At 72.5% G+C, this 48,081-nt stretch carries 45 protein-coding genes and 2 pseudogenes; 27 read left to right on the top strand and 20 right to left on the bottom strand.

Annotated features, from left to right (window positions below; all coding sequences use genetic code 11):
• The coding region (locus JKV81_RS25410) for an SDR family NAD(P)-dependent oxidoreductase (RefSeq protein WP_505016571.1) at positions 1-577 on the top strand (577 nt) is incomplete at its 5' end.
• 55 nt (positions 578-632) lie between these two features.
• Here the strand turns inward: JKV81_RS25410 and JKV81_RS25405 are convergent.
• The 3 genes from JKV81_RS25405 to JKV81_RS25395 form a co-directional block, all read right to left on the bottom strand.
• Positions 633-1,424: a DeoR/GlpR family DNA-binding transcription regulator gene (locus JKV81_RS25405; RefSeq protein WP_129260736.1), complete on the bottom strand. Its 792-nt coding sequence runs from the start codon at positions 1,422-1,424 to the stop codon at positions 633-635.
• An 85-nt stretch (positions 1,425-1,509) separates the two neighbouring features.
• Positions 1,510-2,868 carry a GntT/GntP/DsdX family permease gene (locus tag JKV81_RS25400; RefSeq protein WP_202077962.1) on the bottom strand — a complete coding sequence of 453 codons (1,359 nt, stop codon included), beginning with the start codon at positions 2,866-2,868 and terminating at the stop codon, positions 1,510-1,512.
• Positions 2,868-4,277 (bottom strand): homoserine dehydrogenase, encoded by a 1,410-nt coding sequence (locus tag JKV81_RS25395; protein WP_202077958.1) that lies wholly within the window; start codon positions 4,275-4,277, stop codon positions 2,868-2,870. The genes JKV81_RS25400 and JKV81_RS25395 overlap by 1 nt, the downstream gene beginning before the upstream one ends.
• Before the next feature lie 200 nt (positions 4,278-4,477).
• Here JKV81_RS25395 and otnK point away from each other — a divergent pair, with 200 nt between their 5' ends.
• The 5 genes from otnK to JKV81_RS25370 all read left to right on the top strand — a co-directional run bounded on the left by otnK (position 4,478) and on the right by JKV81_RS25370 (position 9,304).
• Positions 4,478-5,761, top strand: coding sequence for a 3-oxo-tetronate kinase (gene otnK / locus JKV81_RS25390; protein ID WP_202077956.1), 1,284 nt, complete (start codon positions 4,478-4,480; stop codon positions 5,759-5,761).
• The gene (locus tag JKV81_RS25385) at positions 5,758-6,399 is read left to right on the top strand and encodes a class II aldolase/adducin family protein (protein ID WP_124278574.1); all 642 of its coding nucleotides are present in this window, start codon (positions 5,758-5,760) and stop codon (positions 6,397-6,399) included. Before otnK ends, JKV81_RS25385 begins: the two co-directional genes overlap by 4 nt.
• A gap of 89 nt (positions 6,400-6,488) precedes the next feature.
• Positions 6,489-7,055: a PadR family transcriptional regulator gene (locus JKV81_RS25380; RefSeq protein WP_129260732.1), complete on the top strand. Its 567-nt coding sequence runs from the start codon at positions 6,489-6,491 to the stop codon at positions 7,053-7,055.
• A gap of 49 nt (positions 7,056-7,104) precedes the next feature.
• Positions 7,105-8,823: an acyl-CoA dehydrogenase family protein gene (locus tag JKV81_RS25375; RefSeq protein ID WP_202077954.1), complete on the top strand. Its 1,719-nt coding sequence runs from the start codon at positions 7,105-7,107 to the stop codon at positions 8,821-8,823.
• A gap of 127 nt (positions 8,824-8,950) precedes the next feature.
• Positions 8,951-9,304, top strand: coding sequence for a hypothetical protein (locus JKV81_RS25370; RefSeq protein WP_129260730.1), 354 nt, complete (start codon positions 8,951-8,953; stop codon positions 9,302-9,304).
• Between the two features lie 71 nt (positions 9,305-9,375).
• Here the strand turns inward: JKV81_RS25370 and JKV81_RS25365 are convergent, their stop codons facing one another.
• Positions 9,376-10,014: a TMEM175 family protein gene (locus tag JKV81_RS25365; RefSeq protein ID WP_241748394.1), complete on the bottom strand. Its 639-nt coding sequence runs from the start codon at positions 10,012-10,014 to the stop codon at positions 9,376-9,378.
• Between the two features lie 142 nt (positions 10,015-10,156).
• Positions 10,157-10,420, bottom strand: a complete 264-nt coding sequence (locus JKV81_RS25360) for a DUF5133 domain-containing protein (RefSeq protein ID WP_202077952.1) — start codon at positions 10,418-10,420, stop codon at positions 10,157-10,159.
• A 199-nt stretch (positions 10,421-10,619) separates the two neighbouring features.
• On the opposite strand from JKV81_RS25360, the gene JKV81_RS25355 reads away from it, so the two are divergent.
• The gene (locus JKV81_RS25355) at positions 10,620-11,342 is read left to right on the top strand and encodes a DUF998 domain-containing protein (RefSeq protein WP_202077951.1); all 723 of its coding nucleotides are present in this window, start codon (positions 10,620-10,622) and stop codon (positions 11,340-11,342) included.
• A gap of 35 nt (positions 11,343-11,377) precedes the next feature.
• Here the strand turns inward: JKV81_RS25355 and JKV81_RS25350 are convergent, their stop codons facing one another.
• The 4 genes and pseudogenes from JKV81_RS25350 to JKV81_RS25335 all read right to left on the bottom strand — a co-directional run.
• Entirely contained in the window at positions 11,378-11,605 is a 228-nt protein-coding gene (locus tag JKV81_RS25350) for a ferredoxin (RefSeq protein ID WP_124278921.1), read from the bottom strand.
• Entirely contained in the window at positions 11,602-12,795 is a 1,194-nt protein-coding gene (locus tag JKV81_RS25345; protein ID WP_202077949.1) for a cytochrome P450, read from the bottom strand. The genes JKV81_RS25350 and JKV81_RS25345 overlap by 4 nt, the downstream gene beginning before the upstream one ends.
• Positions 12,796-12,934: 139 nt before the next feature.
• A complete protein-coding gene (locus JKV81_RS25340; protein WP_202077947.1) occupies positions 12,935-13,747 on the bottom strand; it encodes an SAM-dependent methyltransferase in 813 nt (270 codons plus the stop codon).
• Positions 13,748-13,991: 244 nt separating this feature from the next.
• Positions 13,992-14,618 (bottom strand): annotated as a pseudogene (locus JKV81_RS25335) (polysaccharide deacetylase family protein); the annotation flags it as partial.
• A 392-nt stretch (positions 14,619-15,010) separates the two neighbouring features.
• On the opposite strand from JKV81_RS25335, the gene JKV81_RS25330 reads away from it, so the two are divergent.
• From JKV81_RS25330 to JKV81_RS25320, 3 genes are all read left to right on the top strand, one after another.
• Positions 15,011-15,580 (top strand): TetR/AcrR family transcriptional regulator, encoded by a 570-nt coding sequence (locus tag JKV81_RS25330; RefSeq protein WP_202077943.1) that lies wholly within the window; start codon positions 15,011-15,013, stop codon positions 15,578-15,580.
• Positions 15,581-15,642: 62 nt separating this feature from the next.
• Positions 15,643-16,827 carry a GDSL-type esterase/lipase family protein gene (locus JKV81_RS25325; RefSeq protein ID WP_202077941.1) on the top strand — a complete coding sequence of 395 codons (1,185 nt, stop codon included), beginning with the start codon at positions 15,643-15,645 and terminating at the stop codon, positions 16,825-16,827.
• 180 nt (positions 16,828-17,007) lie between these two features.
• On the top strand, positions 17,008-19,161 hold the full coding sequence (locus tag JKV81_RS25320; protein ID WP_129266829.1) for a SpoIIE family protein phosphatase: 2,154 nt from the start codon (positions 17,008-17,010) through the stop codon (positions 19,159-19,161).
• Positions 19,162-19,208: 47 nt separating this feature from the next.
• Here JKV81_RS25320 and JKV81_RS25315 read toward each other — a convergent pair whose 3' ends face one another.
• The gene (locus JKV81_RS25315) at positions 19,209-19,841 is read right to left on the bottom strand and encodes a TetR/AcrR family transcriptional regulator (protein WP_202077939.1); all 633 of its coding nucleotides are present in this window, start codon (positions 19,839-19,841) and stop codon (positions 19,209-19,211) included.
• Positions 19,842-19,904: 63 nt separating this feature from the next.
• Here JKV81_RS25315 and JKV81_RS25310 point away from each other — a divergent pair, with 63 nt between their 5' ends.
• Positions 19,905-20,732 carry a class I SAM-dependent methyltransferase gene (locus JKV81_RS25310; RefSeq protein ID WP_202077937.1) on the top strand — a complete coding sequence of 276 codons (828 nt, stop codon included), beginning with the start codon at positions 19,905-19,907 and terminating at the stop codon, positions 20,730-20,732.
• A 72-nt stretch (positions 20,733-20,804) separates the two neighbouring features.
• Here the strand turns inward: JKV81_RS25310 and JKV81_RS25305 are convergent, their stop codons facing one another.
• On the bottom strand, positions 20,805-22,250 hold the full coding sequence (locus JKV81_RS25305; RefSeq protein ID WP_129260716.1) for a glyceraldehyde-3-phosphate dehydrogenase: 1,446 nt from the start codon (positions 22,248-22,250) through the stop codon (positions 20,805-20,807).
• A 282-nt stretch (positions 22,251-22,532) separates the two neighbouring features.
• A pseudogene (locus tag JKV81_RS25300) lies at positions 22,533-23,497 on the bottom strand (TauD/TfdA dioxygenase family protein).
• A 630-nt stretch (positions 23,498-24,127) separates the two neighbouring features.
• Here JKV81_RS25300 and JKV81_RS25295 point away from each other — a divergent pair.
• From JKV81_RS25295 to JKV81_RS25285, 3 genes are all read left to right on the top strand, one after another.
• Positions 24,128-25,351 carry an ROK family transcriptional regulator gene (locus JKV81_RS25295; protein WP_202077935.1) on the top strand — a complete coding sequence of 408 codons (1,224 nt, stop codon included), beginning with the start codon at positions 24,128-24,130 and terminating at the stop codon, positions 25,349-25,351.
• Between the two features lie 305 nt (positions 25,352-25,656).
• Positions 25,657-26,619 carry a YihY/virulence factor BrkB family protein gene (locus JKV81_RS25290; protein ID WP_124278588.1) on the top strand — a complete coding sequence of 321 codons (963 nt, stop codon included), beginning with the start codon at positions 25,657-25,659 and terminating at the stop codon, positions 26,617-26,619.
• Between the two features lie 124 nt (positions 26,620-26,743).
• Positions 26,744-27,157 carry a hypothetical protein gene (locus JKV81_RS25285; protein WP_241748393.1) on the top strand — a complete coding sequence of 138 codons (414 nt, stop codon included), beginning with the start codon at positions 26,744-26,746 and terminating at the stop codon, positions 27,155-27,157.
• Between the two features lie 85 nt (positions 27,158-27,242).
• Here JKV81_RS25285 and JKV81_RS25280 read toward each other — a convergent pair whose 3' ends face one another.
• From JKV81_RS25280 to JKV81_RS25260, 5 genes are all read right to left on the bottom strand, one after another.
• Positions 27,243-27,782 (bottom strand): MarR family winged helix-turn-helix transcriptional regulator, encoded by a 540-nt coding sequence (locus tag JKV81_RS25280; protein WP_129260710.1) that lies wholly within the window; start codon positions 27,780-27,782, stop codon positions 27,243-27,245.
• A gap of 84 nt (positions 27,783-27,866) precedes the next feature.
• Entirely contained in the window at positions 27,867-28,475 is a 609-nt protein-coding gene (locus JKV81_RS25275) for an SRPBCC family protein (protein WP_129260709.1), read from the bottom strand.
• A 42-nt stretch (positions 28,476-28,517) separates the two neighbouring features.
• Positions 28,518-30,908, bottom strand: coding sequence for a xanthine dehydrogenase family protein molybdopterin-binding subunit (locus JKV81_RS25270; protein ID WP_202077933.1), 2,391 nt, complete (start codon positions 30,906-30,908; stop codon positions 28,518-28,520).
• A 5-nt stretch (positions 30,909-30,913) separates the two neighbouring features.
• Positions 30,914-31,450 (bottom strand): (2Fe-2S)-binding protein, encoded by a 537-nt coding sequence (locus JKV81_RS25265; protein WP_202077931.1) that lies wholly within the window; start codon positions 31,448-31,450, stop codon positions 30,914-30,916.
• Positions 31,450-32,346, bottom strand: a complete 897-nt coding sequence (locus JKV81_RS25260) for an FAD binding domain-containing protein (RefSeq protein WP_307820601.1) — start codon at positions 32,344-32,346, stop codon at positions 31,450-31,452. Before JKV81_RS25260 ends, JKV81_RS25265 begins: the two co-directional genes overlap by 1 nt.
• 130 nt (positions 32,347-32,476) lie before the next feature.
• Between JKV81_RS25260 and JKV81_RS25255 the strand changes: the two genes are divergently transcribed.
• Entirely contained in the window at positions 32,477-33,568 is a 1,092-nt protein-coding gene (locus JKV81_RS25255) for an XdhC family protein (RefSeq protein WP_202077929.1), read from the top strand.
• Between the two features lie 71 nt (positions 33,569-33,639).
• Positions 33,640-34,854, top strand: coding sequence for a TetR/AcrR family transcriptional regulator (locus JKV81_RS25250; protein WP_202077927.1), 1,215 nt, complete (start codon positions 33,640-33,642; stop codon positions 34,852-34,854).
• Positions 34,855-34,890: 36 nt separating this feature from the next.
• Here the strand turns inward: JKV81_RS25250 and JKV81_RS25245 are convergent, their stop codons facing one another.
• On the bottom strand, positions 34,891-36,258 hold the full coding sequence (locus JKV81_RS25245) for an MFS transporter (protein ID WP_202077925.1): 1,368 nt from the start codon (positions 36,256-36,258) through the stop codon (positions 34,891-34,893).
• A gap of 289 nt (positions 36,259-36,547) precedes the next feature.
• Here JKV81_RS25245 and JKV81_RS25240 point away from each other — a divergent pair, with 289 nt between their 5' ends.
• Genes JKV81_RS25240 through JKV81_RS25190 form a run of 11 tightly spaced genes read left to right on the top strand, consistent with a single transcriptional unit; the run spans position 36,548 to position 46,610 of the window.
• A complete protein-coding gene (locus JKV81_RS25240; RefSeq protein WP_202077923.1) occupies positions 36,548-38,032 on the top strand; it encodes an aldehyde dehydrogenase in 1,485 nt (494 codons plus the stop codon).
• A 32-nt stretch (positions 38,033-38,064) separates the two neighbouring features.
• A complete protein-coding gene (locus JKV81_RS25235; protein ID WP_129260697.1) occupies positions 38,065-39,057 on the top strand; it encodes a VOC family protein in 993 nt (330 codons plus the stop codon).
• The gene (locus JKV81_RS25230; RefSeq protein ID WP_202077920.1) at positions 39,054-39,851 is read left to right on the top strand and encodes an aspartate dehydrogenase domain-containing protein; all 798 of its coding nucleotides are present in this window, start codon (positions 39,054-39,056) and stop codon (positions 39,849-39,851) included. Before JKV81_RS25235 ends, JKV81_RS25230 begins: the two co-directional genes overlap by 4 nt.
• On the top strand, positions 39,848-40,660 hold the full coding sequence (locus JKV81_RS25225) for an alpha/beta fold hydrolase (protein WP_202077918.1): 813 nt from the start codon (positions 39,848-39,850) through the stop codon (positions 40,658-40,660). Before JKV81_RS25230 ends, JKV81_RS25225 begins: the two co-directional genes overlap by 4 nt.
• Positions 40,651-41,172, top strand: coding sequence for a cupin domain-containing protein (locus tag JKV81_RS25220; protein ID WP_129260692.1), 522 nt, complete (start codon positions 40,651-40,653; stop codon positions 41,170-41,172). The genes JKV81_RS25225 and JKV81_RS25220 overlap by 10 nt, the downstream gene beginning before the upstream one ends.
• On the top strand, positions 41,165-41,920 hold the full coding sequence (locus JKV81_RS25215) for an SDR family oxidoreductase (protein WP_129260691.1): 756 nt from the start codon (positions 41,165-41,167) through the stop codon (positions 41,918-41,920). Before JKV81_RS25220 ends, JKV81_RS25215 begins: the two co-directional genes overlap by 8 nt.
• 19 nt (positions 41,921-41,939) lie before the next feature.
• Positions 41,940-42,728, top strand: coding sequence for an SDR family oxidoreductase (locus JKV81_RS25210; RefSeq protein WP_202077916.1), 789 nt, complete (start codon positions 41,940-41,942; stop codon positions 42,726-42,728).
• 10 nt (positions 42,729-42,738) lie between these two features.
• Positions 42,739-44,364: a thiamine pyrophosphate-binding protein gene (locus JKV81_RS25205; RefSeq protein ID WP_202077913.1), complete on the top strand. Its 1,626-nt coding sequence runs from the start codon at positions 42,739-42,741 to the stop codon at positions 44,362-44,364.
• A 38-nt stretch (positions 44,365-44,402) separates the two neighbouring features.
• A complete protein-coding gene (locus JKV81_RS25200) occupies positions 44,403-45,338 on the top strand; it encodes a PDR/VanB family oxidoreductase (RefSeq protein ID WP_202077911.1) in 936 nt (311 codons plus the stop codon).
• A 28-nt stretch (positions 45,339-45,366) separates the two neighbouring features.
• Positions 45,367-45,591, top strand: coding sequence for a recombinase-like helix-turn-helix domain-containing protein (locus JKV81_RS25195; protein WP_129260685.1), 225 nt, complete (start codon positions 45,367-45,369; stop codon positions 45,589-45,591).
• A 2-nt stretch (positions 45,592-45,593) separates the two neighbouring features.
• Entirely contained in the window at positions 45,594-46,610 is a 1,017-nt protein-coding gene (locus tag JKV81_RS25190) for a Rieske 2Fe-2S domain-containing protein (RefSeq protein ID WP_129260684.1), read from the top strand.
• Here the strand turns inward: JKV81_RS25190 and JKV81_RS25185 are convergent.
• Together JKV81_RS25185 and JKV81_RS25180 are read right to left on the bottom strand one after the other, a co-directional pair.
• A complete protein-coding gene (locus JKV81_RS25185) occupies positions 46,568-47,143 on the bottom strand; it encodes a MarR family winged helix-turn-helix transcriptional regulator (protein ID WP_236057689.1) in 576 nt (191 codons plus the stop codon). The genes JKV81_RS25190 and JKV81_RS25185 overlap by 43 nt on opposite strands.
• A gap of 42 nt (positions 47,144-47,185) precedes the next feature.
• Positions 47,186-48,081, bottom strand: an 896-nt coding sequence (locus JKV81_RS25180) for a methionyl-tRNA formyltransferase (RefSeq protein WP_202077909.1), incomplete at its 5' end; no start/stop codon positions are given.

Below are 48,081 nucleotides of genomic sequence, written 5' to 3'. Positions count from 1 at the left end.
GCAGTTCGGCACCAACCACCTCGGCCACTTCGCGCTCACCCACCACCTGCTGCCCCTCCTCGGGGCGGGAGGACTGTCGCGGGTGGTGACCGTGTCCTCGCTGGCGCACCGCTTCGGCCGTATCGACTTCGGCAACCTCGACGCCGAGCGGGGGTACGACAAGTGGCGTGCGTACGCGCAGTCCAAGCTCGCCAACCTGCTCTTCACCGCCGAGCTCCAGCGCCGGGCGGACGCCTCCGGCAGGCAGGTGCTCGCGCTGGCCGCCCACCCCGGTCTCTCCGCCACGGAGCTCGGGCAGGCGGGGCCGCGGATGGAGGGCAGGACCTGGGTGGCCCGGCTGGAGCGGGTGACGCGCCTCTACACGCAGCCGGCGTCCGCCGGTGCGCTGCCCACCCTGTACGCGGCCACCCTGCCCACGGCGCTCGGCGGAAGCTACTACGGCCCCGGGCTGCTGGGCGGGACCAGGGGAGCGCCCGGGCCGGCGGCCATGTCGGCGCGGGCCCAGGACATGGACACGGCGCGGGCCCTGTGGGAGGAGTCGGCGCGGCTCACCAGGACGGACGCCGACGCCGTCTGAACACGGCGTCGCCCTTGCCCCGTGGAAGGGCAAGGGCGACGGGTCCGAGTCCCGGTCAGACGGCCGCCAGCCGCAGGTCGGCGCCACCGGCCCGCAGGCCCTCGGCAGCGGCCTCCGCCAGGGAGTCGTCGGTGACGATGGTGTCGAACGCGCTGAGCGGGGCCACCCGGAACTTGCCGAACGTCCCGTACTTCGACGCCCCGGCGACCAGCACACTGGACCCCGTGCACTCCATCGCCGCCTGCTTGACCTCCACCTTCGCCGCCGAAGGGGTCGTCACCCCGCGCAGCAGATCCCAGGAACTGGTGCTGATGAAGGCGATGTCGAGCGCGAGCTGACGCAGCGTCGTGGCCGCGAGCCGGCCCACACTCGACCGGTTGGACGGGTCCACCTGGCCGCCGATGTGTATGACGTCCAGGTGCGACGAGGCCATCAGCCGGTCGACGGTCGTGAAGTCGTTGGTGACGACCGTCAGCGACTCGTGGCGGGCGAGCAGCGGCACCATGGCCAGCAGCGTGGTCCCCGCGTCCAGGTAGACCGTCATGCCCTCCCGTACGAGTCCGGCGGCCTCCGTGGCCATGGCCTGCTTCTCCGGCTGCTCCACCAGGGACTTGGCCTGGAAGCTGGGCTCGCTCTGGAGGTGACTGGCGATCCGCGCCCCGCCGGGCACGGAGAACACCAGCCCCTGCCGCTCCAGTTCGGCGATGTCGCGGCGGACGGTCATGTGGGAGACGCCGAAGAGCTGGGTGATCTGCTGCACGCTCAGTACCCCGTCGCGCCGCAGATGCTTCAACAGGAGCTCGCGCCGTTGATCGGGGATCAGGGGCAACTGCTCTTCGTCGGCCACTGCTTCTTACCTTTCCTCCTGCGACCACCGCGGTCGCTGCTCGATTGTGCCGTCCCGGCGCGCGGCGCCCCAACAGGGCGCGGCCTCAGGACCCCACGAAGGTGCTGAGCAGGAGCACGCCGCCGAGGCTGAGCAGTGACTGCAGGGACAGCATCAGGGTCCAGGTGCGGAACGTCTGGGCCACCGAGAGCTGGTAGTACTCCTTGAACAGCCAGAACCCGGAGTCGTTGACGTGCGACAGCATCACCGCGCCCGACGCCGTCGCCAGCACCAGCAGTTCGGGGGAGAGGCCGGGGTAGGCGCCGATCAGCGGGGCGACGATCCCGGTGGCGGCGGCCGTGGCCACCGTCGCCGAGCCGAGGCAGATCCGCAGCAGCGCGGCGACCAGCCAGGCGAGCAGCAGCGGCGGGACCGACCAGTCCACCGCGTAGTCGGAGATCAGCTTGTCGATGCCGGTCGCGGTGAGCATCGCCTTGAGGCCGCCGCCGGCGCCGAGGATCAGCACGATCCCGCCGACCGGGCCGAGGCCCTTGCCCGCCATCTTCTGGAGCTGGCCCAGACCGAAGCCGGAGCGCAGACCCAGCGCGAAGAAGGCGAAGATCACCGCGGCCAGCAGGGATATGACCGAGGAGTCGCACGCCTCGAAGACCGCGTACGGGAGCGAGCCCTCCGCGGTGTTCGAGGTGCCGACCGTTCCGATGAGCATCAGGACGGGCGGCAGCAGCACCGTGATCAGGGCGAGCGCGAACGAGGCCGGCCGCTTGCGGTTCTCCGGCTCGGGGCTCGTCTCCGGGATGGGGCCCTTGTCGAGGTCCGGGGCCGGGCCGAACCACCGCGAGGCGAACTTCGTCAGCAGCGGTCCGCTGATCACCGCGATCGGGATGCCGATGATCAGGCCGTACATGATGGTCAGGCCCGTGTTCGCCCCGTACGCCGAGACGGCGAGCGTGGGGGAGGGGTGCGGGGGCAGCAGACCGTGCGAGATGTACAGGCCGGCGGCGAGCGGCAGTCCCACGTACAGCAGGTGGGTGCCCGTGCGCTTGGCGACCGCGTACACCAGCGGCACCAGCATCACGAAGCTGACGTCGAAGAGGTGCGGCATCCCGATGAGCAGGGCGGCGGCGGTGATCGCCGTCGGGATCCACTTCACCGGCCGGGAGCCGATGAAGACGGTGGCGATCCGGTCGGCTCCGCCGGAGCCCAGCAGGATGCCGCCGAGGATCGTGCCGAGCCCGATGGTGGGCCCGGTGCTCTTCAGCGCGTCGCCGAAGCCGTCCTGGAAGTGCTCGACGGTGTCGCCGGGGCCGAGGCCCGCCGCGAGTCCCAGGCCGAGGGCGGACAGCGCCAGCGCCAGGAACGGGTGGAGCTTGGCCTTGGTGATCAGCAGGATCAGGACGACGACCGCGGCGGCGCCCAGCAGGAGGTGTTGGAGGTCGGTACCCATCATCGGCTCACGTAGGGGGCGGAGGCGTCGGTGGCGCGGGAGGTGCGCCCGGAGGTCCAGGCGTGCAGCAGGTCCGCGTCCGGGTCGGCGAGATCGCCGAGGGTGATCAGGTCACCGGCCCGCACCTCGCGCGCGAGGGTGGTGTGCGCGGCGAGATACAGCGGGGCTGTGTCGGCGGGGGCGTCCTCGTCGCGGAGCAGGACGGCCTGGACGCCGGTGACGTCGTGGTGGTGGCCGCCCATGTCCAGCACCGTGCCGGCGGGCAGGTCACGCCGGGCCCGGCCGGCGAGCACGGCGTGGGCGCGCGGGTCGGTGCCGCCGGAGGGCCGGCCGTGGAGCACCGCCGAGAGCAGCGAGACCGGGGTCTCGACGCCCATCAGGTGGTACGGCAGGTAGACCGCCGCGTAGCGCCCGTCCCGGCTGACCACGTGTCCCTTGCCCCGCAGCGTCTCCCAGGTGACCGGGTCCCCGGTGCGTACGACGACGAAGACGCCCCCGGCGAACGAGGCCTCGTCCGGCAGCCGCAGGGCGCTGAACACGTCGACGGCACCCGCGCGGTGCAGCAGGCCGCCGTCCTCGCGCAGGGCGTAGACGTCGGCGAGTTCGGCGATCCGGGCGACCGGGTAGTGCAGGCGCTCGGTGTCCGGCCGGAAGCCCGTGCTGGTCGCGACCACCGCCATCTCGCAGTAGTCGGCGGTGGCCCCGGTCGGCAGCGCGGTGACCGCGGCGGCGCGGGCGGCGAGTGTCGCGCGTACGTCGGAACCGAGGCTCAGCAGTCCGGCCAGCTCGGGAGCGGGCACCGTGGTGTCGAGCTGGGTGACCGTGCCGGCCGCGGGGTCGAGGACGAGGTCGTACTCGCTGGACTTGCCGATCGCCACGATGTCGAGGCCGAGCAGCTCCGCCCAGGTCACGAGGGCGATGAGGTTGGCCGGCTGGTCGCCGTCGGCCGTGGTGTAGACGACACCGTTGTCCCGGGCCAGGTCCGCGAGGTGCAGGCCGGCGACGGAGTCGACCTCCTTGCTCACCATGGCGACGTGACGGCCGCCGGTCAGCGCCTCGCGCGCCATGGCGTATCCGTCGGCCGGGCTCCCGGTCGCCTCCACCAGGATGTCCCAGGGGGCGGCGGGGAGCAGCGAGCCGTCCGCGACCAGGGCGATCGACCCCTCCGCGGCGGCCCTCGCGACCTCGTCGGCGTCCGCGCAGACCGCCAGGCCCGCCGCCGGGTAGCCGAGCTCGACGAGCATCCCGCGCAGCCGCTCCACGTCACGGTCGCACAGGACGGCCGGCGCCAGACGCCCGGTGCGCGGGGTCTGGGCCAGCAGGGTCCGGGCGAAGCCGCCGCCGGCTCCGGACAGTGCGTAACGCACGGTCCGGTCGCCGGTTCCGGCGAACAGGTGATGCAGATTCATGGGCTCTCCTAGACGGGCACACGGCTCGGTTCAACGGCTCCGGCGGACGCGGTCTCGGCCACGGCACGAGCACCACAGGGGAGCGTGTTAACAAGATGTACCAGCACATCTCGTCTGCGTAAAGTCTGTTAACATTTTTTCACACACAGGCTGTCGGGGAATCCCACTCGGCACCGCACCCCCCAACGCAAGGAGGTCCGATGCCGACCCTCGGGGCCATCGCCGACGACTTCACCGGAGCCACCGATCTCGCCACCATGCTCGTCGCCCGGGGTCACAGGACCGTGGTGACCGTGGGCCCGGACGCCCTCACGGAGGGGCCGGGGCAGACAGCCGTGCGTGACGCCGACGCGGTGGTGGTCGCCCTCAAGTCGCGCACCGCGCCCGTGGAGGAGGCCGTCGGTACGTCGGTCGCGGCCCTGCGCGCCCTGCGCGCGTCCGGCTGCGCGCGCTTCTACTTCAAGTACTGCTCCACCTTCGACTCCACCCCGCGCGGCAACATCGGCCCGGTGACCGACGCCCTCCTCGCGGAACTGGGCGAACACCGCACCGTCGTCGTCCCCTCCTTCCCCGCCACCGGACGCACCGTCCACGGGGGCCGCCTCTTCGTCCACGGCGAGCCCCTCGACGAGAGCCCCATGCGGCACCACCCGCTCACACCGATGCGCGACTCGGACCTCGGCAGGCTGCTCACCCCGCAGACCGGCCACCCGGTCCACGCCATCGGCCTCGACACCGTGCGGCGGGGCGGCGACGCGCTGCGTGCCGCACTCGACGCGCCCGGGCTCGCCGACGCCCTGGTGGTCGTGGACGCCGTGACCGACGAGGACCTGGTGACGATCTGCGCGGCCACCAGCCACCTCACCCTCGTCACCGGAGCGGCGGGCCTCGCCCTCGGCCTGACCGGCCCGCACGCCGAGGCGGCCCGCGCCGCACCGGCCTCCCGCCCCGGCGACCCCGGCGTCGTCCTCTCCGGCAGCGCCTCGTCCGCCACCAGGGCCCAGGTCGCCCACGCCCGCGCCCGCCTGCCGCACCGCAAGCTCGACCTGGCCGCCCTGCGCGCCGACTTCGCCGGGACGGTCGCCGGACTCGTCGCCTTCGCGCGCCGGGCCTGGGACGACGACCCCGGGAAGCCACCCCTGATCTACTCCGTGGACGACCTCGGCGACCTCGACCAGCCGGCGCCGCACGACGGCCCCGACCCCTCCGAGCTGGTCGAGCGGGCCCTCGCCACCTGCGCCACCGACCTGGTCGCCGCGGGCGCCCGCCGCCTCCTCGTGGCCGGCGGTGAGACCTCCGGAGCCGTCGTCACCGCCCTCGGCGTCCGCACCCTGGCCATCGGCTCGCCCATCGCCCCGGGCGTCACCTGGGCGCGCGCCGAAGGCCGGGCGCACGGCCGGGACCACGCGGTGGACCTCGCCCTCAAGTCGGGCAACTTCGGCGACACCGCCATCTTCACGGAAGCCTGGAGCGCGCTGGCATGAGCGACCCCCGCACCGAACTCGCCGCCGCGGGCGCCCGGCTGGCCGCCCTCGGGCTCAGCCCCGGCTCCTCCGGCAACCTCAGCGTCCGGATCGACGACCACATCCTCATCACCCCCACCGGCGCCGACCTCGCCCACGTCGACCCCGACGGGCTCAGCGTCCTCGCCCCCGACGGCACCCACCTCGACGGGCCGCGCCCGTCGAAGGAGTTCCCCCTGCACAGCGCCTTCTACCGGCGCGACCCCGCCACCCGCGCCGTCGTCCATCTGCACGCCCGGCACGCCACCGCGGTGTCCTGCCTGGATCCGTGGTCGGCGAGGAGCGCGGTGCCTCCGCTGACCCCGTACTTCGTGATGCGCGTCGGCCAGACCCCCCTCCTCCCGTACGCGCCGCCCGGCGACGCCGGACAGGCCGAGGACCTCGCCCGGCTGCCCTTCCCGTTCCGCGCCGCACTCCTCCAGAACCACGGCCCCGTCCTCGCCGGCCCCACCATGGCCCGCGCCGTCGACGCCGCGGTGGAACTGGAGGAGGTGTCAGCCCTCCTCCTCGCCCTGGGGGAGCGGTCCCCGCGGCTGCTGACACCCGGGGAGGCGGGCGCGCTCGCCTCGGCGTACGGATCGCCCTGGGGTGAGCACTGAGACCGTCCACGCGGCGGCGGGCGGGTGAGGAGCGTCTCACCCGCCCGCCGCCGCTTGCTATGCAACCAGTTGCATAGAACGATCGGGGCATGGCGCTCGAACACGCGATCCTCGTCTCCCTGCTGGAGCAGCCCGGCTCGGGTTACGAGCTCGCCCGGCGCTTCGAGCGGTCCATCGGCTACTTCTGGACCGCCACGCACCAGCAGATCTACCGCGTCCTCAAGCGCATGGAGAGCGACGGTCTGCTCGACGTCCGCGACGTCCCGCAGGAGCGCCGGCCGGACAAGAAGGAGTACTCCGTCGCCGGACCCGGCCGCTCCGCCCTCTCCGCGTGGCTGCACGAACCGATCGAACCCGAGAGCCTCCGCCACGATCTCGCCGTGAAGATCCGTGGCGCGGCCTTCGACGACCCGGCCGCGCTGCTCCACGAGGTCGAGCGGCACCACCGGGTCCACAGCGACCGGCTCGCGCACTACCTCGCCGGGGAAATACGTGACTTCACCGGGCCCGGCGCCCCCGTACCGCTCGACGCGGGCCAGGAGCTGCAGCACGTCGTGCTGCGCGGCGGCATCGCCTACGAGCGCATGACGGTCGCCTGGCTCGACGACGTACTCGCCACGCTCCACCGGCTCGGCGCGGCCGGGCCGCGCGCCTGAACCGCCCCGCACCCTCCCGCCAGTACCCCTTCGGAAGGCGAACACCACCATGGCCGACCCGCTGCTCTTCAACCCTCACACCTACGACCCGGCGCACTTCGACGCCGAGACCCGCAGGCTGCTGCGCGCCACCGTCGACTGGTTCGAGGCCCGCGGCAAGCGCCGGATCATCGAGGACTACCGGACCCGCGCCTGGCTGGGGGACTTCCTGGAGTTCGCCGCGAAGGAAGGCCTGTTCGCCACCTTCCTCACCCCCGCCTCCGCCGCCGGGCAGGAGGACCAGCGCTGGGACACCGCCCGGATCGCCGCGCTCAACGAGATCTTCGGGTTCTACGGCCTCGACTACTGGTACGCCTGGCAGGTGACCATCCTCGGTCTCGGCCCGGTCTGGCAGAGCGACAACGCCGCCGCCCGCGCCCGCGCAGCCGAACTCCTGGCCCAGGGCGAGGTGTTCGCCTTCGGCCTGTCGGAGAAGGCGCACGGCGCCGACATCTACTCCACCGACATGCTGCTGGAACCGGACGGCGACGGAGGCTTCCTGGCCACCGGATCCAAGTACTACATAGGCAACGGCAACGCCGCCGGCCTCGTCTCCGTCTTCGGCAGGCGCACCGACGTCGAGGGCCCCGACGGCTATGTCTTCTTCGCGGCGGACAGCCGCCACCCCGCCTACCACCTCGTGAAGAACGTCGTCGACTCCTCCAAGTACGTCAGCGAGTTCCGGCTCGACGGCTACCCGGTCGGCCCCGACGACGTCCTGCACACCGGCCGCGCCGCCTTCGACGCCGCCCTCAACACCGTCAACGTGGGCAAGTTCAACCTCTGCACCGCCTCCATCGGCATCTGCGAGCACGCGATGTACGAGGCCGTCACCCACGCGCACAACCGTGTCCTCTACGGCCGCCCCGTGACCGCCTTCCCGCACGTCCGCCGTGAGCTGGCCGACGCCTACGTCCGGCTCGTCGGCATGAAGCTGTTCAGCGACCGCGCCGTCGACTACTTCCGCTCGGCGGGCCCCGACGACCGCCGCTACCTGCTGTTCAACCCGATGACGAAGATGAAGGTGACCACGGAGGGCGAGAAGGTCATCGACCTGATGTGGGACGTCATCGCCGCCAAGGGCTTCGAGAAGGACACCTACTTCGCCCAGGCGGCCGTGGAGATCCGCGGCCTGCCCAAGCTGGAGGGCACGGTCCACGTCAACCTCGCGCTCATCCTGAAGTTCATGCGCAACCATCTGCTGGACCCGGCCGGGTACGAGCCCGTGACGACGCGTCTGGACGCGGCCGACGACGCGTTCCTCTTCCGGCAGGGACCGGCCCGCGGCCTCGGCTCCGTACGCTTCCACGACTGGCGCCCGGCCTACGACGCGTATGCCTCGGTCCCCAACGTCGCCCGCTTCAGGGAACAGGCGGACGCCCTGTGCGCCTTCGTGAAGGACTCCGCCCCCGACGAGGAGCAGAGCCGCGACCTCGACTTCCTGCTGTCGGTGGGCCAGCTCTTCGCGCTCGTGGTCCACGGGCAGCTCATCCTGGAGCAGGCCCGGCTGACCGGCCTGGACGAGGACGTGCTCGACGAGCTCTTCTCCGTACTCGTCCGGGACTTCTCCGCGCACGCCGTCGAGCTGCACGGCAAGGACTCCGCGACCGGGGAACAGCAGCGGTGGGCCCTCGCGGCCGTACGCCGCCCCGTCGTCGACGAGGCGCGCGCGGCCAGGGTCTGGGAGCGCGTCGAGGCGCTGTCCGGGTCCTACGAGATGGCTCCGTAGACCGCGCGGACCCCGCCGCACCCTCCTGGCTCGTCCCTTCCGCGTCCGGGCTGCATCGCCCGGGCGCGCGGGGGCATATGGAAGGTCCGGCGGCCGGATCGGGCCGGCTGCCAGGAGGAGGAGAGCAATGGACACGGTCTGGGCAGTTCCGGCACGGCTCGACCGCTCGCTGGGCGACGACGTCATCGGGTACGAGGTGGAAGCACCGGACGGAAGCGTGGGTACCGTCGTCAGACTCTCGTCGGTCCCGGGCTTCGGCCATCTGGTGATCGACGCGGGCACCTGGAAGTTCGGGAGAAGCGTCGTCGTGCCCGCCGGGATGGTGGCGGCCGTCGACGACGCCGAGCGGGTGATCAAGGTCGGGTGCACCAAGGACCAGATCAAGGAAGCCCCGCGCTTCGAACGCGATCAGGACACCGGGGACCTCTTCTACCTGCGGAACCTCGGTACGTACTACGAATCCCTGACGGCCGCCCCGTAAGGAGCCGTGCGCCCGGCCGCCACCGGATCCCCGGTGGCGGCCGGAGTGCTGTCCGGCACCGGGGGACAGTGCTAGGAGGACTGTGCGCGCTGACTCCGCAGGCCGGTGGTGACCTTGACCGGCAGGAGCGCCAGCCAGCACCACATGGCGACGGCGGGGGAGAGCACATAGGCGAGCGGGATCGTGGCGCCGAAGACCAGGGCGGTGCCCACGAGATCGGCGGCCACGAAACGGGCGTCCCGCTCGGTGGCGGGATCGGAGTGCCTCGCCGCGCGCAGGCCCGTCCTGAGCACCGCCAGCTCCACGAGGTTGGTGACGCACACCGCCCCCGCGTAGACCGCGACGGCCAGGGGTTCGGAGGCGTACTCCGACAGCAGCGCGGTGGGGAACGGGATGAGCGCGATGGTGCCGAGCCAGAACAGCGCGAACTTCAGCGACGGCCCCTCGAACCGGGGGACCAGCTCCACGATCCTGCGGTGGTCCCGCCAGAAGGCGGCCAGGATCATGAAGCTCAGTGCATAGGCACCCAGGTCGGGCAGTACGCCACGGACGGCATCCCGGAAGCCTTCCGGGCTCAGCCCCGGCGGCACACGGACATCGAGCACCAACAGGGTCATGGCGATCGCGAAGATCCCGTCGGAGAGTGCGGTCAGCCGCTCCGCGTTCTTCGCGTCCTTCTCGTCGCCCGTGCCCGCCCGTGTGTCGTCCACCCGCCCAGCGTCGTGGGGCCGGGGAGCCCCGGGCGGGATTAGGCCGACAGCGGGCATGCCGGGCGCCGGCCGGGGTGCCTGCACCCCGGCGGGCCGGCGCCCTCGTGCCGGCGGTCGCTCAGGCGGTTGCCCAGGCGGTCGCTCAGGCCGTCTGGAGGCTGTCGCCCCGCGGCGCCCCGCCGGGCCGGCGCAGGACGGGGGAGACGGTGGTCCGCATGCCGAGCATCGTGTCGGCGACGTGCAGGGCCTGCGGAACGGCCTGGGTGCCGGTCATCACGCACAAGGTGTAGGCGGCATCCTCCACCGCACGGGAGGTCGCCGTCGTGGAGCGGCGCGCGTCCTCGATCCGTGCGTCGGCGTAGCGGGCCAGAGCGACTCTCAGGTCCTGAGGACTGGGTGTCAGCACAGCAGGTTCTCCTCTGTTCGGATCCACGTCCGGGGCGGAGCGCCGGGACAAGGGGGCCGTGGCGGGCCCGGCCGAGCGGTGCGGTCGCACACGGTGTGATGTGACCCGGCGTCACGCGTCTACCCATGTGCGGGCGGAGTACGCTCCCCGCCAGCGTGTGCACCGGTGGTTGCCGCCCCGGGCGTTCTACCGTTCACCGATGCGGTCTGTCTCCTGGTGGGTCCTGTGCTCCTCCCTGTGCGCCCCGGTCCTCCTCGTCGGCGGGTGGGCGGTCTCGGAACAGCTCCAAGGGCCGGGCTACGACTCCGCCACGACGACGATCAGCGTCCTGGCGGCGAACGGCGCGGCGGGGTACTGGGTGATGACGTCAGCGCTGGTCGCCCTGGGAGCCTGCCACGTCGTCACGGCGTGCGGACTGCGACCCGCCGCGCCGTTCGGAAGGGCGGCACTGGCCGGCGGCGGGCTCTCGGCGATGCTGCTCGCCCTGTTCCCGGCGCCGAGCAGCGGTGGTTCGTTCGCCCACGGTGTGGTCGTGGCCGTGGGCTTCTCGCTGCTCGCCCTGTGGCCGGTCCTGGCCGTACGGCGCGGCAGGGCGGCGCGGTACGGGCCGGGCGCGGTGGGCGGGCCGCGCGTGGCGCCGCCGCCCTGGGGGCTGCGGCCCGGGCCGTCCGTCACGGCCGCCGCGCTGATGTGGCTCGGCGGTGCCTGGTTCCTGCTCGCCCTCTTCGTACTCGACACCGCGGGGGCTGCCGAGCGCGTCCTCACGTTCGCCCAGTCCTTCTGGCCCCTCGTCGTGGTCCTGTCCTGCGTCCGGATGCGGGAGGACCGGATGCGGGAGGACCGGATGCGGGAGGACCGGTTCGGGGGAGAGGGAGAGGGAGAGGGAGGGGGAGGGGGAGGGGGAGGCCGGGCCGACGGCTGACGCGGGCGGCCCGGTGCCCCCTCCCGGAGCCTCTGTCAGGGACGCGGCCCGATCGCCCGGTCCCCGTCGCGGACCAGGATCGCCGCCGCGGGGCACGAGTCCGCGGCGTCCAGCGCGCGTTCGTCAGGAGCTATCCGCTCCCGCACGGGCCGGGCCCGGTCCTCGTCGTCCAGGGCGTACAGATCGGACGCCATCCCCGCGCACATGCCCGAACCCATGCACAGGTCGCGGTCCACCTCGGTCGTCCAGGCCACGGAGGTCACCACCCCACCGGCATCTCACGCGGACCGCGCACGAGCATCTGGTCCTTCCACTTCACGTCCCCCGCCAGATGCAGGGCGGGGAAGCGCACGAGCAGCGCCTCCAGCGCCTCCTGGAGTTCCAGCCTGGCGAGCGGTGCGCCCAGACAGTGGTGGACCCCGTGCCCGAACCCCAGATGCTGGACACCGGTCCGGGCCACGTCCAGACGGCCGGGGCCGTCGAACTTCAGGGCGTCGCGGTTGGCGGCACCGACGGCGACGAGCACCGGCTCACCGGCCCGGACGAGCGTGCCGCCGACCTCCACGTCCTCCGTCGCGTAACGGGGGAAGCCGGCACCGCTGCCGAGCGGGACGAACCGCATGAGCTCCTCGACGGCGCCGCGGATCAGCTCGGGGCGCTCCCGCAGCAGCTTCAGCTGATCGGGGTGTTCGAGCAGCGCGTACACGAAGTTCGGGATCTGGGTCGCGGTGGTCTCGTGGCCGGCGACGAGGATGCCGACGCAGAGATCGACCAGTTCCAGTTCGGTGAGCCGGTCACCGGTGTCGCGGGCCTCGATCAGCCCCGTCATCAGATCCTGCTGCGGGGTGCGCCGGTGCTCCTCGATCAGCGAACCCATGTACGCGCGCAGCTCCTCACGGCTGCGGAGGAACTCCTCGGCGGTCAGGGAGCTCGTGGAGAGAGCGGCGTCGCTCCAGGCCCGGAACCGCGGTCGGTCCTCCTCCGGTACGCCGAGCATGCGGCAGATGACCGCGACGGGGATCGGCAGCGCGTAGTGCTCCACCAAATCGGCCGGCTGGCCCTGGGCCTCCAGCTCGTCGAGCAGGCCGTGGGCCAGCTCCCGTACCCAGGGGCGTAACTTCTCCACCTGATGGACGGTGAACGCCTTCGCCACCAGGGTGCGCAGCCGGGTGTGACCCGGAGGGTCCATGCTCAGGATGCCGCTGTCCCGGCTCCCCTCCGACTGGCGCGGCTCGTCGTGGCGGAGGGCCTCGGCCCGGCTGAAGCGGCGGTCGCCGAGGACCAGGCGCGCGTCGGCGTAGCGGGTGGCCAGCCACGCGGGGTCTCCGTACGTCATGCGTACGCGCACGAGACCGGGCCGTTCCAGAGCTTCCTGGTACGCGTCCGCCAGGCTGATCCCGTCCGGTTCGTTGAAGGGATAGGGAACCGGCGTCTCTCCGGCTGTGGCCGTCATCGTGTTGCCTCCCTGGTTCTCGGCGGATGAAACAGATCATCCGAGAATCAGGCGGCGCCGCCGGAGAGGTCAACAGCGCCTTGTCGGCCATCCCGGGCCGTCGCCCTCCGCAGAGCGACGGCCCGGATCCGCGGGCGGGTTACGGCTTGCGGCCCACCGCCACATAGCCGGCGCTGATGACGTCGTCCTGGCCGGGAACCGGCTCCCCGAGCTCGGGATGCCAGCTCTCGGCCGCCACGATGCCGGGCTCGACGATCTCGAGTCCCTCGAAGAAGCGGGCGAACTGGTCACGCGTGCGGGGCGCCAGCGTGAGCGTGTTCGCCTTGTACAGGTCGTCGACCTTGCGGGCCGCCGCCGGGTGGAAGTCCGCGGTGACGTGCGAGATCACCACATGGCTGCCCGGCGCCAGGACCCCGGTCAGCCGGTCCACCAGCTCGTAGGCGCCGTCCTCGTCGCTCACGAAGTGCAGCAGTGCGATCATCGACAGGGCGACCGGCCGACCGAAGTCCAGGGTCCTGCCGGCGTGTTCCAGTATGGAGTCCACGTTGCGGGCGTCCGCCTGCACGTAGTCGATGGCCCCCTCGTCGGTGCCCTTCAGCAGGGCCTCGGCGTGGGCCAGGACGATCGGATCGTTGTCGCAGTAGACGACCCGGGTGGACGGCTCCGCCTGCTGGGCCACCTGGTGGAGGTTCGGCTCGGTCGGGATGCCCGTGCCGATGTCGAGGAACTGCCGTATCCCCTGGCCGGTCAGCCACCGGGTGGCGCGGTGCATGAAGGCCCGGTTCACCTTCGCCATGACCGGCACCCCGGGTTCGACGGCGAGCATCTGCCGGCCCATCGCCTCGTCGACCGGGTAGTTGTCCTTGCCCCCGAGGAACCAGTCGTACATCCGGGCGGGATGGGGCCTGCTGGTGTCGATGCGCAGGGCGGCATCGTTCTCCGGTCGGGACATGGCGAACTCCTGGGTGTACGTGTTCGTGCGCGGCAGCGGATGATCAGCTTGCGAACAGAATAGGCAACGCGCGTACCGAAGTTGTCGTTATGGCGACCAACTCTGCTGCCGGACCGGTCACTTCGTCGGCGATGTCGTCTACGTACCAGGCCGCGACGGAAGCCGGTGGGAGCGGCGGCGGGTAGGGCCGCCGCCGCCCCCGCCGGGGCCGGTCTGTACAGGGGTGTCGGACGGGCTGTCAGCCGGGGGCGACGGCGCGGCCGGTCTGCGGGGAGATCATGCCGGCGCACAGTCCCCGGCTCGCCAGGCCCTGCGCGATGCGGGGGATGGCGGCGAGCGTGTTGGCCGGCCAGTCGTGCATCAGGATGATCTGCCCGTTGGTGAGCCGGGCGTTGGCCTGCACGATGGCGTCGGTGCTCGCGTTGTTCCAGTCCTGCGAGTCGACGTCCCAGATGATCTGGGTCAGGCCGTACCTGGCCGCGGCCGCCTGCACCGTCGCGTTGGTCTCACCGTACGGAGGACGGAACAGCTTCGGCGTGCCCCCGCCCCCGGCGGCGATGGCCTGCTGGGTCCGGGAGAGCTCCGAGTCGACCTGTGCCTGGCTCTGCTGGGTGAGATGCGGGTGCGTGTAGCTGTGGTTGCCGACCCACATGCCGGCGTCCACCTGCGCCCGCACCTTGGCCGGATCGGCCGCTGCGTACTGGCCCTGGTTGAACATCGTGGCCCGCAGCCCGTTCTGCCTGAGGGCGTTGAGCAGGGCCGGGGTGCTGCCCGACGGGCCGTCGTCGAAGGTGAGTCCGACATACCCGTTGCAGGCGGCGGCTGCGTGGGAGGGCGTGGTGTCCACGGCGGCGGTGGCGGTCGCTGCCATCGCGGCGACGGCGACTGCCGTGACCACCGGCCGCAGGGACAGGCGGGGGGTGAGGTGCATGCGGGTGCGTCCTTCTCGTCAGGAGGGAGCGGGCGAGTCGAGTGTTGAACTGGACCTGTCAGGTGTCAATGGTTTCGGCGCATTCTGCGAAAGAGTCGGTCGGGTGGGCGGGTGACTCCAGGGGAGTTGTCACTGGTCAACGATGCCGAGCAACAATTTCGGCTGCTCGCTCCGAAGTGACACCTGGAATCGGCTTCCGGTGAACAGGCAACGCACTTCGAAAGTTTCGCCTTCAAGTCCGATTATGAGCCTTCGTTCTTAGGGGTGCTGGGTATTTGCCTAATGGTCCTAGGTAAATGCATAATCGGGTCTGCCGGAGGGAGATGGTGCATATGGCCAGGGCAGGACTGAACGCGGAGCGTCTGGCGCAGGCCGGGGCGGAGATGGCCGACGAGGTCGGCTTCGACAAGGTGACCGTCGCGGCACTCGCCCGGCAGTTCGGGGTGAAGGACGCGAGTCTCTACTCGCATCTGAAGAACTCGCAGGACCTCAGGACGAGGATCGCCCAGCTGGCCCTGGCGGAGATGGCCGACCGTGTCGCCGCCGCGCTGGCCGGGCGGGCGGGCAAGGACGCGCTGGAGGCCTTCGCGAACGCCTACCGCGACTACGCCCGGGAGCATCCGGGCCGCTACGCCGCGGCGCAGACCGGGCTCGACCCGGAGGCGGCCGCCGCCAGTGCGGGCCCCCGGCACTCCGGGATGACGCGGGCGATCCTGCGCGGCTACGACCTGACGGAGCCGGACCAGACCCACGCGGTCCGGCTGCTGGGCAGTGTCTTCCACGGCTACATCAGCCTGGAGTCGGGCGGAAGTTTCAGCCACAGCGAGCCCGGCACCGAGGAGACCTGGTCACGGGTGCTGGACGCCCTCGACGCCCTCCTGCGCAACTGGCCCGCCCCCTGACCCGGAGCCACCGGCCTTCCCTCCCCGACCGAGACAGACCGCACGACGGACAGGCAGCGAGCATGAGCACCCGGCACCAGCTGATAACCACACCTCTCACCGAGGACCTCCTGCGCGGGGCCCTCGACCTGGAGCGCACCGAGCACGGTCTGCTGCCGCACCGGCTGCCCGCCCGTGCGCGCGCCCAGAACACCGACGGCCAGCTCGCCATGGCGGAGGCCCAGCCCGCCGGCGTACGGCTCGTCCTGCGCACCCGGGCGACCGTCGTGGAGCTGGACACCCTGCCCACCAAGCGGGTGTACGTGGGCGCCCCGGCCCGGCCGGACGGGGTGTACGACCTGCTGGTCGACGGCCGCCCCGCCGGCAGTGCCACGGTGGCCGGGGGCAACACCCTGACCATCGACATGTCGACCGGATCGGCCGAGGTCCTGCCGGGCCCGGTGGGGACCCTCCGCTTCGACGGTCTCTCCGAAGGCATGAAGGAACTGGAGATCTGGCTGCCGCACAACGAGACCACCGAGCTGGTCGCCCTGCGCACCGACGCCCCGGTCGAGCCGGTCCCGGACCGGGGGCGGCCGGTGTGGCTGCACCACGGCAGCTCGATCAGCCATGGCTCCGACGCCGCGAGCCCCACCACCACCTGGCCCGCGCTGGCCGCCGCCCACGGCGGGGTGGAGCTGATCAACCTGGGATTCGGCGGCAGCGCGCTGCTCGACCCCTTCACCGCCCGCGCCCTGCGCGACACACCCGCCGACCTCATCAGCGTCAAGCTCGGCATCAACCTGGTCAACACGGACGTGATGCGCCTGCGCGCCTTCACCCCGGCCGTCCACGGCTTCCTCGACACGATCCGCGAGGGCCACCCCACCACTCCGCTGCTCGTGGTCTCGCCCCTCCTGTGCCCCATCCACGAGGACACGCCCGGCCCCAGCGCGCCGGACCTCGGCGCCCTGGGCGAGGGGAAGCTGAGCTTCCGTGCCACGGGGGACCCGGCGGAGACCGCGGCCGGAAAGCTCACCCTGGGCGTCATCCGGGCCGAACTGGCCCGCATCGTCGAGCAGCGGGCGGCCGAGGACCCGCACCTGTTCCACCTCGACGGCCGGGAACTCTACGGGGAGGCGGACTCCGCCGAGCTGCCGCTCCCCGACGCCCTGCACCCCGACGCCGCGACGCACCGCCGCATCGGCGAGCGCTTCGCGGAGCGGGCGTTCCGTGCGGGCGGCCCGCTGGCCTACGTGGCCGGCTGACCTCGTGGGCGCCCCCGTCGACGGGGGCCGTGCCGCCCGGGCCGGCTGAGCCAATCGGCCGCGCCCGGACAGGGGCCGGTTGAGAGCGGACACCCTCAAGGGCATTCTGGGACAAAGGTCGTATCTGCAGGTTCGTGGGCGACCTGCCCAGGCGGGAGGACGAGTGATCGGCCCGTGAGCATGGACGAGACGGAGCCCCCCGGCCCACCCGTCGGCCGAAGCCGGGCCGCACCCACCGGTGACGGGCCGCCCGTCGGTGTGCCGTCCGAGGAGATGCGCTGCCGGATCCTCGAACAGCTGCCGGTGATGGTGGCGTACTTCGGCCGGGACCAGAGGCTCGCCATGGCCAACACGGCGTCGGCCTCCGTCGTGGGCACGTCCGAGGCCGCCATGCTCGGGCTGCGGCCCGGGGAGGCGGAGCCCGGGAAGATCCTTCAGGGCGGGGAGGGCCTGGCGGAAGCGATCGAGCGGGTGCTGCGGACGGGCCAGGGCGAGCCCTACGAGACCCACCTCGTGATGGAGGACAGGGAGCACATCTGGCAGGCGGCGCTGTCTCCGGTGCGCGATGCCGCCGGCGAGGTGCAGGGTGTGTCCGTCGTGACCCTCGATACGACCGAACAATTCTGGGCACGCAAACGCCTCGCCGTGCTGAACAAGGCCAGCAGGCGCATCGGCAGCACTCTCGACGTGGGCCGCACCGCCGAGGAGCTGGCGGAACTCGCCATCGAGGACTTCGCCGACTTCGTCGCCGTCGACCTGCTCTCCGAGGTGCTGACGGGTGACGAGGCGCGTTCCGTGCTGCACAGGGAGACGATCAGTTTCCACCGGGTGGCCCAGAGCTCCGTCCTCGAAGGGTGTCCCGAGGCGGTCGTCCCGCTCGGCGGGACCCACGCCTACGACCGGAAGTCCGAGGTGGGACGCGCACTGGTCCTCGGCGAACCGGCGCGCTTCGACGTGGACGAGGAGACGCTGAACCGCTGGGCGACGGTCGACCCCGCACGGACGCGGAGCATGCGCGAGCACAAGATCCACTCGGCCCTGGTGGTTCCCCTGCGGGCCCGGGGCATCACCCTCGGCATAGCGCTGTTCTGCCGGCACCGGACGCCTGGCCGATTCGGCGCCGCCGACCTGCAACTCGCCGCCGAACTGGTCTCACGGGCGGCCGTCTGTGTCGACAACGCCCGCCGCTACACCCGCGAGCGCGCCACGGCACTCGCCCTCCAGCGCAGCCTGCTCCCGCGGCGGGCGGCCCGCCAGCAGGCGGTCGAGGTCACGGCGCGCTACCTCCCGAACACCACAGGAGCGGGCATCGGAGGGGACTGGTTCGACGTCATCCCGCTGTCCGGCGCCCGGGTCGCACTGGTGGTCGGCGACGTCGTCGGCCACGGTCTGCACGCCTCGGCGACCATGGGCAGGCTCCGTACCGCCGTACGGACGCTCGCCGATGTCGACCTCGCGCCCGAGGAGCTGCTCACCCAGCTCGACGACCTCGTGCTCACACTCGACCGGGAACAGCCGGCGGAGAGCTCCGAGGGCGGGCAAGTGGCCGGCGCGACCTGCCTCTACGCCGTCTACGACCCGGCGACCGGGCGCTGCACCATGGCCAGGGCGGGCCACCCGGAGCCGATGCTCACCTGCCCCGACGGCACCGTGAGGCAACTGTCGCTGCCCTCCGGGCCACCGCTCGGCATCGGCGGCCTGACCTTCGAGGGCGCCGAGTTCGAACTCCCCGAGGGCAGCCGGCTGGCCCTGTACACGGACGGTCTGATCGAGACGGAGGACAGGGACGTCGACAGCGCTCTCGACGAGCTCCGGGAGCTGCTGGGCCGGCCCACGCTCTCCCTCGAGGAGTCCTGCGACACCGTCATGGACGCACTGGTCCCCGAGCGCCCCATCGACGACGTCGCCCTGCTGCTGGCCCGCACCAAGCGCCTCGACGCCGACCACTACGCCTCGTGGGACCTCCCCGCCGACCCGGCCGTCGTCTCGAACGCCCGTAAACGCGCCGCCGCGCAGCTCGACGCATGGGGCCTGGACGACGCGGTGTTCACCACCGAGCTGGTCGTCAGCGAACTGGTCACCAACGCCATCCGCTACGGCGGCGATCCCATCCGGCTCCGCCTCATCCGGGGCACCGCGCTCATCTGCGAGGTATTCGACGGCAGCAGCACCGCTCCCCACCTGCGCCGCGCCCGGATCTTCGACGAGGGCGGACGCGGTCTGCTGCTCGTCGCGAGCCTCACCGAGCGCTGGGGCACCCGGTACAGCAGCACCGGCAAGACGATCTGGGCCGAACAGCCGCTTCCGGACTCGGAGGAACCGGACCTCTTCTGAGGGCGGCCGGTGTCCTCCCGCTTCCGACCGCGCGCACCGCCGTGCTGCTACGGGGAAACGGGGGCAGCCGGTCCGGGTTCCGGGGGCCCGGCTGTCCGTACGACTCCCGCCAGGACCGTCGTCACCATCCGGTGGACCGCGCCCGCCTCCGGCGGGGCGGTGCTCCGGTCGGCGTACAGCAGATGTCCGGCCCCGATCAGGGTGGGCGCGAGCGTGCCGATGTCGGCATCCGCGGTGACACGGCCCAGGTCGCGTTCCGCCGCGAGGTAGGAGGCGGCCATCGCCGCCCCTTCGGACAGGATCGGGACGCCGGCCGGCGACGTACTGCGGAGCCTGGAGCGCAGCTCGTCCCGGAAGGTGAGGAGAGGGATGATCGCCACGGCGACCGGGCCGAAGAGGGCCGTGAGCGCACGGGCGAGATTGCCGGTGACCGTCCCCGTCCCGGCGGAGACCCGCAGTGCGGTGGCCTGGGCCTCGATCTCGCCCGTCCGTGCGAGGACGAGTGCGGCGAGGAAGGCGTCGAAGTCGGCGAAGTGCCGGTGCAGGACGCCCTTGGCGCAACCCGCCTCCGTGGTGACCGCCCGGCTGGTCAGGGCGCTCGGCCCGTCCCGGAGCAGGACGCGTTCGGCCGCGTCGAACAGCTGCTGACGCGCGTCCTGGATGTGTACCCCTGTCGGCACCGTGCTCCCCTCGTTCCGCCCGCCCCGTTGAGTGAGTGGGCAGGTGCCCACTAGAGTGGGCGCATGCCCACCTTACCGCAGGAGCACTCAGGGCCCGCCGAGGGCCGACCCCATCAGGCCCGGGAGGTGGCCCAGTCGTTCGGCTCGGACGCCGAGCGCTACGACCGGACCCGCCCCCGGTATCCCGACGCGCTGGTGGAGGCGGTGACCGCCGCCGCCCCCGGCCGGGCCCTTCTCGACGTCGGCTGCGGCACCGGGATCGGGGCGAGGCAGTTCCGGGACGCCGGCTGCACGGTGCTCGGGATCGACCCCGACGCGCGGATGGCCGGGGTCGCCCGGCGCAGCGGCATCGAGGTCGAGGTGGCGACGTTCGAGGACTGGGAGCCGGACGGCCGCCGGTTCGACATGGTGGCCGCCGCGCAGGCCTGGCACTGGATCGACCCGGTCGCCGGTGCGGCCAAGGCCGCGCGGGTGCTGCGGCGCGGCGGTCGGCTGGCGGCGTTCTGGCATGTATTCGAGCCTCCGGCCGAGGTCGCGGACGCCTTCGCCGCGGCCTTCCTGCGGGAGGTGCCCGACTCCCCGTTCGGCCGGCCGTCGGACGGGCGGGCCGGGGGTGCGTACGAGGCGATCCTCGACCGGGCCGCCGACGGCATCCGTACGGCGGGCGGCTTCGGCGACCCCGAGCGGTGGCGTTTCGACTGGGAGCGGGCCTACACCCGGGACGAGTGGCTGGACCTGCTGCCCACCCAGGGCTCCCTCACCCGGCTCGCGCCGGAACCGCTGGCGAGGGTGCTGGAGGAGGTCGGGGCCGCGATCGACGCGATGGGCGGCGGTTTCACGATGTCCACCACCACGGTGGCGGTCGCCGCCGTACGCACGGGGACCGCCTGACCCGGGTCCGCCGCCGGGGCCGGCTCCCGGCGCCGTCGCGCGGCACCGGGAGCCGTGGGCCTTCGGACCGGATCAGACCTCCGGGGCGGGGTACGTCGGGTACTCGACGCCGGAGACGTGCTGGACGACCCGGATGACCTGGGAGGAGTAGCCGAACTCGTTGTCGTACCAGAGGTAGAGGATCGCGTTGTCGCCCTCGACCTTGGTGGCGCCCGCGTCGACGATCGAGGCGTGGCGCGAGCCGATGAAGTCGCTCGAGACCGCGTCGGGAGCGGTGATGAAGTCGATCTGGCGCCTGAGCGGCGAGGTCAGCGACACGTCGCGGAGGTGGTCGAGGACCTCCTGACGGCTGGTGGCGCGCCCGAGCTGGAGGTTCAGGATCGCGATCGAGACGTCCGGCACCGGGACCCGGATGGAGCTGCCGGTGATCTTCGCCTGGAGGTCCGGCAGCGCCTTGGTGACGGCGGAGGCGGCGCCCGTCTCGGTGATGACCATGTTGAGCGGCGCCGACCGGCCGCGCCGGTCGGAGTTGTGGTAATTGTCCAGCAGGTTCTGGTCGTTGGTGAACGAGTGGACCGTCTCCACGTGGCCACGCAGCACGCCGTACTCGTCCGCCATCGCCTTCAGCGGCGGGACGATCGCGTTGGTGGTGCAGGAGGCGCAGGAGATGATCTGCTCGTCCGGCTTGATCGTGTCGTGGTTGACGCCGTGCACGATGTTGGGGACGTCGCCCTTGCCGGGCGCGGTCAGGACGACCTTCCCGATGCCGGGGCGGAGGTGCTTGGACAGGCCCTCGCGGTCACGCCACCGGCCCGTGTTGTCGATCAGGATGGCGTCCTTGATGCCGTACGCCGTGTAGTCGACGGTTGTCGGGTCGTCCGAGTAGATCACCTGGATCTCGTTGCCGTTGGCGATGATCCTGCTGTTCGCCTCGTCGACGGTGATCGTGCCCTGGAACTGGCCGTGGATGGAGTCGCGGCGCAGCAGCGAGGCACGCTTCACCAGGTCCTGCCCGGCGGCCTGGCGTACGACGATGGCGCGCAGCCGCAGACCGTTGCCCGAGCCGGTCTTCTCGATGAGCAGACGGGCCAGGAGGCGGCCGATGCGGCCGAAACCGTAGAGGACCACGTCGCGCGACTCGCGGCGCTCCGTCTTGTTGGCGCCCGTGGCGCCGGCCACGGCCTCGGCGGTGAAGTCGGCCACCGACAGGCCGCGGTCGTCGCTCCGGTACGTCGCGGCGAGCATGCCGAGGTCGATCTGCGACGGGCCGAGGTCGAGCGCCGTGAGGGCGTGCAGGAACGGCAGGGTCTCGGTGACCGAGAGCTCCTCGCCGGCGATCTGACGGGCGAACCGGTGGGTCTTGAGGATGCTGACCACCGACTTGTTCACCAGGGAGCGGCTGTGGAGCAGGACCGTGACGTCCCGCTCCCGGTGCAGCTTCCCGATGATCGGGATCATCGACTCCGCGATCTCCTCACGGGTCTTCCAATTGGTGAACGAGTCCTCGGTGGCAGTCACAAGTCCATCTTTCGAGCTAGGCGGTGCTCATATGTTAACCGCACCGGATTTTGACCATGCAATCGGTGCCGTCCGGGTGCCCCGCCCGCTCGAATCGACGGTGCCCGGTCGATGACCGGACCGGCCCGGCCCCCGTCAGGTGCCGGGCCGATACCGGGCTTCACGCCTCGGTCCGCTCCAGCCACTCCTGTCGAACTCGGGGGTCGCCCCCATCCGGTTGCCGTGCACCCCGGCGGACGGCGCCGGAGCACCGTCCGCCGGGGCGGGTGTGTCACCGGCCGCTCATGCGCCCGTCTTCTCCGGGGTCCCGGCCGTCGAGGCGCCGGACGCGATGCCGAACGAGGGGTCGGGCACCTCCTCGGGGCTGATCAGCGTCGAGGAGCGGCCGTCGACGCCGACCGGGACGTCGCCGTCGATGGTGACGCGGCGGAGCTTGCGCTCATGGGCGTCGGAGTCGTCCACGCCGTAGTGCTGGGTGGCGCGGTTGTCCCAGATGGCCACGTCGCCGGTCTGCCACTGCCAGCGCACGGTGTTCTCCGGCCGCTCGATGTGGGACTGGAACAGGTCGACGAGCGCACGGGAGTCGCGGCCGGTCAGCCCGCTGATGCGCTGGACGAAGTTGCCCAGCAGCAGGACGCGTTCGCCGGTCTCGGGGTGGAGGCGCACCACCGGGTGCTCGGTGAGGAACTTCGTCGAGGTGAACACCTTCCGGTACTGGGCGAGGGCCTCCGGGCGGGCCTCGGGGCGCAGGGCCACGTAGTCGTAGTCGTTGGAGTGGACCGCGCGCAGGCTGTCGGCGAGGACGCGCAGCGGCTCCGGCAGCTCGGCGTACGCGGCACCCTGTTGGCCCACAGGGTGTTGCCGCCGTACGGCGGGATGACGACGGCCCGCAGGATCGAGAAGGCCGGATAGGCCGGCACGAAGGTCACATCGGTGTGCCACTGGTTGGCCCGGCCACCGTGGTCGGAGTCGATGCCGAGCGAGTAACGGCCGTCGGCGGACGGGACGGTGGGGTGGGCGACCGGGGTGCCGAGCAGTCGGCCGAACGCCTCGTGGCTGTCCTCGTCCAGGTGGTCCTGGCCGCGGAAGAAGACCACCTTGTTGGCCAGGAGTGCGGCCCTGATCCCGGCGACCGTCGCGGGATCCAGGTCACCGCCGAGGCGCACCCCGGAGATGACGGCGCCGAGACGGCCGCCGATCTTCTGGACGGTGAGGGTGGAGGCGGGAGCGGTGGTTGCTGAGGACATGACGGGATTCCCTTCGGGACACGGAACGCGGAACGCGGGATGCAGGATGCGGAACGGGGTCTGCGGTACGGGGAGTTCGGAGCGGGGAGCCGGGCTCACCCAGGACCGGCATTCATTAATCTTGGAGAGGAAGTAATCGGCCGAGCAGTCGGCGCGGGAGGTGCGGAGCACCGGGTGCGGAGGTGGACCGTGGTGGGGACGGACCGTGGGTGGGGATGGGCCGTGGTGCGGTGCGGAGCCGCCTGGGACGTACGGGCCGGAAGTGGCGGGTCAGGCGGCGGAACAGCGGCCCGGACACGCCGTCGGCGTGATGGGGCGGCCGGCGTGTGCGGGCCGCGCTGCGGAAACGGCCGTCGCGAACATGCCCCGGAGACTTCCAGCGCCCCACGGCGGGCGTCAAGCACCCGCCCGTCCCCCGGAGCCCGCCCGGCGGTGGTTGAATCAGCGCTCGCACGACGCTCGCACCGCAGCAGGTGACGCCTGGTCAAACCGCCTCCGACCTGCTGTTATATCGCCGGTCGCGTACGTGGTGCACACGGTTCCCGTGTGCCGGGCACAGGGTCCGGACCGAATTCATGCCGCCGTAATGTTGCGACGCCCCGGTGTCGCAGGACCGAAGGAAGGGCCCCCATGACAGCCGCCCCGCAGATCTCCCGGGCGACCGGCGACGGCCGCCGTGAGGCCAACGCCGCCACGGTGTTGCGTACGGTGCTCGACCACGGGCCCGTCGCCCGCCGGACGATCGCCCAGCTCTGCGGGCTGAGCCCGGCCGCCGTCTCCCGTCAGTGCACCGACCTGGTCCGGCTCGGTCTCGTGCGGGAACTGCCCGAGCTCGTGGAGAGCAGCGGTGTGGGCCGGCCCCAGATCCCGATCGACCTGCACACCGGTCCTGCCGAGGGGGACGAGGGGACGGCGGGCCCGGTGGTCGGAGGCATCCACATCGGCGTACCCGCCTCGACGTTCGGCCTCATGGACCTGCGGGGCGGGCTGCTGGCCCGGCGCCACCTCCCGCACGACGGCATCGCCCCGGGGGACCTGCCGCGCCGGATCGTCGACGGGATGCGGGGCTTCCTCGACGACGCGGTCCGGGGCAGGCCCCTGCTGGGGGTGGGCGCGGCGCTCGGCGGCTGGGTGGATCCCGCCCTGGGGACGGCGGTCCGGCATGACGCGCTGGGCTGGCACCACCGTCCGCTGGCGGCCGAACTCGCCCGTGGCCTGGGCGGGATCGAGGTGCGGATCGACAACCATGCCCGGGCCATCGCCCAGTCGGAGATCCTCTTCGGTCGGCCGGCGGCCCGCCGCAGCCTGGTACATCTCTTCGTCGGCAACGTGGTCGACGCCGCCCTGGGCATCGCCGGGGTGGTCCACCAGGGCCCCGGTTCCGGCGCGGGCGACGTGGCCCATCTGCCCGTACCGGACTCCACGGTCCCCTGCGCCTGCGGGAGAACCGGCTGCCTGGAGGCGACGGCCTCCAACACGGCGATCGCGCTGACCGCGGTGCGCCGAGGCATCGTGCCCGAGCCGGACGTCTTCCTGCTGGTGGACGCGGCGGCGGCGGGGGACCGGCGCGCGGACCGGCTGCTGCGGGAGAGGGCCCGCGCGGTCGGCCGGGCGGCCGCCCTGCTGCTCGACGTCCTCAACCCCGATCTGATCGTGGTCACCGAACACTCCAGCCTCCTCAACCCCGAGTACCTGGAGGAGATCCGCGGCGCCGCCGTCGATCTCTCCCATGTCTGCGGGGACCCCGAACGCATCGTCAGCCCGCATGCCGGGACGGCCACCCTGCCCGTGGCGGCCGGCACGATCCTGCTGCACCCGCTGTTCAGGCGGCCTCTGGCGACCATCGAGGGATAGCGGGGAGGGGAAGGTGCGGGAGGACGGGGGGCCTTGAGCGCCTGTACGGGAACGCGTCTCCTGCGGCCGCTCCCTTCCCTCACGTCATGTCCTCGTGTCGCCCTCCATTCGTGTCGCAGCGGAATCAAGCTCCTCGGGCTGGGCCTGGCCGGCTGCCGCTCGGCGGTCTCGGACGATGACCACCCCGCCCCGGCCGTCCGCCCGTGAGATGCCCAGGCCCACGGGCTGATGGCCCTGCCACCCCCGCACGAACTACTGTGCGGGCGGGCCGGGCCAGCAGGACCGGCAGTCGGAGGAGAGGTCTCATGGGGACGGTCGTCCATGTGCCGCAGACGCGGGACATGATCGGGGAGGAGCTCTCGGGGGACGAAGCCCTCAGCGCGCTGCGCCACTACGGCGGGCGCAAGCTGCTCCTCGACGCCTTCGCACGCTTCCGGTACGCCGACGGGTTCAGCTTCGCGCGGTCCCTCGGATTCCAGGTGGTCGTGGGCATGGTGCCCTTCGTGATCGCGCTGGTGGGCGTGGCCACGACGGTGCACACCGAGAGCATCGCCCGCGTGATCGAGCTGACGCTCGGAAGGATCGTGCCCGGCGCCAGCGTGGAGCTCGTGCAAGGTGCGTTGCGGGACACCCGCCGGAGTGCGGGCTCCACGGCAGGGGCGCTGGCGATGTGGCTCGGCCTCGGCTTCGCCGTGCTCAACCTCGCCTCCGCGATGGGCCAGATCGAACGAGGCTGCAACCGCATCTACGGCATCGAGCGCGATCGTCCCTTCCTCGCCAAGTACGGTCGCGGCCTGCTGCTGGCCGTCGCCGCGGGACTGCCCCTCATGCTGGGGTTCCTCGTGCTGGTCGCAGGCGAAGCCGTCGGGGACTCGGTGGTGGAGGCCCTCGGCTGGTCGCGGTCCTGGCTCGGCTGGTGGGGCGTCCTCGAGATACCCGTCGGCACGGTCTGCGCCGCACTCGCCTCCGCCGTGATCTTCCGCTGGTCGCCCCGGCGTGTGCAGCCCGGCTACACGTGGCTGGTCTTCGGCTCCGCCGTGCATCTGGTCCTGTGGGTCGCGGCCACCTGGCTGCTCACCTTCTACGTGGGCAGAAGCGGTTCGTTCGGCGCCGTCTACGGGCCGCTGACCGCGTTCGTGGCGCTGCTGCTGTGGGCCAACCTGACCGGCATCGTCCTGTTCCTCGGGATCGCCTTCGCGGCCCAGCTGGAGGCCGCCAGAGCGGGTATCACCGAACCCGTCCGGCCGGATCCCGGTCCCGGCACCTGAAGGCCGCCCGGCCGCGGGGAGGCATCGGTCGCGGCCGGCGGGGCAGGCGCATGTCATGCAGGGAAGCCACGCACAGCCCAGGACGGACATGCCCCACGGTGCGCCCCTTCGTGGGCCTGACGCCGTGGAACACCCCGCGCACCACGGTGGCGGGGGCCGTCACCGCCTGCTCGGGCACCGCAAGGGCGACTGGCACCGGCGTCTGCTCGCCTACAGCGAGGTCGAGCTGGTGCACCCGGACGGACAGGGCGCCGGTGACGCGCAGTGTCTGCTCCTGGTCCACGTGCGCAAGGTGGTGGGCCACGTGGACTTCCGCCTCTGCGCCTCCTGTGCGGAGGCGGTCATCACCGAGGTGCTCATCGAGAAGCAGTTCCACCGCAGCGGGCTGGGCACCAGGGCGCTCTCCCACCTGCGAGCCCGGTATCCGGGAGTCGTCTGGCGCACCACGCTCGACCGGCGCGGGACGCGCGACCTGATGCGCCGGATGCGCGTACCGAGGCAGGCCGAGGGCAGCCGCTGCTCCCATGCGAACGGCTGACGGCAACCGCTGCTCCCACGCGAACGGCTGACGGCAACCGCCGCTCCCACGCGAACCGCTGACGGCCGGCCCCTGCTCGTCGCGGTCACTCCGCCGCGTCGGCCCGCTCCTCGTCCGCGGCCAGGATCGAGATCTCCAGCTTGCGCAGCAGCCGCGCGAGCTGCCGGCGCTCGGAGGGCGACAGCCCGCCGAGCATCCGGCTCTCGTTGTCCAGATGCTCGGCGAAGGCCGTGTCCACCGTGGCGAGGCCCTTCTCCGTCAGACGGGAGTAGACGACCCTGCGGTCCTCGGTGTCCCGCTCACGGACGATCAGCCCGTCCTTCTCCAGCCGGTCGATCCGCAGGGTCACCCCGGCCGAGGACACCAGCCCGGAGTCGGCGAGCTGTCCCGCCGTCAGCCGGTACGGCGCACCCGCCCTGCGCAGCGCGGTCAGGACGTCGAAGCCCGCCACGGACAGGCCGTGCCGCTCGATCGATTCGGTGAGCCCGGTGCTGTAGCGCAGGAAGGAGCGGTGGAGCCGGGCGAGGACCTCCAGCGGGCTGGTGTCCAGCTCCGGCCGCTCCCGCGCCCAGTCCTCGATCACCTTCGCCACGGCGTCCTGGTCCCCAGGCCTTGATGCTGCCATCTCATCCCCTTGTACGGCGTCGGCCGGCGCCCCCCGGCTTCTCACTGCACTGAGAATCTTACCGCTGAGGCGATAGGACGATCATCAGCCGCGGGACCGCCGCCGCACCACCCTGACCAGCACCACGGCCAGCAGCACGGCCGCCGTGGGTACGGCCGCCTTCCTGAGCAGCACCGGCAGAGCAGCCGCGCCGAGGTCCACCGCCTCCGGCTCGGCCGCGGAGGCGGCCGGCACCTGGCCGCCGGAGCCGGGCCGCTCCCGCAGGACGCCTTCGAGACGGTCCGCGAACTGCTGGACGAGCCGGTCCCCGACCTCGGTCATGATGCCGCGGCCGAACTGGGCCGGACGGCCGGTGATGTCGAGGTCCGTGCGCACGTGCACCCGCGTGCCGTCGGGGCCGGCGGCCAGGGTCGCGGTGACCGTCGCGGACGCGGTGCCCGAGCCCCGGGTCTCGCTGCCGCTGAGGTCGAGGTGCATGGAGCGGGCGGCCTCGTCCCGCGTGACGGTGCCCTCGCCGCGGTAACTCATCTGCACCGCGCCGATCCTGACCTTGACCCGGCCGGTGAACGCGTCGCCGTCGAGCGTGTCGAGCACCGCGCCGGGCATACAGGGCGCGACCCGGGCGAGGTCGTGGAAGAGCTTCCACGCCTCATCGGGATCGGCCGGAACGGTGAAGGTGTGGTCGAGCTGCATGGTTTCCCATCCTTGGATTGCGGAGGCGGACGTCGGGGCCGGTCAGGCGGGGGTGGCCGGGGTGCGGATCAGATCGCGCACCCGGCTCGGCGAGAGGGGGCCACGCCGTACGACCACGCCGAAGGGCCGCAGCGCGTCCTCCACGGCGTTGGCGAGCACGGCCTGCGGGGCGATCGCACCGCCCTCCCCGAGCCCCTTCACCCTGAGGTCGTTCATCGGGCTGGGGGTGAAGAGTTCGTCCATGTCGAGATCGGGGATCTCCGAAGAGGTGGGCACCAGGTAGTCCATGTAGGTGCCGGTCCTGGGCTGGCCGTCGGGCCCGTAGACCATCTCCTCGTACAGCGCGCCGCCGATGCCCTGCGCGATGCCGCCGGTGACCTGGCCCTCGGCGATCATCGGGTTGACGATGACTCCCGCGTCATGGACGACGACGTAGTGCAGGATCTCGACGGCGCCGGTGTGCTCGTCCACCTCCACGACGGCGGCGTGCGCCCCGCTCGCGACCGCGAAACCGGGCGGCCGGAAGTGCACGGTCTCGCTGATCTCGGTGCCGTGCCGGCCGTCGGTGGGCTCCGGTGTGCCGGGCAGCGGCGCCCGCCCGGCGAGCTCCGCCAGGTCCATCGACGGGCCGCCCGGCTCCTTCGCCGCGACCACGCCGTCGCTGAGGTCCAGACTGTCCGCCGGGACACCGAGGCGGCGCGCCGCCGCGTCGATGATCTTCTCGCGGACCAGCCGTCCGGCCCGGTGGGTGGCGTTGCCCGCGTTGACCAGGGCGCGGCTGGCGATGGTGCCCACACCGAACGGGGTGGCCTCGGTGTCGCCCCCGGTCACATCGATGACACCGAGCGGGACCCCGATGGCGTCGGCGGCGATCTGCGCCATGGACGTGCGGTGCCCCTGGCCCTGGGACGGCGCGCCTATGGCGAGCCGGACCCGCCCCGTCGGGGCGATGTCGATGCGGGCCGTCTCGAACGGTCCGAGACCGGTCGCCTCGATGTACATCGCGAACCCGACGCCGATGTGCTTCCCGTCGCGGGCACCCTCGCGCTGCCGGGCCCGTACGTCTTCGGGGTCCGCCTTCGCCACGGCGCGGCGCAGGAGCTCGGGGAAGTCGCCGGAGTCGTAGGACTGGGGGCTGCCGGAGCGGTCCACCAGCCCCGTCGTGTACGGCATCTCGTCCGGGCCGACGAGGTTGCGGGCCCGCAGCTCCTCGGGCGCGAGGCCCAGGGCGGCGGCCAGCCGGTCCATCGCGCGTTCCATGGCGAAGACCGTCTCCGGCCTGCCCGCCCCCCGGTACGGCGTGGCGAACGTGGTGTTGGTGAGGACACCGGTGACGTCGATGTCCACATGGGGGATGCGGTACGGGCCGAGCAGATGGCAGAGCGAGTTGTACGGCACGACCAGCCCGGTCACGTTGTACGCGCCGAAGTTCACCAGGATCCGGTCGCGGACACCGAGGATGCGGCCCTCGGCGTCCGCGGCGAGCTCGATGCTGTGGATCTGCTCGCGGGCGTGCGAGGAGGCGGTGAGGTTCTCGTTGCGGTCCTCGCGCCAGAGCACGGGGCGGCCGAGCACGCGGGCGGCGTGGGGGACGAGGAGTTCCTCGACGTAGAGGATGCCCTTCTGGCCGAAGCCGCCTCCGACATCGGCGGCGACGACATGGACCGTGTCGGCCGTGAGGCCGAGCGTGTGGGCGGTGGCCTCCCGCAGCCGGTGGGGTGTCTGGGTCCCCGACCAGACGTTCAGCCTGCCGCTGTAGGGGTCGACCTGGGCCGAGACCGCGCGGGTCTCGATGGGCGAGGCCACATAGCGGTGCGCCTCGAACCGCTCGCCGATCACGGTGTGCGCGGAGGCGAAGACGGTGTCCGGGTCGCCGACGCGGGCCCTGACGGCGACGGCGGTGTTGTCCGGCAGGCCGTCGTGCAGCAGCGGCGCCTGCTCCGACAGGGCGTCCTCGCGGTCGACGAGCACGGGCAGCGGGGCGTAGCGGACATCGACGAGTTCGAGGGCGTCCTCGGCGAGATAGCGGTTCTCGGCCAGCACGAGGGCGACGGGCTGGCCGACGTACAGCACCTTCTCCCCGGCGAGCAGGGGCATCGGTGTCATCCGGACCGTGGGGTCCAGGAGCGCGGCGAGGCCCGGCGGGGTGCGCAGTTCCTCCTTGTTGAGCATCGGCGGCAGGCTCGCGACGTCGTCACCGGTCCATACGGCGACGACACCGGGTGCCTCCAGCGCCGCCTTCACGTCGATGGACTCGATACGGGCATGGGCGTGGGGGCTGCGCAGGAAGGCCGCCTCGACGGCGCCGGGCAGGGCGATGTCGTCGACGTAGCGGCCGTTACCGCGCAGCAGCCGGTCGTCCTCGACACGCGGGACGGACCGGCCGATCCAGCTGCCGCCGTCCTGCCGGCCCGGGTCGGATGCGTGGGACATGCGGGTCACTCCCCGAAGCGCTCGTCGAGTGCCTGGCAGACGGCACGGCGGATGTTGCGGTAGCCGGTGCACCGGCACAGATGGCCGCTGAGCGCGTCGGCGACCTCGTCCGGGCCGGGGCGTTCGGGCTGTTCGGTGAGGGCGGTCGCCGTCATCACGAATCCGGGGGTGCAGAAGCCGCACTGCATGCCGTGGCAGGTGTGGAAGGCGCGCTGCACCGGGGTGAGCGGCGCGTCGCCGGGCGCGAGGCCCTCGACGGTGCGGAGCGCGGCCCCGTCGCACTGCACCGCCAGGGTCAGACAGGAGCGGGCCGGTTCGCCGTCGACGAGCACGGTGCAGGCCCCGCACACCCCGTGCTCGCAGCCGACATGGGTGCCGGTGAGGCGGAGCCGGTCGCGCAGGAAGTCGCTGAGCAGCAGCCGGGACTCGACCTCGGCGGTGATCCGCTCACCGTTGACGGTGAGCGTGATCCGGTGCCAGCCGGACGGCTCGGCGAGCGGCGGGGTACGGACGGTGCGGGGGGCAGGGACGGACGGGGTCATCAGCAGCGCTCCCATGCGGTGGTACAGGCGCGGACGAGGAGATGGGCGGCGGTCTCGCGGCGGTGGGCGGCGCTCGCGTGGACGTCGTCGGAGGGATCGAGGCCGGCGAGAGCGGCGGACCGCGCGGCGGCCAGCGCCGCTTCGTCGACGCCGGTGCCGACGAGCGCGTCCTCGGCGGCGGACAGGCGTACGGGGACGGGTCCGGCCCCGCTGAAGACCACACGGGCGGTGCGGACCAGGCCCGTAGCGGAATCGCGCTCCAGCAGGACAGCCACCCCGACGGTCGCGAAGTCACCGTGTCTGCGCGTGAGTTCCTCGAAGGCCCAGCCCTGTGCCGCGGGCGGCGGGGGAAGGATCACCTCCGCGAGCAGCTCGTCGTCGTCGACCGCGGTGGAGAACGTGGCGACGAAGAAGTCCTCGGCGGGGACGATGCGGCTGCCGCCGGGGCCGGTGATCACGAAGCGGGCGTCCAGGGCCCGCGCCGCCGTGGGCAGTTCGGCGGCCGGGTCGTGGTGGGCCAGGCTGCCGCAGACGGTGCCACGGCCACGAATCTGCGGGTGACCGATATGGCTGATCGCCGCTGCCAGGAGCGGCCATCCGTGCCGGACGGCCGGGTCGGCGGCGGCGCGGGCCTGGCGCACGGCGGCGCCGATGCGCAGGGCGCCGGACGCGTCGACCGTCAGATGGGCCAGTTCCTCGATGCGGGTGATGTCCACGAGGAGCTCGGGGCGCGCGAGACGCATGTTCAGCATCGGGATCAGCGACTGGCCGCCTGCCACGACCTTGGTGTCCCGCGCCGGGTCGCCGAGGAGGGCGACCGCCTCGGCGAGGGTGCGGGGAGCGGTGTAGTCGAAGGGTGTGGGTTTCAGCCACCGGGCCTCTCGGATGGTCGTCACGCCGTCGCACTCGGCGCGTCGGCGTGACGATCGATACGCACAGATCTATCTAGTACCTGAAATGATTTACACTAAAGTTTCTCGTTGGCAAGAGGCTCCCGCAGATTTCACGGCCCGAGGTGAGCGAAGAATGCGACATGTCATCGACCGGGCGGCGGCCTGGCAGAGCTCCGGAACCCGCTGTGTCATGGCGACCGTGGTGCGGACCTGGGGCTCCGCCCCGCACGGTCCGGGCGCCTCCATGCTGGTGGCGGAGGACGGCACGATCGTCGGCAGTGTCTCCGGCGGATGTGTGGAAGCCGCCGTGATCGCTGCCGCCGAGGAGGTGTTCGCCGGCGGCCCGCCGGTCGTGGAGCGCTGGGGAGTCGGCGACGAGGACGCCTTCGCGGTGGGTCTGACCTGCGGCGGGACGATCGAGGTGCTGATCCGTGAGGTGCGGCCCGAGGTGCCGCTGGACCGGGTCTCGGCGGACCTGGCGGCGGGGGTCCCGGTCGCGCTCGTCACACCGCTCGACGGCACCGGAAGCCTGGCCGTGGGGCGGGGGACGGTGAGCGGTTCACTGGGCGGCGCGGCCGCCGACCGGGCGGCCGCCCTGGCCGCCGAGGGCATGCTCGGCCGGGGTGGGAGCGGGCTGATCACCGTGGGGGAGGGGGCGGAGGGCGCCGGCTGTGCCCCGAAGCGCGAGCTGCTGGTGCAGTCCTTCGCGCCTCCGCCCCGGCTGCTGATCTTCGGGGCCGCCGAGTTCGCCCGTCCGCTGGCCGGTTTCGCCGCAACCCTCGGCCACCGCGTGACCGTCTGCGACGCCAGGCCCGCGTTCGCCGACCCCGGGCGCTTCCCGGGCGCCGCCGAGGTCGTCGTCGACCGGCCCGACCGCTGGTTCCGCGCCCACGAGGACCTGGTCGACGCGACGACGGCGGTGTGCGTGCTGACCCATGAACCCCGCTTCGACGTCCCCGTCCTCACGCGGGCCCTGAGCGGCGCCGCCGGGTATGTGGGCGCCATGGGGAGCCGCCGCACGCACGAGGACCGGATGGCACGTCTGCGTGCGGCCGGCGTGACCGAGGCCGGACTGGCCCGGCTGCGTTCGCCGATCGGGCTCGACCTGGGCGGCCGGGGGCCGGAGGAGACCGCCCTGTCGGTCCTGGCGGAGATCGTCGCCGTACGACGCGGCGGCAGCGGCCTCCCGCTCACCGTCGGTACGGGTCCCGTGCACGCGATGTGACTGTTTTTGAACGACTGTTTTTTAATGAACACCCGTTTAATCTGAACCACGTGGATCCAGAGAGCAAGAGCATGAGCCCGCGACGACGGACGGACGGCGCCGCGCACCCCGCGGGGCGGGGAGCGTCCGCGCCCCGGCGCCCCGGCTCGCACGACCCGGAGGGCAACCGCCGCGCGGTCCTCGACGCGGCCCGGCGTCTCTTCGGCGCGCACGGCTACAAGGGGGTGGGAGTCCGCGCCATCGCGGCGGAGGCGGGGGTGACGCCCGGCCTCGTGATGGCGTACTTCGGCACGAAGGACGGTCTCTTCCGGGAGGCCGTGGGCAGCGGGGCCGGGGTCAGCCGCGACGTACTCGCGGCGACCGGCGGTGAGGCGGCGGACCTGCCGGGTGTCCTCGCCCGCGCCTACCTCGACCGGTGGGACCGGCTGCCCGCCGACGACCCCTGGCCTGCGCTGATCCGCTCGGCGGTCGGTCACCCTCCGAGCGCCGAGCTGCTGCGCACGATCCTGGACACGCAGGTGGGGGAGCCCCTCGCCGAGGTCATCGGCACGGGGGACGGGGCGGATGTGCGGGCCGCGATGATCCGCAGCGTCCTCTTCGGCGTGATCATGGAGCGCTACGTCTTCGCGCACGAACCGGCGGCGTCCGTACCGACGGCGGAGCTCGCCCCGGCGCTGACGGACGTACTCGCCACGGCGTTCGGCGGGGCCCTGGCGCCGGCCGCTCCGCACGGGCCGGGCCCCGACGCGGCCCAGGACCGGCCGGACTCCGGCGTGGAGCAGGCGGGCCAGGACGGGCTGCCCCCACGCCCGACGCCCGCCGTCGCGCTCCCGGAGCCGGGCGGCACCTCCGCCTCCCTGTTCGCCCTGCTCGACGAGTGCGCCGCGCGCCACCAGCTGGCCGTGGGCAGGGCCGTGCGCGCGCACGGCATCAGCCGGCCCGCCTATGACGTACTGGCCACGCTGCGCGAGGCGGGCGCCCCGTACCGGATGACCATGGGCGAGGCCGCTGCGGCGGGCCCCGTCCGCGCGGGCGGGCTCACCCAGCAGGCCGACCGGCTCGCGGAGGCCGGGCTGATCCGCCGCGAGCGCGACACCGACGACCGCAGGATCGTACGGCTGTCCCTCACCCCCGAGGGTCTCGCGCTGACCGACCGGGTGGCGGCCGTACGGGCGGACCAGGAGCGGGAGTTGCTGGCCGGCCTGGGCCCCGCGGAACGCCGGCGGCTCACGGCTCTCCTGGGGACCCTGGCGAAGACGCTCGGGGCCGGTGAGGGGGAGCAGTGAGCGCTGCTCCCCCTCACCGGCCCCGGACCGGCGTGGTCAGGCGTTCAGCTCCTCCAGCGTCCTGCCCTTGGTCTCGACGGCGAACCACGCGATCACCGCGCCCACCGCGCCCACCACGGCGAGCTGCGCGAAGACCAGGGCCAGGCCGCCGCCCGCCCCGATGACCGCGCCGACGGCGACCGGGCCGAGGATGACGCCGAACCGGTTCCAGAGGCCGCCGAACGCCGCGCCCTTGGCCCGGTTGGAGGTCGGGTACAGCTCGGGGGAGTAGAGGTAGAGCCCCGCGTTGATCGCGTACAGGAAGAACGTCGTGCAGGAGGCGAAGAGCGCCACCTGGCCGCCCGAGGTCGCACCGGCGAGCGCCAGCACGGTCAGCGAGAGCACCGTGCCGACGAAGGCGCCGATCAGGGCGGGCCTGCGGCCGATGCGGTCGATCAGCATGGCGACGACGAAGGTGCCCAGCAGGCCGGTGACGTTGCTGACCAGGGTGTAGACGAGCGCCGTGGTCAGATCCAGGCCGAACTCCTTGGTGTAGAGGGAGGGCAGCCAGGTCGAGATGCCGTGGTTCACGTAGTACGCCACGAACCACAGCCCCGACAGCACCGCCGTACGCCGCAGATAGCGCCCCCGGAACAGGTCCGTCAGGGTGCCCTTGGGCTCGTTCGGCGGGTCCGCGGACGGGGCCGGTGCGGGAAGCTCCTCGGCGGTCGCGCGGGCGACCTCCGCCTCGATCCGGGCGATGGCCGCCTCGGCCTCGGCCGTACGCCCACGGGACAGCAGCCAGCGCGGGGACTCCTCGACATGGCGCGGCAGCATCGCGCCGATCACCACCGGCAGGGCGCCCACCAGGAACATCGCGCGCCAGCCGAAGGCGGGGACCACCCAGACCGCGAGCAGGGTGGCGGCGGCGAGCCCGGCCGGGAAGATCATCTCGTACAGCAGGACGAACCGGCCCCGCTTGTCGGACCGGGCGATCTCGTTGATGTACGTGGCCGCGACCGGTACGACACCGCCGATGCCGAGCCCCTGGAGGAACCGGAAGAGCGAGAACATCTCGATGGTGCCGGAGAAGGCGACGGCGAGGCTGGCGAGCCCGGTGACCGCGACGCCCAGGGCGACGGTGCGCACCCGCCCGATGCGGTCGCCCAGCCAGCCCGCCGCCAGGGCGCCCAGCAGCATGCCGATCGAGGCCGAGGTGACGGCGAAGGTGGCCTGCCCGGTGGACAGGTTCCACTCCTTCATCAGGACGGGCAGTGCGGACGCGGCCAGCAACTGGTCGAACGCCTCGAAGAAGGTGACGGCGCCGATCAGGAACCGGACCTTGACGTGCCAGCGCGAGTGCGGCAGCCGTTCGAGTCTCGCGGCGATCGAGCCGAGTGCGGGCTTGCCGGCCACAGTCGTCATGGAGGGGGTCCTTCCGCGGGCAGATGAGTTGCCGAGACAGTAGGGGCCCATACCTAAGCGGTCAATAGTTAAGGGCTTAGGAATCTTGTTCCCTGCAACTCGGCCACCATCATCGATGCCGCCGATGCGGTGCTCAAGGCCTCCCGGGCAACGATTTCACCTCGGGGTCTTGTGTCGAGAAACTTAAGCGCTTAGATTTCTAGCACTTCGGCAGTCCGGTGGCGGTAGCCCAACGAGCCTGTCCGCACCCGGAGTCCACCCCTTTTCCGCCGCGTCCGGAGGTCCACCCGTGCTGCAGTTCCCCACCGACATCCTGATCGCCGGCCAGTGGCGGCGCGGTGCGGGCGAGCCCGTCGACACGGTCGATCCCGCGACCGGCCGCGTGCTGGCCACCGTCCACTCCGCCACGGCGGGGGAGGTGGACGAGGCGGCCAGGGCCGCCGCGGAGGCCGTGGCCGACCCGGCCTGGCGCGATCTGCCGGCCCACGGCCGGGCCCGGCTGCTGCACCGGATCGGCGAGCTCACGGAACAGGCCGCCGACGAGCTCTCCGCCCTGCAGACCGCCGACACCGGCAAGACCCTCACCGAGACCAAGGCACTCGCGCTGAGCGCCGCGGGCACCTTCCGCTACATGGCGGCCGTCCTGGAGACGGCCGAGGAGGCGGTGACCCCGTCCCGCGGCCCGTACGTCACGGTGAGCACACACGAGCCGATCGGCGTCGTCGGCGCCATCAACCCCTGGAACTCCCCGGTCGCCAGCGACGCGCAGAAGATCGCCCCGGCCCTCGCCGCCGGCAACGCGGTGATCCTCAAGCCCGCGGCCTGGACCCCCCTGGTCTCCCTGGCACTCGGCCGGATCGTCTCCCGGGCGCTCGACGAGTTCCGGCTGCCGGCCGCTCTGCTCTCCGTGCTGCCCGGCAGCGGCCGGGTGGTCGGGGATGCCCTCGTACGCCACCCGCTCGTCGGCCGTATCGGATTCACCGGCGGGACGGAGACCGGAAGGTCCATCGCCGGGATCGCCGCCCGGAAGCTGATCCCCGCCTCCCTGGAGCTGGGCGGCAAGTCCCCGACGATCGTGCGCGCCGACGCCGACATCGAACAGGCCCTGGCCGGTGTGCTGTTCGGGATCTTCTCGTCCAGCGGCCAGTCCTGCATCGCCGGTTCCCGGCTCTTCGTCGCACGCGAGATCTACGACGCCTTCGTCGGCGAACTCGTCGAGCGGGTGCGCACGCTGCGGGTCGGCCCCGGCACCGACCCGGCCACCCAGGTCGGCCCCCTGGTCCACCACCGCCACCGCGACTCCGTCGCCGCCTACGTCGACCTCGCCCGGTCGGAGGGCGGGCGCGTCCTGTGCGGAGGCACGGCGCCCCGGGGAGCGCCGTACGACGAGGGGGCGTACTACCTGCCCACCGTCATCGACGGCCTGCCGAACACCTCACGCACCTGCCAGGAGGAGATCTTCGGCCCGGTGCTGGTCGCCCTGCCCTACGACGACGAGGACGACCTGGTCCGCCAGGCCAACGACTCGGTCTACGGCCTGGCCTGCGGCATCTGGACCCGTGACCTGCGCGCCGCCGGGGCGCTGGCCCGCCGGATCGAGGCCGGAACCGTCTGGATCAACACCTACAAGCAGTTCAGCGCCTCCACCCCCTTCAGCGGGTGGAAGGACAGCGGCCTCGGCACGGAGAAGGGCCGCGACGCGATCCGCGCCTACCAGCGCCAGAAGTCCCTGTACTGGGGCATCTCGGACCACCCGCTTCCGTGGGCCAACTGACCCGGCACGCCTGCCCGTCCTGGAGGGACCCCATGCACCGAACACCCCCCGGTCCGATCGCCCGGCTCCGCTCGCTGCGCTACGTCGAGCTGCACACCCCGGCCTTCACCGAGGCCGCCGGCTTCTACGAGGACGTCTGGGGCCTGGAGACCGTCGAGTCCGACACCGGCTCCCGCTGGCTCCGCGGTACGAGCGACGAGCACCACGTCCTGCACCTGACCGAACGGGACCGCGTCGGCCTCGGCCGGATCGCCTTCGCCGTCGCCACACCCGCCGAGGTCGACGAGGCGGCACGCCGGCTCGAAGCGCGCTCCCTCGTGCCCGTCACCGGACCCGGCCCGCTGGACCAGGCCGGCGGCGGCTACGGGCTGCGGTTCACCGACCCCGAGGGCCGGCTCATCGAGATCAGCGCCCAGGTCGAAGCCGTCGTACCGCGCGGCAGGGACGGCGCCGTGCCCGTCGGGGTGACGCACGCCGTGCTCAACACCACCGACATCGACGCGGCCGTCGCCTTCTACTGCGACGTCCTCGGACTGCGCGTCTCCGACTGGTCCGAGCACCGGATGGCGTTCCTGCGGTGCAACAGCGACCACCACTGCATCGCCTTCAACCAGGCCGAATGGACGTCGCTGAACCACGTGGCGTACGAGATGACCTCCGTCGACCACTTCATGCGGGGCCTCGGACGGCTGCGCCACCACGGCATCACCCCGCAGTGGGGCCCCGGCCGGCACGGGCCCGGCAACAACACCTTCTCCTACTTCACCGACCCCTCCGGCCTGGTCTGCGAGTACACCTCCGAGGTCGCCCAGATCGTCGAGGACGCCTGGATCGCCCGGGTGTGGCGGCGCGTCCCCGAGCTGTCCGACCTGTGGGGCACGGCCGGCGCGCCGTCGAAGGAGATCCGCTGCAGCATGGCCGGCACCCCGGACCCCGGCCCGCTCGCCACCGCACGGGCCCAGGGCTCAGGCCCGCTCGCACCCGTGGACGCCCGACCCGCAGAAGCCCAGGAGGCCACCGCATGAGCACCGTCCGCAAGGTCGCCGTCGTCGGCTGGGGCGCCATCGGCCGCGTCGTCGGCACCGCCCTCGCCGAGGGCCGCGTGACCGGCGCCGAGCTGGTCCGCATCGTCGACAACCGCCCGCTCGGAGAGGCCGCCCCCGTGCGGCAGGCCACCTTCGAGGAGGCCATCGACTCCTGCGACCTCGTCGTCGAGGCCGCGGGACAGGGCGTCGTACGCGAATGGGGAGAGCGGGTCCTGGCCTCCGGCACCGACCTGCTGATCGCCTCCACCGGCGCGCTCACCGACGACGAGCTCGCCAAGCGGCTGCTGGCGGCCGGCCCCGGCCGGGTCTACTTCACGGGCGGCGCCGTCGGCGGGCTCGACCTGCTCCAGGCGGTGCGCACCCTCGGCCCGCTCGACGAGGTCAGGCTGACCACCACCAAGCTGCCCTCCACCCTCGAACAGCCTTGGATGGACGAGGAGTTGCTGAGGCGGATGCGGACGGCGACCGGCCCGGTCGAGGTCATGTCCGGCACCGCCCGCGACATCCCGGTCAAGTTCCCCAAGTCGACGAACGTGGCCGCCTCGGTCGCGCTGGCCGTCGGCGACCTGGACGCTGTGCGGGTCCAGGTCGTCGCGGACCCGGCGGCCCACCACACCCGCCATGTGATCGAGGCGTCCGGCGGACACGGCACCTACCGCTTCGAGGTCGCGCACCTGCCCGACCCCGGCAACCCGGCCACCAGCCAGGTGGTGCCGTACGCCGTGCTCCGCAGCCTCGCCGCCCTCGCCGGCCGGACCGGGCAGATACTGTGAGCGCCGCCACCGCCGCCGTCCACGTCGAGGAGGCGGGCGACCACGGCCCCCTGCTGCTGTGCCTGCACGGCATCGGCTCCTCCTCAGCCGCCTTCGCCCCGCAGCTCGCCGAACTCTCCGCGTACGTACGGGTCGTGGCCTGGGACGCCCCCGGCTACGCCAAGTCCCCCGACCCCGCAGACCCGATGGGTCTCGACGACTACGCGGACGCGGCGGCCGCCCTCATCCGGGAACGCGCCACCACCGCGCACGTCCTCGGCGTCTCCTGGGGCGGGGTGATCGCGCTGCGCCTGGCCACCCGGCACCCGGAGCTCGTCGCCTCGCTGATCATCGCCGACTCCAGCCCCGGCTCGGGCACCGACGAGGCCAAGGCGGCCTCCATGCGCGCCAGGTCCGCCGACCTCGCCGAGCTGGGCCCCCGCGCCTTCGCCGAGGCCCGCGGCCCGCGCCTGGTGTCGCCCGACGCGCCGGACGAGCTGGTGCGCCGCGTCGTCGACACCATGGCCGACTCGGTGCGGCTGCCGGGCTACGCGTACGCCGCCGAGTCCATGGCCTCCGCCGACCTGCGCGCCGAACTCCCCTCGATCGCCGCCCCCACCCTCGTCCTCTGCGGCGAACAGGACCGGGTCACCGGCGTCGAGGCGAGCCAGGCCGTCGCCGGGGCCATCCACAGGACCGCCTACGTGATCGTCAAGGACGCCGGTCACCTGGCCAACCAGGAGCAGCCGGGCCACTTCGACGCCTGGGTGCTCTCCCACCTCCGCATCACCGCCGCAATCCCCGAACAGGAGTCCCTCCCATGCCTCTGACCACCGACGCGTACGACAACGGCGACGACCTCTCCGCGTACACCGACTCCCTCATCGCCACCAAGGCCTCCCGGGTCGCCGACTTCGACACCCTCTCCTTCCAGGAGAAGGCCGGCGCGCAGTTCCGCCGCGGCCAGATCCGCTACGTCGGCTCCGGCGCCACCGGCAACCACGAGAGCGACAGCCGGATCCTGCCCTCCGGCGGATTCACCTTCTCCAACATGCTGCTCCCGCCCGGCGCCGAGGGCCCCGCCCACACCCACCACGACGTCGAGGAGGCCTTCTTCGTCCTGGAGGGCGAGGTCAAGGTCGGCATCCACCGAGGCGCCGACGAGGCCGAGTACCGCACCCTGGGCTACCGCGACATGATCGTCGTCCCCGCCGGTGTCACCCGGTCGCTCAAGAACGAGGGCGACACCGACGCCCTGTTCTGCGTCGTCATCGGCACGCAGAAGCCGCAGGTGCCGACCTACCCCGAGTACTCGCCGATGCACGGCGTCACCCGTGGCTGACCAGCCCCCGGCAGGCCGGCGCACCGTCGTCGTCACCGGAGCGGGCCGTGGCCTCGGACTGGCCATGGCCCGCCGGGCGGGCACCGACGGCTTCCGGGTCGTCCTCGCCGAACTGGAGCGCGAGCGGGGCGAGCACGCCGCCGCGGACCTCCGCGCCGAGGGGATCGACGCCCACTTCGTACGCTGCGACGTCGCCGACCCCGCCTCGGTGGAGGCGCTCGCCGACGCCGTACGCGAACTGGGCCCGCTGTACGGCCTGGTCAACAACGCGGCGCTCGCCAACGGCGTGGGCGGCAAGGACTTCCAGGACATCGACGTCGAGGTGTGGGACCGGCTGATGGCGGTCAACGCCCGCAGTCCCTGGCTGGTGTCCAAGGCCCTGTACCCGCTCTTCACCGAGCCGGGCCGGATCGTCAACCTCGCCTCGGACGCCGCCCTGTACGGCTCCCCACGCCTCGCCCACTACATCGCCTCCAAGGGCGCCGTCATCGCGCTGACCCGCGCGATGGCCCGCGAACTCGGGGACAGGGGGATCACCGTGAACGCGGTGGCCCCCGGCCTCACCGAGTGCGAGGCGACCGAGACCGTGCCCGCCGAGCGGCACGACCTCTACCGCATGAACCGGGCCATCTCCCGGCCGCAGCAGCCCGACGACCTCACCGGGATCGTCTCCTTCCTGCTCGGCGAGGAGTCCCGCTATCTGACCGGACAGGTGATCGCCGTCAACGGCGGCTTCACCATGAACTGAACCGCAGGAGATACGAGTCATGGATCTGGGCCTCGCCGACCGCACCATCGTGGTCACCGGCGGCAGCTCGGGCGTCGGCCTGGCCACGGTCCGCGCCCTGCTCGACGAAGGCGCCCGTGTCGCTACCTGCGGCCGCGACGCCGGCCGGCTGGCCGAGGCGGCTGCAGGCCTCGGCGTCGGCAGCGACCGGCTGCTGACCGGCGTCTGCGACGTACGGGACGCCGACGCGGTACGCGGTTTCGTCCGCCGGACCGCCGAGCAGTTCGGCGGGATCGACGGGCTGGTCAACAACGCCGGACAGTCCCGCATGAAGGGGCTCGACGACTCCACCGCCGAGGACTGGCGCGACGAACTGGAGCTGAAGTTCGCCGGGGTGCTCCACCCCCTCCAGGCGGCGCGCCCCCACCTCGCCGCGTCCGGCGCGGCGAGCGTCGTCAACATCAACGCGGTCCTGGCCAAGCAGCCCGAGACCCGGCTGATCACCACCAGCGCGGCACGCGCCGGCATCCTCAACCTCTCCAAGTCGCTCTCCGTCGAACTCGCCGCCGACGGCATCCGGGTCAACTCCGTCTGCCTCGGCCTCGTCGACACCGGCCAGTGGACCCGCCGCCACGCGGCGGCGGACTCCGGCCTGTCGTACGAGGAATGGCAGACGGAACTCGCCGAGGACCGGGGAATCGCGCTGGGCCGGCTCGGCCGGGCCGAGGAGGTCGCGTACGCGGTCGTCGCCCTGCTCTCGCCCCGCGCCTCCTACATCACCGGCACCGCCATCGACGTCTGCGGCGGCGTCGGCCGCTCCATCCTCTGAGGAGACCACCATGCGTCACGACAACGGAGGCGATCTCCTCGTCACCGTCCTGCGCGAACTCGGCATCGACACCGTCTTCGGCATCGTCAGCGTCCACAACCTGCCGCTCGTCGAGGCCGTCGACCGTGAGCTGCGGTTCGTCCCCGTGCGGCACGAGGCGTCCGCCGTCAACGCCGCCGACGCCTACGGCCGCGCCCGGGGCACCCTCGGCTGCGCCCTGACCTCGACCGGCACCGGCGCGGGCAACGCCGCCGGATCGCTGATCGAGGCGCTCAGCGCCGGCAGCTCCGTACTGCACGTCACCGGCCAGGTGGAGAGCGAGTTCCTGGGCGGCGGACGGGGGTTCATCCACGAGACCAAGGACCAGCTCGGCATGCTCCGGGCCGTCTCCGCGTACGCCGCGAGCGTGCCGGACGCCACCCAGGCCGGCCGGATCCTGCGCGAGGCGGCCCGCTCGGCCCTGACCGCACCCGGCGGTCCCGCCAGCGTGGAGTGGCCGATCGACCTCCAGTACACCGCGCAGACCGACGAACCCGCCGAGCACGCGGAGGCAGCCCCGGCGGCCCCCACGGAGAGCGAACTCGCCGCGGCGGGAGCCCTCCTGGCCTCCGCCCGCCGCCCGCTCGTCTGGGCCGGCGGCGGCGCGAACACCGCCCGCGGCGAACTGGCCCGGCTGCTGGAGGCGACCGGCGCCGGACTGATCACCTCCAACTCCGGCCGGGGCAGCGTCCCCGAGGACCACGAGCAGGTCATCGGCAACTTCGCCACCACCCTCGCGGTACGCGCCCTGCTCACCGACGCGGACGTCCTGCTCACCGTCGGCACCCACTTCCGGTCGAACGAGACCGCCGACTACACCCTGGAACTCCCCGGCGCCCACCTCCAGATCGACATCGAGCCGGCCGCCCTCGGCAGGGTCTACCCGGCCACCCACGCCCTGCACGGGGACGCCGCCGCCACCCTCACCGCCCTCCTGCCGCACGCCCGGACCGCCGAACCCGGCTGGACGGAGCGCGTCACGTCCGTACGCACCGAGGTGCGCGCGAACCTGCACGACGCCATCGGACCCCAGGCCGCGATCTGCGACGCGATCCGGGCCGCCCTGCCCCGCGAGGCCGTCGTCGCCCGCGATGTCACCATCCCCTCCAGCAGCTGGGGCAACCGGCTCCTGGAGATGTACGACCCGAAGGACAACGTCTTCCCGCGCGGCGGAGGCATCGGGCAGGGGCTCGGCATGGGCATCGGCGCGGCGCTCGCCCGGCCCGGCGCGCCCACCGTCGTGATCGCCGGTGACGGCGGGCTCGCCGTCCACCTCGGCGAACTCCTCACCCTCGCCCAGGAGCGGCCCCGCCTGACCCTGATCGTCTTCAACGACGGCGGCTACGGCGTCCTGCGCAACATGCAGGACCGCCACAGCGAGCGCCGCTCCGGGGTCGACCTGACCACCCCCGACTTCGGCCTCCTGGCCCGCGCCTGCGGGCTGCCCTACGCGCGCATATCCGCCGAGGAGCACGCGGCAGCGGTCCTCACCGAGGCCGTCGCCTCGGACGGGCCCACGCTCGTCGAGGTCGACCTGGAGGCCCTCGGCCCGATGAAGAACCCGTTCACCCCGCCCGTGAGGATCCCGGGCCAGTAGCCCGGCCGCCCGGACTGCCGGTAAGGAGGCACCAGACCATGACCGAGGATTCGCTGCGGCTGACCGTCCGCCGTATGACCTGGGAGGCCGAGGGCGTCCTGTCCGTCGAGCTGACCCACCCCGACGGCAAGCCCCTGCCCGCCTGGACCCCCGGCGCGCACCTCGATGTCCACGCCGGCGGCCAGATCCGCCAGTACAGCCTGTGCGGCGACCCGCACTCCCCGGACGTCTACCGCATCGGCGTACTCAACGAGCCGGCCTCGCGCGGCGGTTCACGCTTCGTGCACACCCAGCTGCGGCCGGGCCAGCAGATCACGGTCTCCGAGCCGCGTAACCACTTCGCGCTGGAGGACGTTGAATCGTACGTGTTCGTCGCCGGTGGCATCGGGATCACACCGCTGCTGGCCATGGCCCGGGAGGCGGCCCGCCGGGGAGCCGGATGGCGGATGGTCTACGGCGGCAGGAGCCGGGCCTCCATGGCCTTCACCGGCGAGCTCGACGCGCTCGGCGGTGACGTCACCCTCGTCCCGCAGGACGAACACGGCCACATCGACCTGGACGCCGCGCTCACCGGCCTGCCCGAGGGCACCCTGGTGTACGCCTGCGGCCCCGAACCCCTGCTGGCGGCCGTCGAGGCGCGCTGCCCGGGCGACCGGCTGCGCCTGGAGCGGTTCGCCGCACCGACGGTGGAACGCACCGGCGACGACGAGGCGTTCGAGGTCGAGTGCCGCACCTCGGGGGTGACGCTCACCGTCGGCGCCGGCACCTCCGTCCTGGAGGCCGCCGAAGGCGCCGGGCTCACCGTGGACAGCTCGTGCCGCGACGGGATCTGCGGATCCTGCGAGACCCGGGTGCTCGAAGGCACCCCCGACCACCGCGACTTCCTCCTCAGCGAGGCCGAACGGGCCGCGGGCGCCTCGATGATGATCTGCGTCTCACGGTGCGCCTCCGGCCGGCTCGTCCTCGACCTGTGACCCCTACCCCCGCACCTCAGGAGACACCGTGACCGACACCTGGCCGTACCTGGACGTCCACCAGTCCCGTACGCACGAGCCCACACCGTACGAGTACAAGCTCGCCGCCACCCTCGAAGAGGTCTACACGCGCGAGGGCCACGAGCTCGCCGACGTCGTGCGCGGGCTCAACGCCCGCCAGGTCCACGCCGCCGACGGCAGCCCCTGGACCGAGGAATCCTTCCGCGCCGAGATGAACCGACTGGGAGCCTGACCATGACGCTGTCGTCCTCCGCCACCGCGGACCACATCTACGCCACCGGCCTGCGCAACCAGTGGCACGCGGTGGTCCCCTCGCACTTCGTGGCCCCCGGCGCCATGCGCAAGGTGACCGCACTCGGCGAGCAGTGGCTCCTGTTCCGGCGCTCCGACGGGGCCCTGTCGATGCTCGCCGACCGCTGCCCGCACCGCGGCGCCCCGCTGTCGCTCGGCAAGCACCTCGGCGACCGGGTCGCCTGCTGGTACCACGGCGTCGAGGTCGAGCCCGACGGCACCGTCTCCTCCGTCCCCGGGCTGCCGGGGTGCAGCCTGGAGGGCAAGCGGCTGGTGACCTCGCTTCCGGTGCGCGAGGTCGCGGGCGCGATCCTCGCCTACTTCGGCGACGAGGAGCACCCCGAGCCCGCCGAGCTGACCCTTCCGGAACCGCTGACCGACCCCGGGGTCGACGCCTTCCTCTGCTACGCGGAGTGGAACGCGCCCTGGCGCTACGCCGTGGAGAACCTGCTCGACCCCATGCACGGCGCCTTCCTGCACCACGACTCGCACACGATGTTCGACGGCGACACCACGGCCAAGTTCCGCATCCGGGAGACCGATCGCGGCTACTTCTTCGAGAAGACCGACCAGCGCGGCGTCAACTTCGACTGGGTGGAGCTCTGCCGCACCGGGGTGGACTGGGTCGACCTCTCCATCCCGTACCCCCCGTCGGCCGGTCCCGGAGGCCCGTTCGGCATCGTCGGCATGGTCTGCCCGGTGGACGAGCGCCGCAGCGGCGTCTTCTTCTGGCGCTACCGCCGGGTCGAGGACTGGCAGCGCGCGTCCTGGCGCTTCCTGTACCGGACGCTGATCGAACAGCGCCACTGGGACGTCCTGGAACAGGACCGCGTCATGCTGGAGGCCATGCCGGCCGACGCCGACCAGCGGGAGAACCTCTACCAGCACGACCTCGGCGTGGTGCGGCTGCGCCGGCTCTACCGCGCGGCCGCCGCGTCGCAGTCGACGGCCGGCGCCTGAGGGGCGCTCTCGCCGGGGCGTACGCCGGGTAAGACGCCGCTGACCGTCCTGTCCCGTTCGAGATGCGTGTGGACCCGGCGCAGCAGCGAGGCGAACAGCTCGCGCTCCTCGGGCGCCAGCGGGGCGAGGAGGTCCGCCTCGGTGCCGGACACGTCGGCGCTGAGCCGCGCCAGGGCGCGGCCGCCCTCCGGGGTCAGGGAGACCTCGATGCGCCGGCGGTCCGAGGGGTCGCGGGCGCACACGACGTACCCGGCCGCGTCCAGGTCGGTCACGGTCCTGGTCAGGTCGCTCTGGTTCATGTCCAGCCGCGCCGCGAGGTCCCCCTTGGACAGCCGGCCGGCCTCGTCCAGCATGGCCAGGATGGTCAGGTGCCACAGCCGCAGCCCGTGCGCCGTCAGCGTGTCGGTGAGCCGGCGGCGTGCCGCCTTGCCCGTCGCGTACATGAGGTAGGCGTTGAGGCTCAGCACACCCGCGGGCGTCACGCCCCCGGCCCGGGGGGCGGGCGCCCTCCCCGGGGTACTCGGCTGGTGCATCGTTCTTCCTAACGTGACGACGGCCGGGAGAGGACCCGGAGGTCAGGGCCTGCCGGTGAGGTAGCCGCCCATCGAGGTGAAGTACTCGGCCGCGGGCAGCTCCGTGCCGTCCTCCGTACGCACCCGGGTGACCGCCAGACCGCGGTTGCGTCCCGTGCGGGCGTCCGCCCCCGCGACGATCACCACACCGTCGCCCTCACGGTAGAAGATCCTTCCGGGGGTGCCGCCGTAACGGCCCTCGGACACGACCGCGGTGACGATCTCCAGACGCGCGCCCCGGTGGTAGGTGAACGCGCTGGGGTACGGGGCGGACTGCGCCCGCACGAGACGTTCGAGGTCCTCGGCCGGCCAGGTCCAGTCGATGCGGATGTCCTCGGCGGCGCGCTTGTGGAAGAACGTGGCCAGGGACCGGTCCTGCGGGGTGAAGTCCGTACGCCCGGAGGCGATGAGGCCGAGCGCCTCCGTGGTGACGGGGGCGATGAGGTCGACGGTCTTGTGGAACAGGTCCGTGGCCGTGTCGGCGGGGCCGACCTCCACGGCGCGCTGCATCACGATGTCGCCGGCGTCGAGTTCGGCGTCCATCATGTGCGCGGTCACGCCCACCTCGCGCTCGCCGTTGATGAGCGCCCAGATCAGCGGCGAGAAGCCCGCGTACTTCGGGAGCAGCGAGTCGTGCACGTTCAGCGTGCCGTGGCGGGGGAGTCCGTAGATGTGCGGCGGGATCCAGGTGCGCCAGTTGTTGGCCACGATGATGTCCGGCTCCGCCTCCTTGAGACGGGTGAACAGCTCCTCGTCGTCGGGCCGGTTGCGGATCAGGACGGGTACGCCGTTCTCCTCGGCGAGATCGGCGACCGAGTCGCTCCAGATCTTCTCGTACGCGTGCTCACTCCTGGGATGTGTCACGACCAGCACCACGTCGTGCTCGGAGTCCAGGAGGG

Source organism: Streptomyces silvae, from assembly GCF_016745505.1.
Lineage (GTDB): Bacteria > Actinomycetota > Actinomycetes > Streptomycetales > Streptomycetaceae > Streptomyces > Streptomyces silvae.
This window is presented reverse-complemented; position numbering and strand designations above follow the sequence as displayed.

Excerpts from the sequence above, each read along its gene's own strand:
- JKV81_RS25190 (WP_129260684.1), top strand. The coding sequence starts at position 45,594 with ATGACGCTGTCGTCCTCCGCCACCGCGGACCACATCTACGCCACCGGC.
- JKV81_RS25205 (WP_202077913.1), top strand. The coding sequence starts at position 42,739 with ATGCGTCACGACAACGGAGGCGATCTCCTCGTCACCGTCCTGCGCGAA.
- JKV81_RS25310 (WP_202077937.1), top strand. The coding sequence starts at position 19,905 with ATGCCCACCTTACCGCAGGAGCACTCAGGGCCCGCCGAGGGCCGACCC.
- JKV81_RS25185 (WP_236057689.1), bottom strand. The coding sequence starts at position 47,143 with ATGCACCAGCCGAGTACCCCGGGGAGGGCGCCCGCCCCCCGGGCCGGG.
- JKV81_RS25375 (WP_202077954.1), top strand. The coding sequence starts at position 7,105 with ATGGCCGACCCGCTGCTCTTCAACCCTCACACCTACGACCCGGCGCAC.
- JKV81_RS25395 (WP_202077958.1), bottom strand. The coding sequence starts at position 4,277 with ATGAATCTGCATCACCTGTTCGCCGGAACCGGCGACCGGACCGTGCGT.
- JKV81_RS25265 (WP_202077931.1), bottom strand. The coding sequence starts at position 31,450 with ATGACCCCGTCCGTCCCTGCCCCCCGCACCGTCCGTACCCCGCCGCTC.
- JKV81_RS25200 (WP_202077911.1), top strand. The coding sequence starts at position 44,403 with ATGACCGAGGATTCGCTGCGGCTGACCGTCCGCCGTATGACCTGGGAG.
- JKV81_RS25340 (WP_202077947.1), bottom strand. The coding sequence starts at position 13,747 with ATGTCCCGACCGGAGAACGATGCCGCCCTGCGCATCGACACCAGCAGG.
- JKV81_RS25290 (WP_124278588.1), top strand. The coding sequence starts at position 25,657 with ATGGGGACGGTCGTCCATGTGCCGCAGACGCGGGACATGATCGGGGAG.
- JKV81_RS25320 (WP_129266829.1), top strand. The coding sequence starts at position 17,008 with ATGGACGAGACGGAGCCCCCCGGCCCACCCGTCGGCCGAAGCCGGGCC.
- JKV81_RS25235 (WP_129260697.1), top strand. The coding sequence starts at position 38,065 with ATGCACCGAACACCCCCCGGTCCGATCGCCCGGCTCCGCTCGCTGCGC.
- JKV81_RS25210 (WP_202077916.1), top strand. The coding sequence starts at position 41,940 with ATGGATCTGGGCCTCGCCGACCGCACCATCGTGGTCACCGGCGGCAGC.
- JKV81_RS25325 (WP_202077941.1), top strand. The coding sequence starts at position 15,643 with ATGAGCACCCGGCACCAGCTGATAACCACACCTCTCACCGAGGACCTC.
- JKV81_RS25380 (WP_129260732.1), top strand. The coding sequence starts at position 6,489 with ATGGCGCTCGAACACGCGATCCTCGTCTCCCTGCTGGAGCAGCCCGGC.
- JKV81_RS25330 (WP_202077943.1), top strand. The coding sequence starts at position 15,011 with ATGGCCAGGGCAGGACTGAACGCGGAGCGTCTGGCGCAGGCCGGGGCG.
- JKV81_RS25370 (WP_129260730.1), top strand. The coding sequence starts at position 8,951 with ATGGACACGGTCTGGGCAGTTCCGGCACGGCTCGACCGCTCGCTGGGC.
- JKV81_RS25400 (WP_202077962.1), bottom strand. The coding sequence starts at position 2,868 with ATGGGTACCGACCTCCAACACCTCCTGCTGGGCGCCGCCGCGGTCGTC.
- JKV81_RS25385 (WP_124278574.1), top strand. The coding sequence starts at position 5,758 with ATGAGCGACCCCCGCACCGAACTCGCCGCCGCGGGCGCCCGGCTGGCC.
- JKV81_RS25220 (WP_129260692.1), top strand. The coding sequence starts at position 40,651 with ATGCCTCTGACCACCGACGCGTACGACAACGGCGACGACCTCTCCGCG.
- JKV81_RS25345 (WP_202077949.1), bottom strand. The coding sequence starts at position 12,795 with ATGACGGCCACAGCCGGAGAGACGCCGGTTCCCTATCCCTTCAACGAA.
- JKV81_RS25275 (WP_129260709.1), bottom strand. The coding sequence starts at position 28,475 with ATGCAGCTCGACCACACCTTCACCGTTCCGGCCGATCCCGATGAGGCG.
- JKV81_RS25295 (WP_202077935.1), top strand. The coding sequence starts at position 24,128 with ATGACAGCCGCCCCGCAGATCTCCCGGGCGACCGGCGACGGCCGCCGT.
- JKV81_RS25280 (WP_129260710.1), bottom strand. The coding sequence starts at position 27,782 with ATGGCAGCATCAAGGCCTGGGGACCAGGACGCCGTGGCGAAGGTGATC.
- JKV81_RS25245 (WP_202077925.1), bottom strand. The coding sequence starts at position 36,258 with ATGACGACTGTGGCCGGCAAGCCCGCACTCGGCTCGATCGCCGCGAGA.
- otnK (WP_202077956.1), top strand. The coding sequence starts at position 4,478 with ATGCCGACCCTCGGGGCCATCGCCGACGACTTCACCGGAGCCACCGAT.
- JKV81_RS25270 (WP_202077933.1), bottom strand. The coding sequence starts at position 30,908 with ATGTCCCACGCATCCGACCCGGGCCGGCAGGACGGCGGCAGCTGGATC.
- JKV81_RS25355 (WP_202077951.1), top strand. The coding sequence starts at position 10,620 with ATGCGGTCTGTCTCCTGGTGGGTCCTGTGCTCCTCCCTGTGCGCCCCG.
- JKV81_RS25250 (WP_202077927.1), top strand. The coding sequence starts at position 33,640 with ATGAGCCCGCGACGACGGACGGACGGCGCCGCGCACCCCGCGGGGCGG.
- JKV81_RS25230 (WP_202077920.1), top strand. The coding sequence starts at position 39,054 with ATGAGCACCGTCCGCAAGGTCGCCGTCGTCGGCTGGGGCGCCATCGGC.
- JKV81_RS25255 (WP_202077929.1), top strand. The coding sequence starts at position 32,477 with ATGCGACATGTCATCGACCGGGCGGCGGCCTGGCAGAGCTCCGGAACC.